The organism is Streptomyces sp. NPDC016851 (assembly GCF_055562795.1).
On the sequence record NZ_JBVHEP010000031.1, the window covers coordinates 55006 to 112215 of the forward strand.

46 protein-coding genes (2 of these 46 cut by a window edge) are annotated in these 57210 nt (G+C 71.4%); 20 read left to right on the forward strand and 26 right to left on the reverse strand.

The window, feature by feature from the left end; genetic code table 11:
* From ccrA to pssA, 7 genes are all read left to right on the forward strand, one after another.
* Positions 1-1162, forward strand: the 3' portion of a protein-coding gene (ccrA, locus tag ACZ3I3_RS35835; RefSeq protein ID WP_467371993.1) for a crotonyl-CoA carboxylase/reductase. Its footprint begins 182 nt before the window's first position; only the last 1162 of its 1344 coding nucleotides appear in the window; its start codon lies beyond the left edge, outside the window; its stop codon occupies positions 1160-1162.
* A gap of 10 nt (positions 1163-1172) precedes the next feature.
* Entirely contained in the window at positions 1173-3200 is a 2028-nt protein-coding gene (locus tag ACZ3I3_RS35840) for a protein meaA (RefSeq protein ID WP_467371994.1), read from the forward strand.
* Positions 3197-4159 carry an HpcH/HpaI aldolase/citrate lyase family protein gene (locus ACZ3I3_RS35845; RefSeq protein ID WP_150483963.1) on the forward strand — a complete coding sequence of 321 codons (963 nt, stop codon included), beginning with the start codon at positions 3197-3199 and terminating at the stop codon, positions 4157-4159. Before ACZ3I3_RS35840 ends, ACZ3I3_RS35845 begins: the two co-directional genes overlap by 4 nt.
* 5 nt (positions 4160-4164) lie before the next feature.
* Entirely contained in the window at positions 4165-4677 is a 513-nt protein-coding gene (locus tag ACZ3I3_RS35850; protein ID WP_030948303.1) for a MaoC family dehydratase, read from the forward strand.
* Between the two features lie 2 nt (positions 4678-4679).
* A complete protein-coding gene (locus tag ACZ3I3_RS35855) occupies positions 4680-5885 on the forward strand; it encodes an acyl-CoA dehydrogenase family protein (RefSeq protein ID WP_030242417.1) in 1206 nt (401 codons plus the stop codon).
* Between the two features lie 170 nt (positions 5886-6055).
* A complete protein-coding gene (locus ACZ3I3_RS35860; protein ID WP_010038789.1) occupies positions 6056-6712 on the forward strand; it encodes a phosphatidylserine decarboxylase in 657 nt (218 codons plus the stop codon).
* Between the two features lie 58 nt (positions 6713-6770).
* A complete protein-coding gene (pssA, locus tag ACZ3I3_RS35865; protein ID WP_356925499.1) occupies positions 6771-7553 on the forward strand; it encodes a CDP-diacylglycerol--serine O-phosphatidyltransferase in 783 nt (260 codons plus the stop codon).
* A gap of 77 nt (positions 7554-7630) precedes the next feature.
* On the opposite strand, the gene ACZ3I3_RS35870 is transcribed toward pssA, so the two are convergent.
* Complete coding sequence (locus ACZ3I3_RS35870) at positions 7631-8749, reverse strand: glycerate kinase (protein ID WP_467372030.1); 1119 nt, start codon at positions 8747-8749, stop codon at positions 7631-7633.
* 262 nt (positions 8750-9011) lie between these two features.
* Here ACZ3I3_RS35870 and ACZ3I3_RS35875 point away from each other — a divergent pair, with 262 nt between their 5' ends.
* From ACZ3I3_RS35875 to ACZ3I3_RS35885, 3 genes are all read left to right on the forward strand, one after another.
* Complete coding sequence (locus ACZ3I3_RS35875; protein ID WP_467371995.1) at positions 9012-10085, forward strand: ADP-ribosylglycohydrolase family protein; 1074 nt, start codon at positions 9012-9014, stop codon at positions 10083-10085.
* A 56-nt stretch (positions 10086-10141) separates the two neighbouring features.
* The gene (locus ACZ3I3_RS35880; protein WP_467371996.1) at positions 10142-10636 is read left to right on the forward strand and encodes an NUDIX domain-containing protein; all 495 of its coding nucleotides are present in this window, start codon (positions 10142-10144) and stop codon (positions 10634-10636) included.
* 81 nt (positions 10637-10717) lie between these two features.
* The gene (locus tag ACZ3I3_RS35885) at positions 10718-11473 is read left to right on the forward strand and encodes an SIR2 family NAD-dependent protein deacylase (protein WP_467371997.1); all 756 of its coding nucleotides are present in this window, start codon (positions 10718-10720) and stop codon (positions 11471-11473) included.
* On the opposite strand, the gene ACZ3I3_RS35890 is transcribed toward ACZ3I3_RS35885, so the two are convergent.
* From ACZ3I3_RS35890 to ACZ3I3_RS35900, 3 genes are read right to left on the reverse strand one after another with little or no spacing between them, the layout of a single operon-like run.
* Positions 11433-12146 (reverse strand): bleomycin resistance protein, encoded by a 714-nt coding sequence (locus ACZ3I3_RS35890; RefSeq protein ID WP_467371998.1) that lies wholly within the window; start codon positions 12144-12146, stop codon positions 11433-11435. The genes ACZ3I3_RS35885 and ACZ3I3_RS35890 overlap by 41 nt on opposite strands.
* Before the next feature lie 37 nt (positions 12147-12183).
* The gene (locus tag ACZ3I3_RS35895) at positions 12184-12666 is read right to left on the reverse strand and encodes a methylated-DNA--[protein]-cysteine S-methyltransferase (RefSeq protein ID WP_467371999.1); all 483 of its coding nucleotides are present in this window, start codon (positions 12664-12666) and stop codon (positions 12184-12186) included.
* Between the two features lie 8 nt (positions 12667-12674).
* Positions 12675-14144, reverse strand: coding sequence for an AlkA N-terminal domain-containing protein (locus ACZ3I3_RS35900; protein WP_467372031.1), 1470 nt, complete (start codon positions 14142-14144; stop codon positions 12675-12677).
* A 155-nt stretch (positions 14145-14299) separates the two neighbouring features.
* Here ACZ3I3_RS35900 and ACZ3I3_RS35905 point away from each other — a divergent pair, with 155 nt between their 5' ends.
* A complete protein-coding gene (locus tag ACZ3I3_RS35905; protein WP_020274584.1) occupies positions 14300-14662 on the forward strand; it encodes an ArsR/SmtB family transcription factor in 363 nt (120 codons plus the stop codon).
* Positions 14663-14690: 28 nt separating this feature from the next.
* Here ACZ3I3_RS35905 and ACZ3I3_RS35910 read toward each other — a convergent pair whose 3' ends face one another.
* Both ACZ3I3_RS35910 and ACZ3I3_RS35915 read right to left on the reverse strand, forming a co-directional pair.
* Entirely contained in the window at positions 14691-18581 is a 3891-nt protein-coding gene (locus ACZ3I3_RS35910) for a glycoside hydrolase family 2 TIM barrel-domain containing protein (RefSeq protein WP_467372000.1), read from the reverse strand.
* A gap of 219 nt (positions 18582-18800) precedes the next feature.
* Positions 18801-19631, reverse strand: a complete 831-nt coding sequence (locus tag ACZ3I3_RS35915; RefSeq protein WP_467372001.1) for an alpha/beta fold hydrolase — start codon at positions 19629-19631, stop codon at positions 18801-18803.
* A gap of 151 nt (positions 19632-19782) precedes the next feature.
* Between ACZ3I3_RS35915 and ACZ3I3_RS35920 the strand changes: the two genes are divergently transcribed.
* Complete coding sequence (locus tag ACZ3I3_RS35920) at positions 19783-21828, forward strand: SpoIIE family protein phosphatase (RefSeq protein ID WP_467372002.1); 2046 nt, start codon at positions 19783-19785, stop codon at positions 21826-21828.
* A 234-nt stretch (positions 21829-22062) separates the two neighbouring features.
* Positions 22063-23724 (forward strand): ABC-F family ATP-binding cassette domain-containing protein, encoded by a 1662-nt coding sequence (locus tag ACZ3I3_RS35925; protein WP_467372003.1) that lies wholly within the window; start codon positions 22063-22065, stop codon positions 23722-23724.
* Positions 23725-23733: 9 nt separating this feature from the next.
* Here the strand turns inward: ACZ3I3_RS35925 and ACZ3I3_RS35930 are convergent, their stop codons facing one another.
* The 6 genes from ACZ3I3_RS35930 to ACZ3I3_RS35955 form a co-directional block, all read right to left on the reverse strand.
* Positions 23734-25977: an NACHT domain-containing protein gene (locus ACZ3I3_RS35930; protein WP_467372004.1), complete on the reverse strand. Its 2244-nt coding sequence runs from the start codon at positions 25975-25977 to the stop codon at positions 23734-23736.
* Positions 25974-26348 (reverse strand): hypothetical protein, encoded by a 375-nt coding sequence (locus ACZ3I3_RS35935; protein WP_467372005.1) that lies wholly within the window; start codon positions 26346-26348, stop codon positions 25974-25976. Before ACZ3I3_RS35935 ends, ACZ3I3_RS35930 begins: the two co-directional genes overlap by 4 nt.
* A 112-nt stretch (positions 26349-26460) precedes the next feature.
* A complete protein-coding gene (locus ACZ3I3_RS35940) occupies positions 26461-26970 on the reverse strand; it encodes an O-acetyl-ADP-ribose deacetylase (RefSeq protein WP_467372006.1) in 510 nt (169 codons plus the stop codon).
* The gene (locus tag ACZ3I3_RS35945; RefSeq protein ID WP_467372007.1) at positions 26967-28376 is read right to left on the reverse strand and encodes a phytoene desaturase family protein; all 1410 of its coding nucleotides are present in this window, start codon (positions 28374-28376) and stop codon (positions 26967-26969) included. The genes ACZ3I3_RS35940 and ACZ3I3_RS35945 overlap by 4 nt, the downstream gene beginning before the upstream one ends.
* A gap of 150 nt (positions 28377-28526) precedes the next feature.
* The gene (locus tag ACZ3I3_RS35950) at positions 28527-29372 is read right to left on the reverse strand and encodes an inositol monophosphatase family protein (RefSeq protein WP_467372008.1); all 846 of its coding nucleotides are present in this window, start codon (positions 29370-29372) and stop codon (positions 28527-28529) included.
* A gap of 117 nt (positions 29373-29489) precedes the next feature.
* Positions 29490-31316: a gamma-glutamyltransferase family protein gene (locus ACZ3I3_RS35955; RefSeq protein WP_467372009.1), complete on the reverse strand. Its 1827-nt coding sequence runs from the start codon at positions 31314-31316 to the stop codon at positions 29490-29492.
* Between the two features lie 88 nt (positions 31317-31404).
* On the opposite strand from ACZ3I3_RS35955, the gene ACZ3I3_RS35960 reads away from it, so the two are divergent.
* A complete protein-coding gene (locus tag ACZ3I3_RS35960) occupies positions 31405-32106 on the forward strand; it encodes a lysostaphin resistance A-like protein (protein WP_467372010.1) in 702 nt (233 codons plus the stop codon).
* A 19-nt stretch (positions 32107-32125) separates the two neighbouring features.
* On the opposite strand, the gene ACZ3I3_RS35965 is transcribed toward ACZ3I3_RS35960, so the two are convergent.
* Positions 32126-32635: a DinB family protein gene (locus tag ACZ3I3_RS35965; protein ID WP_467372011.1), complete on the reverse strand. Its 510-nt coding sequence runs from the start codon at positions 32633-32635 to the stop codon at positions 32126-32128.
* A 200-nt stretch (positions 32636-32835) separates the two neighbouring features.
* Here ACZ3I3_RS35965 and ACZ3I3_RS35970 point away from each other — a divergent pair, with 200 nt between their 5' ends.
* Positions 32836-33504, forward strand: coding sequence for a hypothetical protein (locus tag ACZ3I3_RS35970; protein ID WP_467372012.1), 669 nt, complete (start codon positions 32836-32838; stop codon positions 33502-33504).
* Positions 33505-33536: 32 nt separating this feature from the next.
* Here ACZ3I3_RS35970 and ACZ3I3_RS35975 read toward each other — a convergent pair whose 3' ends face one another.
* From ACZ3I3_RS35975 to ACZ3I3_RS36015, 9 genes are all read right to left on the reverse strand, one after another.
* Positions 33537-35063: an NCS1 family nucleobase:cation symporter-1 gene (locus ACZ3I3_RS35975; RefSeq protein WP_467372013.1), complete on the reverse strand. Its 1527-nt coding sequence runs from the start codon at positions 35061-35063 to the stop codon at positions 33537-33539.
* A gap of 137 nt (positions 35064-35200) precedes the next feature.
* The gene (locus ACZ3I3_RS35980; RefSeq protein WP_467372014.1) at positions 35201-36223 is read right to left on the reverse strand and encodes a TIGR03842 family LLM class F420-dependent oxidoreductase; all 1023 of its coding nucleotides are present in this window, start codon (positions 36221-36223) and stop codon (positions 35201-35203) included.
* Positions 36224-36234: 11 nt separating this feature from the next.
* Positions 36235-37635: a dihydropyrimidinase gene (hydA, locus tag ACZ3I3_RS35985; protein WP_467372015.1), complete on the reverse strand. Its 1401-nt coding sequence runs from the start codon at positions 37633-37635 to the stop codon at positions 36235-36237.
* A gap of 90 nt (positions 37636-37725) precedes the next feature.
* Complete coding sequence (locus tag ACZ3I3_RS35990; RefSeq protein ID WP_467372016.1) at positions 37726-38568, reverse strand: nitrilase-related carbon-nitrogen hydrolase; 843 nt, start codon at positions 38566-38568, stop codon at positions 37726-37728.
* A 155-nt stretch (positions 38569-38723) separates the two neighbouring features.
* Positions 38724-40289: a PucR family transcriptional regulator gene (locus tag ACZ3I3_RS35995; RefSeq protein ID WP_467372017.1), complete on the reverse strand. Its 1566-nt coding sequence runs from the start codon at positions 40287-40289 to the stop codon at positions 38724-38726.
* Positions 40290-40316: 27 nt separating this feature from the next.
* Entirely contained in the window at positions 40317-41603 is a 1287-nt protein-coding gene (locus tag ACZ3I3_RS36000; RefSeq protein ID WP_467372018.1) for an aspartate aminotransferase family protein, read from the reverse strand.
* Positions 41600-42442: a nitrilase-related carbon-nitrogen hydrolase gene (locus ACZ3I3_RS36005; RefSeq protein WP_356925417.1), complete on the reverse strand. Its 843-nt coding sequence runs from the start codon at positions 42440-42442 to the stop codon at positions 41600-41602. The genes ACZ3I3_RS36000 and ACZ3I3_RS36005 overlap by 4 nt, the downstream gene beginning before the upstream one ends.
* A 170-nt stretch (positions 42443-42612) precedes the next feature.
* Positions 42613-44925 carry a DNA polymerase III subunit gamma/tau domain-containing protein gene (locus ACZ3I3_RS36010; protein WP_467372019.1) on the reverse strand — a complete coding sequence of 771 codons (2313 nt, stop codon included), beginning with the start codon at positions 44923-44925 and terminating at the stop codon, positions 42613-42615.
* A 112-nt stretch (positions 44926-45037) separates the two neighbouring features.
* Positions 45038-45298: a helix-turn-helix domain-containing protein gene (locus ACZ3I3_RS36015; protein ID WP_467372020.1), complete on the reverse strand. Its 261-nt coding sequence runs from the start codon at positions 45296-45298 to the stop codon at positions 45038-45040.
* 24 nt (positions 45299-45322) lie between these two features.
* On the opposite strand from ACZ3I3_RS36015, the gene ACZ3I3_RS36020 reads away from it, so the two are divergent.
* Both ACZ3I3_RS36020 and ACZ3I3_RS36025 read left to right on the forward strand, forming a co-directional pair.
* Positions 45323-45943, forward strand: a complete 621-nt coding sequence (locus ACZ3I3_RS36020) for a type I methionyl aminopeptidase (RefSeq protein ID WP_467372021.1) — start codon at positions 45323-45325, stop codon at positions 45941-45943.
* A 202-nt stretch (positions 45944-46145) separates the two neighbouring features.
* Complete coding sequence (locus ACZ3I3_RS36025) at positions 46146-48677, forward strand: ATP-dependent Clp protease ATP-binding subunit (RefSeq protein WP_467372022.1); 2532 nt, start codon at positions 46146-46148, stop codon at positions 48675-48677.
* 49 nt (positions 48678-48726) lie between these two features.
* Here ACZ3I3_RS36025 and ggt read toward each other — a convergent pair whose 3' ends face one another.
* Positions 48727-50526 (reverse strand): gamma-glutamyltransferase, encoded by a 1800-nt coding sequence (gene ggt / locus ACZ3I3_RS36030; RefSeq protein WP_467372023.1) that lies wholly within the window; start codon positions 50524-50526, stop codon positions 48727-48729.
* Between the two features lie 104 nt (positions 50527-50630).
* Between ggt and ACZ3I3_RS36035 the strand changes: the two genes are divergently transcribed.
* Positions 50631-51395, forward strand: a complete 765-nt coding sequence (locus ACZ3I3_RS36035) for a hypothetical protein (RefSeq protein ID WP_467372024.1) — start codon at positions 50631-50633, stop codon at positions 51393-51395.
* 116 nt (positions 51396-51511) lie between these two features.
* Entirely contained in the window at positions 51512-53080 is a 1569-nt protein-coding gene (locus ACZ3I3_RS36040) for a CocE/NonD family hydrolase (RefSeq protein WP_467372025.1), read from the forward strand.
* Between the two features lie 223 nt (positions 53081-53303).
* Here the strand turns inward: ACZ3I3_RS36040 and ACZ3I3_RS36045 are convergent, their stop codons facing one another.
* Positions 53304-54047 (reverse strand): amino acid ABC transporter ATP-binding protein, encoded by a 744-nt coding sequence (locus tag ACZ3I3_RS36045; protein WP_467372026.1) that lies wholly within the window; start codon positions 54045-54047, stop codon positions 53304-53306.
* Positions 54048-54187: 140 nt separating this feature from the next.
* Positions 54188-54595 carry a DUF6278 family protein gene (locus ACZ3I3_RS36050; protein ID WP_399406351.1) on the reverse strand — a complete coding sequence of 136 codons (408 nt, stop codon included), beginning with the start codon at positions 54593-54595 and terminating at the stop codon, positions 54188-54190.
* A 274-nt stretch (positions 54596-54869) separates the two neighbouring features.
* Here ACZ3I3_RS36050 and ACZ3I3_RS36055 point away from each other — a divergent pair, with 274 nt between their 5' ends.
* Positions 54870-56576: an SGNH/GDSL hydrolase family protein gene (locus ACZ3I3_RS36055; protein WP_467372032.1), complete on the forward strand. Its 1707-nt coding sequence runs from the start codon at positions 54870-54872 to the stop codon at positions 56574-56576.
* A gap of 18 nt (positions 56577-56594) precedes the next feature.
* Here the strand turns inward: ACZ3I3_RS36055 and ACZ3I3_RS36060 are convergent, their stop codons facing one another.
* A protein-coding gene (locus ACZ3I3_RS36060) for an exodeoxyribonuclease III (protein ID WP_399406353.1) crosses the window boundary here: on the reverse strand, positions 56595-57210 show its 3' portion. It continues 164 nt past the right edge of the window; 616 of the gene's 780 nt are visible here — the last part of the coding sequence; its start codon lies beyond the right edge, outside the window; it ends in the stop codon at positions 56595-56597.

Below are 57210 nucleotides of genomic sequence, written 5' to 3' on the forward strand. Positions count from 1 at the left end.
GCCGCTGCCCGAGCTCGGCCCGGGCGAGGCCCTGGTGGCCGTCATGGCCTCCTCGGTCAACTACAACTCGGTGTGGACGTCGATCTTCGAGCCGCTGTCGACGTTCGGCTTCCTCGAGCGCTATGGCCGCACCAGCGAGCTGGCCAAGCGCCACGACCTGCCGTACCACATCATCGGCTCCGACCTCGCGGGCGTCGTGCTGCGCACCGGCCCGGGCGTCAACGCCTGGCACCCCGGCGACGAGGTCGTCGCGCACTGCCTCTCCGTCGAGCTGGAGTCCAGCGACGGCCACAACGACACGATGCTCGACCCCGAGCAGCGCATCTGGGGCTTCGAGACCAACTTCGGCGGCCTCGCCGAGATCGCGCTGGTGAAGTCCAACCAGCTGATGCCCAAGCCGGACCACCTCAGCTGGGAGGAGGCCGCCGCCCCCGGCCTGGTCAACTCCACCGCCTACCGCCAGCTGGTCTCCCGCAACGGCGCCGGCATGAAGCAGGGCGACAACGTGCTCATCTGGGGCGCGAGCGGCGGACTCGGCTCGTACGCCACGCAGTTCGCGCTGGCCGGCGGCGCCAACCCGATCTGTGTCGTCTCCAGCGAGCAGAAGGCGAACATCTGCCGGTCGATGGGCGCCGAGGCGATCATCGACCGCAACGCCGAGGGCTACAAGTTCTGGAAGGACGAGAACACCCAGGACCCGAAGGAGTGGAAGCGCTTCGGCAAGCGCATCCGCGAGCTCACCGGCGGGGAGGACATCGACATCGTCTTCGAGCACCCCGGCCGCGAGACCTTCGGCGCGAGCGTCTTCGTCACCCGCAAGGGCGGCACCATCACCACGTGCGCCTCCACCTCGGGCTACATGCACGAGTACGACAACCGCTACCTGTGGATGTCGCTGAAGCGGATCATCGGCTCGCACTTCGCCAACTACCGCGAGGCATGGGAGGCCAACCGGCTCATCGCGAAGGGCAAGATCCACCCCACCCTGTCGAAGGTGTACTCCCTGGAGGACACCGGCCAGGCCGCCTTCGACGTGCACCGCAACCTGCACCAGGGCAAGGTCGGTGTGCTGTGCATGGCCCCCGAGGAGGGCCTGGGCGTGCGCGACCAGGAGAAGCGCGCCAAGCACGTCGACGCCATCAACCGCTTCCGGAACATCTGAGGGCCGCTGGATGACAGAGCGTCAGAAGGACCGTCCGTGGCTCATGCGGACGTACGCCGGTCACTCCACGGCCGAGGCGTCCAACGAGCTGTACCGGCGCAACCTCGCCAAGGGCCAGACGGGTCTGTCGGTGGCGTTCGACCTGCCGACGCAGACCGGCTACGACTCCGACCACATCCTCGCCCGCGGCGAGGTCGGCCGGGTCGGCGTGCCGATCGCGCACGTCGGTGACATGCGCCGGCTGTTCCAGGACATCCCCCTGGAGCAGATGAACACCTCGATGACCATCAACGCCACGGCCATGTGGCTGCTGGCGCTCTACCAGGTCGTCGCCGAGGAGCAGGGTGCGGACATCACCAAGCTCCAGGGCACGACCCAGAACGACATCGTCAAGGAGTACCTGTCCCGCGGCACGCACGTGTTCCCGCCGGTGCCGTCGCTCCGCCTGACGACCGACATGATCGCGTACACGGTCTCCCACCTGCCGAAGTGGAACCCGATCAACATCTGCAGCTACCACCTGCAGGAGGCGGGCGCCACGCCGGTCCAGGAGATCGCGTACGCGATGTCCACCGCGATCGCCGTCCTCGACGCCGTGCGCGACTCGGGACAGGTGCCCCAGGAGCGCATGGGCGACGTCGTCGGCCGGATCTCCTTCTTCGTGAACGCGGGCGTCCGCTTCATCGAGGAGATGTGCAAGATGCGCGCCTTCGGCCGCATCTGGGACCGGATCACCCGCGAGCGGTACGGCATCGAGAACCCCAACCACCGCCGCTTCCGCTACGGCGTCCAGGTCAACTCCCTGGGCCTGACGGAGGCGCAGCCGGAGAACAACGTCCAGCGGATCGTGCTCGAGATGCTGGCCGTGACGCTCTCCAAGGACGCACGCGCGCGTGCCGTGCAGCTCCCCGCCTGGAACGAGGCGCTCGGCCTGCCCCGCCCCTGGGACCAGCAGTGGTCGCTGCGCATCCAGCAGGTGCTGGCGTACGAGAGCGATCTGCTGGAGTACGACGACATCTTCGAGGGCTCGAAGGTCATCGAGGCGAAGGTGGAGGAGCTGGTCGAGGCCTCGTTCGCGGAGATCGACCGCATCCAGGAGATGGGCGGCGCGATGGCGGCCGTCGAGTCCGGCTACCTCAAGTCGCAGCTGGTCGCCTCGCACGCGGAGCGCCGGGGCCGGATCGAGTCCGGCCAGGAGAAGATCATCGGTGTCAACGCCTTCGAGGGCACCGAGCCGAACCCGCTGACCGCCGACCTGGACACCGCGATCCAGACGGTCGACCCGGAGGTCGAGGCCCGCGTCATCGCCGCGCTCCAGCAGTGGCGCGACAGCCGCTACCAGCCGCCCTTCAACCACCCGCGGCCCTGCAAGGCGCTGGAGCGGCTGAAGGAGGCCGCCCGGGGCACCGACAACCTCATGGAGGCCACCCTGGAGTGCGCCCGCGCCGGGGTCACGACCGGCGAGTGGGCCGGGGCCCTGCGCGAGGTGTTCGGCGAGTTCAGGGCGCCCACGGGTGTCTCCTCGGCGCCGGTGGCCGTCCCCGCCGAGGAGGGCAGCACGCTGGCCCTGGTGCGCCGCACGGTGGATCTGACGGCCAAGGACCTGGGCGTGGGCAAGCTGCGCTTCCTGGTCGGCAAGCCGGGCCTGGACGGTCACTCCAACGGCGCCGAGCAGATCGCGGTGCGCGCGCGTGACGCCGGCTTCGAGGTGGTCTACCAGGGCATCAGGCTGACGCCCGAGCAGATCGTGGACGCGGCACTCGCCGAGGACGTGCACGCGGTCGGCCTGTCCATCCTGTCCGGCTCGCACGCCCAGCTGGTGCCGGACGTGCTCGAACGGCTGCGTGTGGCCGGTGCCACAGACATCCCGGTGATCGCCGGTGGCATCATCCCGAACGGGGATGCCGAGCAGCTCAGGGCAGCCGGAGTGGCCGCGGTCTTCACCCCGAAGGACTTCGACATCACCGGAATCATCGGCCGCATCGTCGACGAGATCCGGAAAGCGAACAAGCTCGACCCCCTGGAGGTCTCCGCATGACCACGGTCAACCGCCTTCGCCCCCGGCGTTCCTGCCTGGCGGTACCGGGCTCGAACCCCCGCTTCCTGGAGAAGGCGCAGGGCCTCCCCGCCGACCAGGTCTTCCTCGACCTGGAGGACGCGTGCGCCCCGCTCGCCAAGCCCGAGGCGCGGCACACCATCGTCAAGTTCCTCAACGAGGGTGACTGGACGGGCAAGACGCGGGTCGTGCGCGTCAACGACTGGACGACCGAGTGGACGTACCGCGACGTCGTGACGGTGGTCGAGGGCGCCGGCCAGAACCTCGACTGCATCATGCTGCCGAAGGTCCAGGACGCCCAGCAGATCGTCGCCCTCGACCTGCTGCTGACGCAGATCGAGAAGACCATGGGCTTCGAGGTCGGCAAGATCGGCATCGAGGCGCAGATCGAGAACGCCCAGGGCCTGAACAACGTCAACGAGATCGCGCAGGCCTCCCAGCGCGTCGAGACGATCATCTTCGGCCCGGCCGACTTCATGGCGTCCATCAACATGAAGTCGCTGGTCGTGGGCGAGCAGCCGCCCGGCTACCCGGCGGACGCCTACCACTACATCCTGATGAAGATCCTGATGGCCGCCCGCGCCAACAACCTCCAGGCGATCGACGGCCCCTACCTCCAGATCCGCAACATCGACGGCTACCGCGAGGTCGCCCAGCGCGCCGCCGCCCTCGGCTTCGACGGCAAGTGGGTGCTGCACCCGGGCCAGGTCGAGGCGTCCAACGAGATCTTCTCGCCGTCCCAGGAGGACTACGACCACGCCGAGCTGATCCTGGACGCGTACGACTACTACACGTCCGAAGCCGGCGGCAAGAAGGGCTCCGCGATGCTCGGCGACGAGATGATCGACGAGGCCAGCCGCAAGATGGCCCTGGTCATCGCGGGCAAGGGACGCGCCGCCGGCATGCAGCGCACCAGCAAGTTCGAGATCCCGGAGGCGTGACGGCGATGCAGTTCGGACGCACCTACGAGGAGTTCGAGGTCGGGGCGACGTACAAGCACTGGCCGGGCAAGACGGTCACGGAGTACGACGACCACCTGTTCTGTCTCCTCACCATGAACCACCACCCGCTCCACATGGACACGAACTATGCGGAGAAGACGACGGACTTCGGCAAGAACGTCGTCGTCGGGAACTACATCTACTCGCTCCTGCTCGGCATGTCCGTGCCGGACATCTCCGGCAAGGCGATCGCCAACCTGGAGATCGAGTCGCTGAAGCACGTGGCGCCGACCTTCCACGGCGACACCATCTACGGCCAGACGACCGTGCTCGACAAGTGGCCGTCGAAGTCGAAGAACGACCGCGGCATCGTCTACGTCGAGACCAAGGGCTACAAGCAGGACGGCACGCTGGTCTGCGTGTTCCGCCGCAAGGTCATGGTGCCGACCGAGACGTACATCAAGGAGCGTGGCGGCGAGCAGCCGGGCCGCCCCGAGCTCAAGGAGCAGGAGAAGTAGCCATGGCGCGACTCGCCCAGACCGCCGGTCTGACGGACATCCAGCAGGAGATCCTGTCCACCGTCCGGGACTTCGTGGACAAGGAGATCATCCCGGTCGCGACCGAGCTGGAGCACCGCGACGAGTACCCCCAGCAGATCGTCGACGGGCTGAAGGAGTTGGGCCTGTTCGGCCTGATGATCCCCGAGGAGTACGGGGGCCTGGGCGAATCGCTCCTGACGTACGCGCTGTGCGTGGAGGAGATCGCCCGCGGGTGGATGTCGGTGTCCGGCATCATCAACACGCACTTCATCGTGGCGTACATGCTCAAGCAGCACGGCACGCAGGAGCAGAAGGACCACTTCCTGCCGAGGATGGCGGCCGGCGACATCCGCGGCGCCTTCTCGATGTCGGAGCCGGCCCTCGGCTCGGACGTGTCGGCGATCACGTCGAAGGCGGTGAAGGACGGCGACGAGTACGTCCTGAACGGCCAGAAGATGTGGCTGACCAACGGCGGAACGTCGTCTCTGGTGGCCGTTCTGGTGCGAAGTGACGAAGGTCACCCCGAGGGCACCGCGCCCCACAAGTCGATGACGACCTTCCTCGTCGAGAAGGAGCCCGGCTTCGGCGAGGTCCGCCCCGGCCTCACCATCCCCGGCAAGATCGACAAGATGGGGTACAAGGGGGTCGACACCACCGAGCTCATCATGGATGGCCTGCGAATTCCCGCCGACCGCGTGCTCGGCGGGGTCACGGGCCGGGGCTTCTACCAGATGATGGACGGCGTCGAGGTCGGCCGCGTGAACGTGGCGGCGCGTGGCTGTGGCGTCGCTCAGCGTGCGTTCGAACTCGGCGTCCAGTACGCGCAGCAGCGTCACACCTTCGGGAAGCCGATCGCCCAGCACCAGGCGATCCAGTTCAAGCTGGCCGAGATGGCTACCAAGGTCGAGGCCGCGCATGCGATGATGGTGAACGCAGCACGCAAAAAGGACTCCGGAGAACGAAACGACCTTGAGGCTGGGATGGCGAAGTATCTCGCCTCCGAGTACTGCAAGGAGGTCGTGGAGGACGCCTTCCGGATCCACGGCGGCTACGGCTTCTCCAAGGAGTACGAGATCGAGCGCCTCTATCGTGAGGCACCGATGCTGCTGATCGGTGAAGGTACCGCCGAGATCCAGAAAATGATCATCGGCAGGCGGCTGCTCGAAGAGTATCGATTCCAGGGCTAGATGTCCGGATACGGGGTGTTTTCTTGGAGAAGAAGATCACACCCCGTCAGCACTCTTCGGCGGCCGACTCGGCTGCCTGGCTTACCCAGTTAGGGCCCCGAGCCGCTACGATCGCCGGAAAGCCGCCGTCCCCCGTCAGAGTGCGGCATCATCCGCTACGAAGGTCATCCATGCCCCACAGCCAAACCTCTGCACCTCGCGACAGCCGGGCCGGCGTACGCCTCGCGCGCGGAGCATCGCCGTGGCTCCTTCCGACCGTCGCCACCGCAGCCCTCAGCCTGGCCCGCGCCCGTCGCTCCGGCGCCGCCAAGGCCGTCGCCGTTCCCGCCACCGCGCTCGCGGCGGGGATGCTGTGGTTCTTCCGCGACCCCGAGCGCGAGATCACCCAGGGCCGGGTCATCTCGCCCGCCGACGGTGTGGTGCAGAGCATCATGCCGTGGAAGGACGGCCGCACTCGCGTCGCGATCTTCATGAGCCCGCTCAACGTCCACGTCAACCGCGCGCCGCTGGCCGGCACCGTGACGTCGGTCGAGCACGTGCCCGGTGGCTTCGTTCCCGCCTTCAACAAGGAGAGCGAGAACAACGAGCGTGTCGTCTGGCACTTCGACACCGAGCTCGGCGACATCGAGATGATCCAGATCGCCGGCGCGGTCGCCCGTCGCATCGTTCCCTACGTGCCCCAGGGCACCAAGGTCGAGCAGGGCGAGCGGATCGGCCTGATCCGCTTCGGCTCGCGGGTCGACCTCTACCTGCCCGAGGGTGTGGAGGTCGCGGTCGAGGTGGGGCAGAAGACCGTGGCTGGGGTGACTCGCATTGACCGTGATTGATCCCGACACCAAGGCCGGCTGGGTCCCGGAGGCCGACGAGGTCGACGAAGAAGAGGAAATGCCCCTCTCTCTTCGCCTGTCGATAGCGGACACCCTGACGCTCGGCAACGCCACGTGCGGCTTCATGGCGGTGTACTTCACCACCACCGGCATCCTGATCCCGGACCTCACCGGCAGCCAGGAGACCGGCATGGCGCGCAACAGCGCGGCCACGGCGGTCATCCTGATGCTGTGCGCGGCGGTCTTCGACCTGTTCGACGGCCTGGTGGCGCGCAAGCTGCGCTCCTCCCCCATGGGCGCCGAGCTGGACAACCTCTCCGACCTGATCAGCTTCGGCCTGGCGCCGGCGTACTTCGTCCTCGTGTACGGCATGGTGGCGGACGGCGCGTACCAGCGAGTGGCGGCGGTCGGGGCGATCGTCGTGCTCTTGGCGGTGGTGCTGCGGCTTGCGCGGTTCTCGTGCGTCACCGTGAAGGACGGCACGTTCCAGGGCATGCCGTCACCGTTCGGCGCGCTGACGGTCGTGTCGATCGTGCTGCTGGAGCTGCCGTTCGTGGCGACGCTGCTGGCGATCCTGGGTACGGCGTGGCTCATGGTGAGCCGGGTCGAGTACCCGAAGCCGCGGGGGCGGCTCGCGGTGGCGATGCTGTCGTGGATCGTGGTGGGCATGGGCATGATGGCGGCCTGGGCCTTCGACGCGCCGAGCGGACAGCTGCTGCTGCAGACGGGATGCGCGCTGCAGCTGGTCATGGGGGCGGTGATCCCGCTGTTCGCGACGGCCCGACGGGTGAACAACTTCCGTGACAATCGCCGCGAGGCGCGGGCGGCGCAGCTTCCGTAGCGACCGTACGACGAAGAAGGCCCCGAGCTGAGAGCTCGGGGCCTTCTTCGTGCCTGCGGCGACGGGAGCCGCCCGGCTCAGGTCAGGAAGTCCCGCCCGATCCGCTCCGCCACGCGCTCCAGGATCGGGCCCGCCTCGGCGATGCACTTCGCCACGTCCGGCTCCGCGTCCGTCAGGGGGTAGACCCGGCGGAAACCGGCCCGGCCCAGGACCTCCGGGGGCAGGGCGAGGCGGCCGCAGACCGCGACGACCTCCTTGCCCGCCGCACGGGCCGCCGCGGCGACGCCCGCCGGGGCCTTGCCGTGGAGGGTCTGTTCGTCGAGGGAGCCCTCGCCGGTGATCACCAGGTCGGCACCGTCCAGGGCGGGGGCGAAGCCCAGGACGTCGAGCATGACCTCGATGCCGGGGCGGAAGCGGGCGCCGAGCAGCAGGGCGCCGTAGCCGATGCCGCCCGCCGCGCCCGCGCCCGGCGAGGCGGCGTACGCGGCGGCCTTCGGTCCGGCCGACTCCTCCAGCACCTTCGCGAAGTGCGCGAGGGCGGCGTCCAGGGCCGCCACGTCGTCCGGCGAGGCGCCCTTCTGCGGGCCGTAGACCGCGGGCGCGCCCTTCGGGCCCGTCAGCGGGTTGTCCACGTCGCTCGCGAGGACCAGCTCGATCTCCGTCAGGCGCGGGTCGAGGGCCGAGAGGTCGGCGGTGGCCAGCTCGGCGAGGCCGCCTCCGCCCGGGGGGACCGGCTCGCCGCGCCCGTCCAGAAAGCGCGCGCCCAGCGCAGACAGCATCCCGGCGCCGCCGTCCGTGGTGGCGCTGCCGCCGACGCCGAAGACGATCGTGCGGGCGCCCGCGTCCAGTGCGGCCCGCAGCAGCTCGCCGGAGCCGTACGTGGAGGCCGTGAGCGGTGCGAAGACCCCGGCGGGCAGCCGCTGGAGTCCGCTCGCCTCGGCCATCTCCACGACCGCGGTGTGCTCACGCAGCGCGAACCCCGCCGTCACCTCGTCGCCGAGCGGACCGGCGACCCGCACCTCCCGGCGCTCGAACCCGGCCGCGACCGCCGCGGCCACGGTCCCGTCGCCGCCGTCGGCCACGGGCAGCGCCTCGACCTCGACGTCCGGTACGGCCCGGCGCAGCCCGGCCGTCACGCGCTCGGCGACCTCCACGGCCGTCAGCGACCCCTTGAACTTGTCCGCGGCGACGAGCACCCGCCGTGCCTTCCGGGTATCGCTCACTGCAGCGTCCGTCACTTGCACTCCCCTTGCTCTCCGGGCCCTCACGCACGTCAAGGCCAGTCGCGCCGCAGCGACCTTAACCGCAGGACACCCCGCCCGTCAGCTCCTTCCCACCCCGTGGACCGAGGCCCTCAGGGGCGCGGGGAACTGCGCGACCAACCACGACGCACCGGCAGCCGCGAGCACACCGCAGTCCCCGCCCCTCAGGCGCCCCGAAAACGGGTAGACCTTAACCATGCCCCCAGCGCACCCCCAGGCAGACCTCCCCAACCGCATCCTCGGCGGCTGGCAGGGCCGCATCGCGGGCAACATGCTCGGCAAACCGGTCGAGCAGGGCGAGGTCTGGACCCGCGACCGCATCGACCGCTACCTGCGCCAGGCCGCCGCCCTGCCGCTGACCGACTACCTCCCCGAGCCGATCAGCGAACACGACGGCTTCGAGCTGCGCCCCGAATGGCGCCAGTGCGTGCGCGGCCGCATCCACGGCAGTTGCCGTGACGACGACGTCGACTACGCGATCCTCGGCCTGGATCTGCTGGAGACCCACGGCTTCGGCTTCAGCACCGAGCAGGTCGGCGACCTGTGGCTGCTGCGGCTGCCGTACCTCCAGACGTTCACCGCCGAGCGGGCCGCGTACCGCAATCTCGCCAATGGGCTGAAGCCGCCGCTGACGGCGACGTACGACAACCCGTACCAGGAGTGGATCGGGGCGCTGATCAGAGCCGACATCTACGGCTGGACCTGCCCGGGCCTGCCCCGCCGGGCCGCCTCACTGGCCCGGCGGGACGCGGTGCTGTCGCACACCGGCAACGGGGTGTACGGGGCGATGTGGGCGGCGGCGCTGATCGCGGCGGCCTTCACGGCGCCCACCGTGCGGCACGCGATCGACGAGGCCCTGGCCCTGATCCCGGCGAGCAGCCGCCTGGCCCGCACGGTGCGACGGGTCGTCTCCCTCCACGACACCCGCATGTCCTGGGAGGACACGCTCACCACGCTCACCGAGGAGACGGCCGGGATGGGCTGGATCCACACGGTCCCGAACGCCGCCGTCCTCACCGCCGGCCTGCTCTACGGCGACGGCGACTTCACCCGCACCATCGCCCTGACCGTCCGCGGCGGGCTGGACACCGACTCCAACGGCGCGACGGCGGGGTCGGTGGCGGGGGTGTTCGGCGGGGCCGCGGCCATTCCGGAGCAGTGGACTGTCCCGCTGGAGGACACGGTCCGCAGCGCGGTGTTCGGCTTCGACGGGGTGCGGATCAGCGAGCTGGCGGAGCGGACGCTGCGGCTGGCGGAGCAGGAGGCCTGAGGTCTGCTGCGTCTTCCCCCGCGGCTGAGCCGTCATCGGGTGGTTACCCTGCCCCCATGACCACCTCTTCTGACTTCGCCGCCTACATCGCGTCCCTGCCCCGCGTCCTGGCCGGCGCCGCCGCGCTGTTCCGGGACGGGGAGGGCCGGGTGCTGCTCGTCGAGCCCAACTACCGGGAGGGCTGGGCGCTGCCCGGCGGCACGATCGAGTCCGACGACGGCGAGACGCCGCGGCAGGGCGCGCGGCGCGAGACGGCGGAGGAGATCGGGCTGGACCGTGAGCTGGGCCGGCTGCTGACGGTGGACTGGGTGCACGGCACGGGGCGTCCGCCGCTGGTGTCGTACCTGTACGACGGCGGGGTGCTCGGCGAGGACGAGTTCAAGGCGATCCGGCTCCAGGAGGAGGAACTGCTGTCCTGGCGGCTGGTCCCGCGCGAGGAGCTGACCGAGTATCTGCCGGGCGCCCTCGGCCGCCGTGTCCTGGCCGCCCTGGACGTCCTGGCGGACGGCTCGGGCACGGCGGAGCTGGAGAACGGGCACCGGGTGTCCTGACCGGCTCCGCCCGTTCACCCGCCGCCGTCCTGTTCGATAACCGCTCGCCGCTGTCGTACGGCCCGTCCTACCCTCGGTGCCATGGCCAAGCCCCTCGTCGCGCTCCTCACCGGCGCCGGTATCAGCACGGACTCCGGGATCCCGGACTACCGCGGGCCGAACGGGCTCTGGCGGCGGGACCCGGAGGCCGAGAAGCTCGTCACGTACGAGTACTACATGGCCGACCCGGAGATCCGGCGCCGCTCCTGGCGGATGCGGCGCGAGAACCGGGCCCTCCAGGCGGAGCCCAACGCCGCGCACCGGGCGGTGGCCGAACTGGAGCGGTCCGGGGTGCCCGTCCGGGTGATCACGCAGAACGTCGACGGGCTGCACCAGCTCGCCGGGATGCCCGACCGCAAGGTCCTCGAACTGCACGGCACGGCCCGGAGTGTCGTGTGCACCGGCTGCCACGCCCGCGGCTCGATGGAGGACGCGCTCGCACGGGTCGAGGCCGGTGAGGACGACCCGCCGTGCCTGGAGTGCGGCGGCGTCCTGAAGTCGGCGACGGTGATGTTCGGCGAGCGGCTCGACCCCGTGGTCCTCGGCGAGGCGGCCGCCATCAGCAAGGCCTGCGAGGTGTTCGTCGCCGTCGGTACGAGCCTCCAGGTCCAGCCCGCGGCCGGCCTCGCCGGTATCGCCGCCGACCACGGCGCCCGGCTCGTCATCGTCAACGCCGAGCCGACGCCGTACGACGACCGTGCCGACGAGATCGTCCGCGAGCCCATCGGCACGGCGCTGCCGGAGCTGTTGCGCGGTCTCACGGACGAGACGCCGCCAGCAGGTCCTCCAGGCGCGTGAGCGCGTCGCGGCCCTGGTCGCGTTCGGCTTCGGTGAGGTCGAGCGCGGCGGCCCGGGCGAGGGCGGTCGCCGCCGTCTCCTCGTCGCCGAGTCGTCCCGCGATGTCCGCGCGCAGGACGAGGAGCTGAAGCAGCTGTACGCGCGTCGGCGTCTCGTCCGGCAGACGCAGAACCCGGTCGACGACCTTGGCGGCGCCCGCCGCATCCCCCTTGGAGTCCGCCAGGAGCGACGCGTGGTGCAGGGCCCGCGCGAAGGTCTCCTCGGGGGCGGGCCCGTGGTGCCGCTCCTCGCCCGTGCGCTGCCCGACCCGGATGCAGTTGCCGCCCGGGTCGGTCATGAGGAACTGCCGCACGCCGTACGACATGTCCTTGAGCGGCCCGACCCGCGGCAGGCCCCGGGTGGGGATCCTCCCGTACGCGGCCTTGAGCCCGGCCCGGAACGCCTGGTACAGGCCGTCGACGTCGTCGGTCAGGACGTAGCAGGTGCTGATCGAGCCGGTCGGCTCGTAGTGCTTCATCGCGAAGAACTGCAGCTCGATGCCGCCGTGTTCGACGACCGCGTACGGGTTCGGGCTGCGCTGCTGGTACGTCACCTCGAAGCCGAGGGCGGTGTAGAACTCGAGGACGGGTGGGAGGGTCTGGCACGGCAGGATCGGGATCGTCTTCTCCGGCATGACCGCAGTCTAGTCAAGTTTGACCAGCCGGGGGGGGCTAGAAGAGTGCGGCACCCCGCTCGAAGTCCAGCAGGCGCTGCTTGCGTTCCAGCCCGCCCCCGTATCCCGTGAGGCCGCCGTTCGCGCCGATGACGCGGTGGCAGGGGACGATGATGCCGATGGGGTTGCGGCCGTTGGCGAGGCCGACCGCGCGGGAGGCCGTGGGGGTGCCAAGCGCGTCGGCGAGTTGGCCGTAGGTGCGGGTCTCGCCGTAGGGGATGCGGCGCAGTTGGTCCCAGACGCGGCACTGGAACGGGGTGCCGGTCAGGCGGAGTTCGACCGTGAACTCCTTGAGCTCGCCCGCGAAGTAGGCCTTCAGTTGTTCCTCCGTCTCGGCGAAGAAGGTGTCGTCGCGCAGGCCGAAGGTCTCCTCCGGGGGGCGGTGGCGTTGGTCGGTCATGTAGAGGCCGCACAGCACACCGTCGTCGGCGACGAGGGTGAGGGGGCCGTAGGGGCTGTCGGTCACGGTGTGGTGCTTCATGAACGTCCCTATACCGGTAGGAAGTTGATCGGGTGGCTGTCGGTCGCCCAGAGGTACTGGACGGCGTAGGCCCGCCAGGGGCGCCAGGCCGCCGCGCGGGCGGTGAGCGCGGCGGGCGTGGAGGGCAGGCCGAGTTCCTTGGCGGCGCGGCGGATGCCGAGGTCGGTGGGGAGGAAGGCGTCGGGGTCGCCGAGGCCGCGCATGGCGATGACGTCGGCCGTCCAGGGACCGAACCCGGGCAGGGCGAGGAGCTGGGCGCGAGCCTGCGGCCAGTCGCTCTCCACTCCCAGGTGGAGGTCGCCGTCGGCGAGCCGGCGGACCAGGGTGGTGAAGGTCGTGCGGCGCGTGCGGGGCATCGCCAGGGTCTCCGGGTCCAGCACCGCGAGGGCCTCGGGGGCAGGGAACAGATGGGTGAGGCCGCCCTCGGGGTCGTCGACCGGTTCGCCGTGCGCGGTGACCAGGCGGGCCGCGTGGGTGCGGGCGGCGGCGGTGGAGACCTGCTGGCCGAGCACGGCCCGGACGGCGAACTCCGCCTCGTCCACCGTGCGCGGGACGCGCCGGCCGGGCGCCTTGTCGACCAGCGGCGCCAGGACCGGGTCCGTGCGCAGTTGCTCGTCGATCGCGACCGGGTCCGCGTCCAGGTCGAGCAGACGGCGGCAGCGGCTGATGGCGACGGTCAGATCGCGCAGGTCGCTGAGGGTGAGGCGGCAGGCGATGTGGTCGGGGGTGGGCGTGAGGGCGACGATGCCGTGGCCGTAGGGCAGGCGGAGCGTGCGCCGGTAGGAGCCGTCGCGCCACTCCTCCACCCCGGGTACGGCCGTGGCGGCGAGATGGCCGAAGAGGTTGTCGGGGTTGAGCGGGGTGCGGAACGGCAGCCGCAGCGACAGCGCGCCGGGCGTGATCGCGCCCTGCCGCTTCGGGACCCGGGCGCGCAGCTCGCTCGGGGCGAGGGCGAAGACCTCGCGGACGGTGTCGTTGAAGGTGCGGATCGAGGCGAAGCCGGCGGCGAAGGCGATCTGCGCCATCGGCAGGGTCGTCGTCTCGATGAGGAGCCGGGCCGTCTGGGCCCGCTGGGCGCGGGCGAGCGCGAGGGGCCCCGCGCCCAGTTCGGCGAGCAGCTGACGCTCGACCTGCCGGGTGCTGTAGCCGAGCCGGGCGGCGAGGCCGGGCACGCCCTCGCGGTCCACGGCACCGTCGGCGATCAGCCGCATGGCGCGGGCCACGAGGTCGGCGCGCTGGTTCCACTCCGGGGAGCCGGGGCTGGTGTCGGGCCGGCAGCGCTTGCAGGCCCGGAACCCGGCCTGCTGGCAGGCCGCCGCGCTCGGGTGGAAGACCATGTTCTCCGGCTTGGGCGGCACGACCGGGCAACTGGGACGGCAGTAGATGCCGGTCGTCAGGACGGCCGTGAAGAACCATCCGTCGAACCGGGCGTCCTTCGACTGGACAGCGCGCACGCAGCGCTCGGTGTCGGTGTGCATCCCCATCTGCATGCGTCCAGCATCCGGCACCGGAGGGGGCCGGGCTGGCGAGAATCCGACATCGACGTGCCCGGGCGGCGCCCACCGGAGACCACGGGAGCCAGTATGGATGAATATCCATTCATGTGTTTGTGGGCGCCCGGTACGATGACGTCATGGGTCATGGAGCCGTCATCCCCGCGCAGGACGCCACCGAGCGCGTACGCCTGGACGCGGACAACGTCGCGAAGGTCGCCACCACGCTCCAGGCCCTGTCCACACCCTCCCGGCTGCTGATCCTGGCGCGGCTGAGGGAAGGCCCGCTGCCGGCCACCGAGTTGGCCGCCGAGGTGGGCATGGAGCAGTCGGCCTGCTCGCACCAGCTGCGGCTGCTGCGCAATCTGGGCCTGGTCGTCGGTGAGCGGCAGGGCCGTTCCGTCGTCTACGCGCTGCACGACCACCATGTCGCCGAGCTGCTCGACCAGGCCGTCTACCACGTGGAGCATCTGCGCCTGGGCATCAGCGACGCCGCCGACTGAGGCGGCGCCGCCGTCCCACGCGGGGTTCTCAGTCGGTGGCCGTCGGCCGCCTCGACGCCGCCATCGCCTCGCTCACGCGCGTCAGCGGACGCAGCCGGTAGGTGTAGGCGTAGTCGCGGTTGGCGAGGAGCTTGAACTCGTCGTGGGTGTGGGCGCCCCAGCTGTTGTCGCCGCCCACGCCCATCTGACGGTGGTTGACCCGGAGGACCACCGCGTCCCTGGGGTTGAGCTGGTAGTCGTGGCGGGCGCCGACCGACAGGTCCTCGGGGGTGACGTGCGAGGCGTTGACCTCCACCAGCGGCTCACCGCAGACGAGCAGTCCGCGTCCGCTGCCGTCGGTCAGCGCGGCCCAGCGGACGTCGGTCTTGTTGCCGTTCTCCTGGGGGCGCAGGTAGGAGGTCCACTGGCCGGAGACGGTGCCGGAGTACAGACCCACGTCGGTGGCGTTGTTGCGGTCCCACATGTTCTCCTCCGGGCCCCGGCCGTAGTAGTGCAGCCGGTCCAGGCGGCGGGGCAGGAACAGCAGGGTGCCGACCTCGGGGATGTAGGGCAGGTTCGACGCTCCCGGGTGCAGGGTGTTGTCGACCTTGATCTCGCCGTTGCCGAACACCGTGTACGTCGTGCTGTACGTGGACTCCGTGCTGGTGGGCAGCGTGCCGGTGAACGTGACCTCGACGGCCCGGTCGTCCAGGGGCCGGACCCGTACGTCCGCCACCTTCCGCCTGGCTCCCGCGTCGCGCCACGTCTGGTTGCGGGTGTGGTGGCCGTTGCCCCGGTCGTTGTCGGTGGGCGCCCGCCAGAAGTTCGGGACGGGGCCGGAGGTGATGAGCTTGGTGCCGCCCGCCTCGTACGAGGTGATGGTGCCGGTGCTCTTGTCGACGGTGACCGAGAAGCCCTTGCCCTTGACGGTGACGGCCTCCTCCCGGTCGGTGTACCGCAGGGCGGGGACGCTGCGCAGCGGCAGGGGCGTCACGGCCGGGCTGTCCGTGTCGAGGGCGAGCTGCTGCTTGGCCACCTCGAAGCCGGCCTTCGCCCACTTGGTGGACTCTTTGGTGGTGAAAGAGAGCTGGAGGAAGTACTCCGTGCCCGCTGCGGGCTTCGCCGGCAGCCGCACCGGCACCTTGATGTCCTTGCTCGTCAGCGGCGCGATGTTCAGCTGGTCGCGGGACAGCCGGCCGCGCTGGACGACCTTGCCGTCGGCGATGAGGGACCAACGGCCGTCGAACTCACGGAGGTTGGTGAAGAGGTACTCGTTGGTGAGGGTGACTGCGCCGGGGCCGCCGGAGGCCGGGGCGGCGTTGATCGCCTGGTAGATCTGCTTGACCTCGGCGGACTTGCCGGTGAGGGTGCGGTCGGGCAGGACGATGCCGTCACCGGCGAAGGCGCCGTCGTTGGGGTTGTCGCCCCAGTCGCCGCCGTAGGCGTAGAACGTCTTGTCGCGCGGGCGCTTCTCGGTGAAGCCCACGGTGGCGGCGTCGAACCAGAAGCGCACGCCCTCGTCGTCCGGGCCGCGGCTGTCCGAGGCCAGCTCGGCGGCGCTCAGCGCGCGGGCGTACACGCGGGCCCGCCGGACGGTGCCGCTGAACTCCCGGGTCGGGTTGTCGACGTCGGTGGCGAGCGCGAGGGACGCGGTGTTGTTGCCGGGGCGCCGCGTGGTGGTCCGGGTGCCGCGCACCTGTCCGTCGACGTACAGGGTGAGCGTCCCCGCGTCCGCGTCGAAGACGCCGGCGACGTGGTGCTCCTTGCCCGTCCAGCCCTCGGGCAGCGCCCAGCTCGCGGTGACCCACTGGCCGCCGCCGTGGATGAAGAACTCCAGGTTCTTGTCGGTCTGTTTGAGGGCGTACTGGGTGTCGCCCTTGGCGATGAGGGGCTGGTGCCCGCCGGTCACGCGCGGGGTGACCCAGGCCTCGAGCGTGAGGGAGCCGGTGAGGTCGAGGCGGGCGTCGCGGGGGAAGACGGTGCCGCCGGAGACGCCCTTCGCGCGGTCGAAGCCGGCGGCGGGTGCGATGACCTCGCCGCGCAGTGCCCCCGGGCCGGACTCGGTCAGCAGCTTGCGGGTCGGGGTAGGCCAGCTCAGGGCCTGGTCGACGAAGTCCCAGATCCAGCCGCCCTGGAGGACGTCGTAGCGGCGGACGATGTCCCAGTACTTCTTGAAGTTGCCGTTGGAGTTCCCCATCCCGTGCGAGTACTCGATCATCACGTACGGCCGGGTGTCGCTGGTGTCCTTGGCGCGCTGCTCGACCCGCTGCGGGCTGTCGTACATCTCGGAGCGGATGTCGCTGATGCCCGGGCGGTCGTCGCCCTCGTACTGGATGACGCGGGTGGGGTCGTAGGAGCGGATCCAGTCGTACATGGCGTTGAACGTCGTGCCGCCGCCCGCCTCGTTGCCGAGGGACCAGATGACCACCGAGGCGTGGTTCTTGTCGCGGTGGACCATGTTCTGGGCGCGGACCACGCACGCCTCGGTCCACTCGGGGTGGCCGCTGCCGGGGTACTCGTCGCGGATGCCGTGAGTTTCGAGGTTGGTCTCGTCCACGAGGTACAGGCCGTACTCGTCGGCGAGTTCCAGCCACAGCGGGTTGTTGGGGTAGTGCGAGGTGCGGACGCTGTTGATGTTGAGCCGCTTGATGATCTCGATGTCCTCGATCATCTGCGCCCGGGTGAGCGCCGAGCCGGTTTCCGGGTGCATCTCGTGCCGGTTGGTGCCGCGGAAGGAGACCGGCTTGCCGTTGATGCGCATCAGGCCGTCCTTGAGCGCGAACTCGCGGAAGCCGACCCGGTGCGAGAGCGTCTCGACGACCTTGCCGGACGGGTCGCGCAGGCGCAGCACGGCGGTGTAGAGGTTCGGGTGCTCGGCCGACCAGAGCTTCGGCGAGGGGACGGCTCTGGACGCCTCGGCGGTGGCCTCGTCACCGTCCGGGACGTCGACCGGTTGGTTCAGCGGCCGCGACCAGACGGCGTGGCCGCGCGCGTCGTAGAGCTGGGTCTCGACGGTGTAGCGGCCCGCGCCCTTGCCGCCGTAGTCGCGGACGTGCGCCGTGACCTTGAGTTCGGCGGAGGTGTAGTCGTCGCCGAGCGGGGTGTCCAGCTTGAAGTCACGCAGGTGCACGTTCGGGGTGGAGTACAGGTGGACCGAGCGGAAGATGCCGCTCAGCCGGATCATGTCCTGGTCCTCCAGCCAGTCCGCGTCCGAGTAGCGGTACACCTCGACGGCGATGTGGTTGGTGCCCGGCTTGAGGTGGCGGGTGATGTCGTACTCGGCGGACGTGTAGGAGTCCTCGTGGTAGCCCACCAGCTCGCCGTTGATCCACACGTAGTGGGCGGACTTGACGCCCTCGAAGTGCAGGAAGGTGCGCCGGCCCGACCAGTTCCGGGGGACGGTGAACGTACGGCGGTACTGGCCGACGGGGTTGTAGCGGGTCGGGGCGGCGGGCGGCTGGGCCTCCTCGCCGCCGCCGTTGGGTCCCCACCAGGGGTAGGTGATGTTGACGTAGATCGGGAAGTCGTAGCCGTGCAGCTGCCAGGCCGAGGGCACGGGGATGGTATCCCAGCCGGAGTCGTCCACGTCGGTGCGGTAGAAGTCGGTGTCCCGGTCGTCGGGGCGGTCGGCGTAGGCGAACTTCCACGTGCCGTCGAGGCTGAGCCGGTACGGCGAGCGGGTGCGGTCGCCGTCCAGCGCCTGCCCGAGGTCGGCGTACGGCATGAGCGTGGTGTGCGGCGGCTCGGTGCCCACGCGGTACACGGCCAGGCCGTCGTTCCACTCCGGAGGACCGTCCGCCGCCGGGCGCCGGGCCGCCGCCTGCGCGGCGGCGGGCGACGCGGACAGGGCGAGCGCGCCGAGCACGGCGGCGCCCCCTTCGAGCAGGCGGCGACGGCTGACGACGGGCCGGTCGGCGGGGGACGAGAGCGGGTGCGGCATGACCGTGGCCTTCCTCGGTTCGACAGGGTGCTGCACGGACTGAGGGCACGTCCGTTGCCGTCCCCAACTCCCTTGCTGGGTGTTTCTGTTGGGGCTCGTGCAACTGACGGTGACGGAGCAACTGCTGAGCAGGCACACCCTAGGACTCGAACACAATCGAAGCAATGACCCCATCGGACTTTGTGCGGTCCTGATGGTTCTCTCTCACCCCAGGCGCCTTCAGGCCCCGAGGAAGGTGAGCACCTCGCTCGTCAGCCGGGCGGGGGCGTCCAGCGGGACGAGGTGGCCGGACTCCGGGACGGGCACCAGCCGCGCGCCCGGGATGAGGGCGGCCAGCTCCTGGCCCTTGGCGAAGGGGATCCAGGTGTCCTCGGTGCCCCAGCAGACCGTCACCGGCAGGTCGAGCGTGGGATACAGCGGCTGGATGTCGTCGGTGTAGCGCTGGTCGGCCTGCGCGATCTGACGGTAGAAGGCGGCCTGGCCCCGCTCCCCCGTCCAGGGCCCCACGAGCGCGTCCAGCGCGGCGGGCCGCAGGCCGAGGTGGCTCGCGGACGTGACGTACTCGCGCACCAGCGCCTCGTGCAGCGCCGGCGGCAACTGCTCGAAGACGTGGCTGTGCTCCCCGACCAGCCGGAAGAAGGGAGAACCCCAGGGTTCCAGGGCCACCGGGTCGACCAGCGCGAGCCGCCGGTAACGGGCCCCGTGCAGCAGATGGGCGCGCAGGGCCACGCACCCGCCGAAGTCGTGCGCGACGACGGACGGCTCCTGAAGCCCCCAGTGCGCGAGCAGCTCGGTGAAGATCCGGCCCTGGGCCCCCAGCGAGACGTCCTGGTCCGGGTGCATGTCGGAGGTGCCGTAGCCCGCCATGTCCCACACGTGCACGAGGTGTCCGCCGGCGGCGAGCGACGGAGCGATCTCGTGCCACAAGTAGGAGGAGAAGGGCGTCCCGTGCAGCAGCACGACCGGCTCGCCGCCGGGCTCCCCGAACCGGTCCCAGCGCACGGTCCCCGACGTGGTGGCCAGGCTCTCCCGCAACGTCCAGTCAGCCAAGATCCCGCTCCCCGTCTCTCTGCATCGACCGGCGATTATTTGTCATTTCGGCGCGACAGTGTCGCTCCTCCGACCGTACTGTGACCTCATCGGACAGCCTGCGCAACGGATCTTGGCCGGACCTTTTGCCGCGCCGGAAGGAGCGGCTCGTATGAACGGGTATGCGCCCTCGGACCGGGACGCCGTCACGGCCGCGCCCGGTGGGCTGCTGGACCTGCTGAAGGTCGCGGCCGTGGTCCTGGACGACGGCGGGCACATCGCCCTGTGGAGCCCCGAGATCGAGCAACTGCTCGGCTACACCGCCGACGAGGCCCTGCGGCAGCGCGCCGACACGCTCCTGGTCGCGCCCGAGAACCGCACTCGGGGCAGGGAGCTGTTCGCCCAGGTCAGAGCGGGGGACCGCTGGGCCGGTGTCTTCCCGCTGCGGCACCGCGACGGCACGGAACGCGCCGTGGAGTTCCGCACGATGCGGCTCCTCGACAGCGAGGGCAGGCCCCACCTGCTGGGACTCGCCACGGACGCGACGACCGTACGGAAGGTGGAGCGGGACCTCGCCCTCTCGCACAGCCTCGTCAACCAGACCCCGCTCGGCATCGCCGTCTTCGACAACGACCTGCGCTGGGTCGGGGTCAACCCCGCGCTGGAGCGGATCAACGGGGTGCCCGAGGAGGCCTTGCTGGGCCGGCGCCTCGGCGAGGTGCTGCCGGGCCTGGACGTCGAGGCGATCGAGGCCCGGATGCGGCACGTCCTCAAGACCGGCAGGCCGCTGCTCGACCAGCAGACCATCGGCCGTACGGCGGCGGACGAACACGACCGCGCCTACTCGGAGTCGTACCACCGCATCGAGGACACCGACGGCCGGGTCCTCGGGCTCGCGATGGCCGTGCTGGACGTGACCGAGCGCCAGCAGGCCGCGGCCGAGGTCGCGCAGGCACGCCAGCACCTGTCGGTGATCGCCGAGGCCGGGGTGCGGATCGGCACCACGCTCGACCTCCAGCAGACCGCCCGGGAGCTGGCCGACGTGGTGGTGTCGCACCTGGCGGACCTGGCCGCCGTGGACGTCCTGGAGTCCGTCGTGGCCCGCGGCACCATCGTGCCGGTCACGGGCGGCGCGCCCGCGGAGTTCCGGGCGCTGGCCGTCGCGGCGGGCTACCCGACCGACGCCATCCACGCCGCCGACCCGGTCGGCGAGCTGGCGACCTACGCCTCGTCACGGATCATCACGCAGTGCGTCCGCAGGGCGCGCCCGGTCCTGGTCGAGCGCGTCGACCCGAAGATGATGCGGCGCATCGCCCGGGACGCGCGCGCCGCCCGGACCCTGCACGAGGCCGGCGCCCACTCCTACCTGGCGGTCCCGTTGGTGGCCCGGGGCAAGGTGCTCGGCACCCTCACCCTGTACCGCACGATCGACGAACGTCCGTTCGACGACCGGGATCAGGCGCTCGCCTCGGAGCTCGCCGCGCGCGCCGCGATCTGCATCGACAACGCCCGCCTCTACGGCCGGGAACGCGGCACGGCCCTGACACTCCAGCGCAGTCTGCTTCCGGCCACGCCCGCCGAGCAGGAGGGGCTCGACATCGCCGCCCGCTACCGCCCGGCGCTCAGCGAGGTCGGCGGCGACTGGTACGACGTGCTGCCGCTGGGCCCGGGACGCACCGGGCTCGTGGTGGGCGACGTCATGGGCAAGGGCGTCCAGGCCGCGGCGATCATGGGGCAGCTGAGCACGGCGACGCGGGCACTGGCCCGGCTGGACCTGCCGCCCGCCGAGCTGCTGCGGCACCTCGACGACATCGCCGGTTCGCTCGGCGACGCGATCGCCACGTGCGTGTACGCGGTGTGCGACCTGCGGGCCGGCGTCTGCTCACTGTCCAGCGCCGGTCATCTGCCGCCGGTACTCGCCGGGGCGAACGGCGGCGCGAAGCTCGTCGACGTGCCCGGCGGGGTGCCGCTGGGGGTGGGCGGCGTGGAGTTCGGCACCGTGGAGCTGGAGTTCGCTCCGGGCTCGCTGCTCGCCCTGTACACCGACGGGCTGGTCGAGAACCGCGCGGAGCCGATCGACACCGGTCTCACCCTGCTGACCCGCCTCCTGGAGAACGCCGGGCCCAGCCTGCAACGGGCCAGTGACAGCCTGCTCAGCGCGCTGAGCCCGGAGCCCGACGACGACGTCGCGCTGCTGCTGGTCCGCGCCCGTCCCTGAGCGCGCTCGGCGGCAACTGCTAGCATGCTTGTGTGAGTTACGTTTTCTACATCTGATCCGGGCCACCGGCTCCGCCCCTCGCATGCCCTGACGACCACGGGCCGAGGCGCAGGAAGCCGCGACGTCGCCCACGGCCCGCCCTGTTCGGGGCCGGCCGTCCGTCGGATCTGATGGCCCGCTCGCATCCCCGCCCGAACCGGGGGTGAGGTGTGCCTCCTTAACGAGGAAGAGAACGTGACCACCATTCATCTGCCTGCCCGCGACCGGGCCCAGCTGACCTGTACCGGCCTCCGCGTCGACCGCGGTGGCCGCACCGTGCTGCACGACGTCGAGATGAAGGTCTCCCCCGGATCGCGCTGGGGCGTCGTCGGCGAGAACGGCCGCGGCAAGTCGACCCTGTTGCACGCCCTGGCCGGCCTGCTGACCCCGGACGAGGGGACCTTGCACCGCGTGGGCACCCTCGCCCTGGCCGAGCAGGAGATGCCGGCCGAGGACGAGCGCACGGTCGGCGACTTCATCGACGAGTACCTGGCCGACGCCCGGGCCGCCCTGCGGGATCTGGACTCCGCCGCTCAAACCCTCGCGGCGCAGCGGCCCGGTGCCGAACAGGCCTATGCCGACGCCCTGGAGGCGGCGCGGACACTGGACGCCTGGGACGCCGACCGCCGGGTGGACGTGGCCCTGGACGGGCTGGGCGCGGTGCGCGACCGTGCCCGTCCCCTGGCCACGCTGTCGGTCGGCCAGCGCTACCGGATCCGGCTGGCCTGCCTGCTGGGCGCCGAGCACGACTTCCTGCTCCTGGACGAGCCCACCAACCACCTGGACCTGGCGGGTCTGGAATACCTCACCGCCAGGCTGCGCGCACACGCCGGAGGAGTCGTGGTGGTCAGCCACGACCGGGCGCTGCTCGAGGACGTGGCCACCACGATCCTCGACCTCGACCCGACCCGCGACGGCCGGCCGGGCGTGTACGGCGGCGGATACGCCGGCTACCGGGAGGGCCGCGAGGCCGAACTGGTGCGCTGGGAGGAGGAGTACGAGCAGCAGCGGACCGAGCACGTCCGTCTCCAGCAGGCCCTGTCGGAGGCGCAGAACCGGCTGAGCACCGGCTGGCGGCCGCCCAAGGGCACCGGCAAGCACCAGCGCGCCACCCGCGCCGGTGCCCTGGTGCGCTCCGTCCACCGGCGCCAGGAGGACCTGGACCGGCACCAGGTCACCGCGCCGGTGCCGCCGCAGCGTTTCTCGATGCCCGGCCTGCCCGCCCGGCCGGGCGTCGTCCTGCTGCGTACGGAGGAGGTGACGGTCGACGGGCGGCTGCACCACGCGACGAGCCTGTCGGTGACGTCCGGCGGCAGGCTCGCCGTCACCGGCCCCAACGGCGCGGGCAAGTCCACGCTCCTGTCCGTCCTGGCCGGTCGGCTCGCCCCGGACACGGGCCGGGTGCACCGGGCCCGCGAGGTGCGGCTGCGTCTGCTCGGGCAGGAGTCGCCGCGGGCCACGCACCGGCGGGTGCGTGACGTCTACGAGGCGCACACCGCACGCCTGGTCACGGCGGGCATCCTGGAGGAAGGCGAGGTCGTGGGGCTCGGCTCGCTGGGTCTGCTCACCTCGCGCGACGCCGGCAAGCCGGTGGCCGAGCTGTCGATGGGACAGCAGCGGCGCCTCGACCTGGCTATGGCGCTGGCCGCCCGCCCGCACGTCCTGCTGCTGGACGAGCCCACCAACCACCTGTCCATCGCCCTGGTCGACGAGCTCACCGAAGCGCTGCACAGCACGGAGGCGGCCGTCCTCCTGGCGACCCACGACCGCCGGATGCGGCGAGACATCGCCGACTGGCCGCACCTCGCGCTGGCGCGGCGCCGGCCGGCGGACCAGAGGGCGGGTGCGAGGGCATGAGATCCCGGTTCAGTGGCGACGGGTCGGTCGGCTTCGGCCTTCCGGTTCAAAGGAGGAGGAGGCGGCGGGTTGCTGATCGCCGCGTGTCCGGTAGAGGAGGGCGAGGTGGTCCTGGAGTCGGGCGTGGCGGAACTGGTAAACCGCGCCGGCCTGGCGCAGCATCCCCCGCTGATGCGCGTCGTCGAGAAATGCGGTCAGGGCCCAGGGCAGTCGGCCGGTCATCGGCAGCCAGAAGCGCGAAAGGATCAGCCATCGGCCCCAGGCGTCCGTGCTGAGCCTGACCACGAAGCCCCACACGAACCCGCCCACGAGCGCGTTGTCAAGCCCGCCCACGAGCCCGAAGCCCAGCCCGAACGCCAGGCAGCCCACGCATGACTGGAAGACCGCGTTCTTGCGGTTGGCGGTCAGCAGCTCGGACGGGCTGGGCGCGGCCTTGATGTCGGTGGGGATCTGGAGCGCGAACACCAGCCCGAACACCAGCCCGACCACGAGCCCCAACCGGGGTCCGCCCCAGAGCAGGGACAGGAGTATGTCCAGCAGCCCGAATGTGCGCCGCCAGGCTATGACCTGGCTTGCCAGCAGGGTGGCGAGCCCGCTCGCGAGTCCGATGACGAGCCAGGCCGCAAGTCCGAACATGACCCCGTCCGCGACCTGTTCCAGGAGTTGTCTTGCCCGGCCGCGGACTCGTAGCTGTATGCGCGAGGGCTCGCGTCCTTCGGACCGGAGCCCGAACCGGATCCCGAACGCGAGTCCGGCCACCAGCCCCGCTGCGAGTCCGCTCACCACCCCGTACACGAGCCAGGCCCGGAAGCCACCCGAGAACGCGAAGGCATATCCGACCACGCCGTCCCCGTCCCAGCCCAAGTGCGCACGCACGATGGTGAACCCGATCACGAGCCCGTTCGCCAGCCCGTTCGCGAGCGCGGCGGCGAGTCCGAGCACGAGCCCGCCCACGAGCATCCGTGTCGGGCGGGTGATGGTGTTGCCCAGGTGCCACCAGGCGAGGTCCGTGGTGCCGAGCCGGTTCTGGTGCCAGGCGAGGTAGCCGAGCCAGTGTTGGACGCGGTCGGGGTCCCAGCTCCGGTATCGGAGACGCCCGGAGCGCTGGTCGAGGGGCGGGTGCTGGTAGACGGCGGGAACGAACGCGCCCAGGAGGTGATCCTCCAAGGCTTGACGGGTTCCGAACCGATGGGCGTCGAGCAGCTCGCCGGGGTCGCGGTCCGGGGTATCGCTGTAGATGGTGCGGGCGAGGACGACCATCAGGGGGGTGGACAGCACCGCGGTGAGGTCGGCCTCTGCCGGGCTGCTCGGACAGTCCCGCAGGCGGGCCAGGACCGGGTCCCACACCGTGGTGGTGCCGCCGCCGGCGGCGGATTTGCGAGTCGTGCGGGGCAGATAGTCGACCAGGTCGGTCAGGGTGAGGGCGTCCAGTTCGATGCCGGCCGCGGCGGTCAGGACGTCGGCTGCCGCGACAGCGGTGGCGTACTCGTCGGTGCGGCTGGTCAGCAGCAGCGGCATGCTGGTGGCGTTCAGCGCTTCCAGTGCGGCACGGTGCAGCCCGTCGGCGACCTCGTCGAACCCGTCGAGCACCGGCAGGATGCGGCCGGCCTCGACCAGGGCGGCGGCCATGCTCGATCCGGTGGGGCCGGGCGAGGCCAGACCGGGGTGGTCGCGCAGGAGTTGGTCGGTCAGCCAGTCCCGCAATGAGGTGGTGGTCGGGTTCCACGACCCGAGGCCGAAGGTCACCGGTATGAGGCCGGTTCTGGTGCGTGCGTCGAGCAAGTCGAGGACGAACCGCAGGGTCAGGACCGTCTTGCCCGAGCCGGCCCGGCCCAGGACCACCAGCCGCCCTGACGGGATCCGCTGGTAGACGTCGACGACCCGGTCCAGTCGGCCGGTCAGGGCCAACGGGCCGAAGGTCACCCCCGCTGAGCCACGACAGATGTTGGCCCAGTGATCCGTCAGGGACTCGGGTGCAAGGTGCCACCGCACCGGCAGCGGGAACGGGTCATGCACCCGCCGCCGTTCCACCTCCCGCCGCCACTGCGCCGCGACCGCCTGAGCGAGCTGGTCGGCCGCCTCCTCCCACTGCGGGTTCTGCTGCGAAGCGCTGAGGGCCGAAGCATCGTGCCGGGCCGGCGAAGACGCCGACGCCCCGTGGTTGATGGTGACGTCGCCCACGACCCGGCCGATGAAGGTGCCCGAGCCGTGGTTGTGCTGGTCACCCGTTTCCCGGCCTTGTCCGTCAGTCACCGTGAGCCATCGTGGTTGATGGTGAGCCCTCCGATCACATCGCCCGCGATGAACGTGCCTGACCCCTCATTGCGCTGCACCTGCACGGCGGGGACAGAGGACCGGGAAGCGGCCAGAGAGCGCAGCTCCGGCAGGACTTCGGGACGGCGTTCCGCCTGGGCGGCGAGGAGTGACGCCAAGGCGATGCGCAGATCGTCGTCGGCAACACCCCGCGACAGTGCCCCCAGTGCCGCATCGCGCTCGTCCTGGCTACCGTGCCGGAACAGGCGGTCGACTATCGCACGGGCGCGGCCCCATCCCAGGCGGACGGCGTCGGCGAGAATCGTCGCCGCGGCACCGGTGGCGACGGCGAGCACTTCGGGGTCAGGCATGACCGCATGATGGCATGTCATCAACTCAACTGCCGGGGCTTTCAGTTGAGCCGATATGGCTGTGAACCACTGGGGGTGCAGCGAAGTCTGCCGCCTCGCGGGTTCGGGCCCGTCAACGGAGCTGCGCGGCGAACGCCGCGTGTGCCCGCCCGTCGAAGAGGACGAACCTGACCTCCTCGACCGCCGTGTCCGCTGCCCGTACGGTCTCCACCGCGATGCGCGCGCCGTCGTCCATCGGCCAGCCGTACACGCCCGTGGAGACGGCCGGGAACGCGACCGTGCGGGCGCCGAGCTCGTCGGCGACGCGGAGGGACTCGCGGTAGCAGGAGGCGAGGAGGGCGGAGCGGTCCTCGGTGGCGCTGTAGACGGGGCCGACCGTGTGGATCACCCAGCGGGCGTCCAGGTTTCCGGCGGTGGTGGCGACCGCCTGACCGGTGGGCAGACCCTTGCCGTAGTGGGAGGCGCGCAGCTTCCGGCATTCCTCCAGGATGGCCGGGCCGCCGCGCCGGTGGATCGCTCCGTCGACTCCTCCCCCGCCCAGCAGCGAGGAGTTGGCCGCGTTGACGATGGCGTCGACGCTCTGGCGGGTGATGTCGCCCTGGACCAGTTCGATGGTGGTCATGTCTGCCTCAGTCGCTTCCAGACGGCCTTCGCCGCGTTGTGCCCCGACATGCCGTGCACGCCGGGGCCCGGCGGGGTCGCCGACGAGCAGATGAAGACGGCCGGGTGCGGCGTGCGGTAGGGGAACAGGGTCGGTTTGGGGCGCAGCAGGATCTGCAGACCGGAGACCGCTCCGGAGGCGATGTCGCCGCCGACGTAGTTGGCGTTGCGGGCGGCGAGTTCGGGCGGACCCGCCGTCGCGCGGGCCAGGACGCGGTCGCGGAACCCCGGGGCGAACCGCTCCAGTTGGCGCTCGACGGCGTCGGTGAGGTCGCCGGTCCAGCCGTGCGGGACGTGCCCGTAGGCCCAGAAGACGTGCTTGCCCGCTGGGGCCCGGGTGGGGTCGACGACGCTCGGCTGGACCGTGATCAGGAACGGCTTGTCGGGGGCGCGGCCCTCCCGGGACGCCGCGCGCAGGGCCGCACCGATCTCCGCGCGGTCCGCGCCGATCTGCACCGTGCCGGCGACGCGGGCCTCCTTCGCGGTCCAGGGCACGGGGCCGTCCAGCGCGTAGTCGATCTTGAAGACGCCCGGTCCGTAGCGGAAGTCCGCGTAATGGTTGCCGAAGCCGGCGATGCGGGCCAGGGCGGTGGGTGAGGTGTCGAAGACGTACGCGCGGGCCGGCGGCAGGTCGTCGAGGCGCTTGACCTCGTAGTCGGTGTGGACGCTGCCGCCGAGGTCGCGCAGGTAGGCGGCGAGGGCGTCGGAGATGGCCTGGGAGCCGCCGCGGGCGACGGGCCAGCCGCGGGCGTGCGCCGCCAGGGCGAAGACCAGGCCGATGGCGCTGGTGGCGAAGCCGCCGAGCGGCGCCATGACATGCGCGACGAGCCCCGCGAACAGCGTCTTGGCCGGTTCGTCGCGGAAGCGGCGCGTCAGCAGGGTCGACGGGGGCAGGCCGACCAGGCCGAAGCGGGCGAGGGTGACCGGGTCGCGGGGCAGCGCGGTGAGCGGCAGGGACATGAAGTCGCGGGCCAGCACGTCCCACCTGGGCAGGAAGGGCTCGACGAGCCTGCGGTACGTCCCGGCGTCACGCGGCCCGAAGGAGGCGGCCGTCTCGCCCACCGACCGGGCCAGCACGGCCGCCGAGCCGTCCGGGAAGGGATGCGCCATGGGGAGCTCGGCGTGCAGCCACTCCAGGCCGTAGCGCTGGAGCGGCAGGGCGCGGAACGCGGGTGAGTTGATGGCGAGCGGGTGCGCCGCGGAGCACGGGTCGTGCCGGAAGCCCGGCAGGGTGAGCTCCTCTGTGCGGGCACCGCCGCCCACGGTGCCCCGGGCCTCGAACACGGCGACGGAGAATCCGCGGCGGGCCAGCTCCACGGCCGCGGTCAGTCCGTTCGGCCCCGCACCCACTACGACGGCATCGAGCATCGACGGCACCTTCGGACCCCTTCGTCAGCCGACGGCCACTGAGGATCAGGATAGGCCCGGGGACTGACAGTCACCGGCCGCGGGGGGAATCGCGCGGAAACGGCACCCGGAGCGCCCCTTGGGCGACGGGGCGCGCACGGTCCGTGACATTCATTCTCCGCTCGCCAGCAGTGCCGCCACCCGGCGGGCCGTGGCCGCGTCACGGGCCGCGGTGAAGGGCAGCTCGTTGCCGCCCGTGATGCGGAACGGCTCGCCCGAGCGGGTCAGGTGGGCGCCACCCGCCTCCTCGACCAGGAGCAGACCGGCCGCGTGATCCCACGCGGCCTCCCAGGAGAAGGCCACCGCGTCGGACTCGCCCCGCGCGATGGCGAGGTACTCCAGTCCGGCCGAGCCGCAGGCGCGCGGTGCCACACCCTCGGTGCGCAGGCCGAGCAGGGCGCGCTTTTGTTCGTCCGTCGTGTAGTCCGGGTGGGAGGTGGCCACGCGGAGGTCCCGGCCGGGCTCGGGCACACCGGCGAACAGCCGCTCTCCCCCGAGGTAGGCGCCCTTGCCCCGCTGGGCGGTGGCGAGCTGGTCGCGGGCGGCGGCGTAGGTCCAGGAGGCGAGCAGGGTGCCGCCGTGCGCCAGCGCGACCAGGGTGCAGAAGGCCGGTTCGCCGCGCACGAACTGCCGGGTCCCGTCGACCGGGTCGACGATCCAGACGGGGGCGTCACCGCGTATGGCCTCGTAGGACGCCGGGTTGGCGTGGACCGCCTCCTCTCCGACCACGACCGAGCCGGGCAGCAGGGCTCCCAGCGCCTCGGTCAGGTACAGCTCGGCCTTGCGGTCGGCGTCCGTGACCAGGTCGTGCGGGCCGGCCTTCTGGTCGACCTCGTGTGCGGCGAGGCGGCGCCACCGCGGCATGATCTCGGCGGCGGCCGCGCTGCGGATCGCCTCCTCGACGTCGGAAGCGTGCTGTGCGAGAAACTCTTCGATGGTTTCGGTGCTGTCGATCACCCCTCCATCACAACACGCGGCACTGACAATCCCCACCCGCCCGGTGCACTCCGGGTGGCGTCACGATGAACAGCGACGGGGCCGCGCGGGCTCCACGGCCAGGGCGACTCGGCGGTTTCACCGCCCGACCGCGTAACCCTGCATGCCGCGCGGGTTCGCCGCCGCCGACAGGACGCCCGTCTCCGGATCCCGCGCGACCGCGCAGAGCCGGCCCTCCGACCAGGGGCCGCCCACGGTCACCTGGTGGCCGCGCCGCCGCAGCTCCTCGACGACGGCCGGGTCCGTGCGCGACTCCACGGTGACGCTCCCCGGGCGCATGCCGCGCGGGTAGAAGGAGCCCGGGAAGCTGTCGTTATGCCAGTTCGGGGCGTCGATCGCGCCCTGGAGGTCCAGGCCGCCGCGCACCTCGGCGCGCAGCGCGACCGCCAGGAAGAAGTGCAGCTGCCACTGGTCCTGCTGGTCCCCGCCCGGTGTGCCGAACGCCATGACGGGCACGCCCGCGCGCAGGGCGATCGAGGGCGTCAGCGTGGTGCGGGGGCGGCGGCCGGGGGTGAGGGAGTTGGGCAGGCCCTCCTCCAGCCAGGTCATCTGGAGCCGGGTGCCGAGCGGGAAGCCGAGTCCGGGCACGACGGGGTTGGACTGGAGCCAGCCGCCGCTGGGCGTGGCCGAGATCATGTTGCCCCAGCGGTCGACGACGTCGAGGTGGCAGGTGTCGCCGCGGGTGGTCCCGTCGGCGGTGACCTCCGGTTCGCCCGGCACGGGGGACGTGGGACTCTTGGCGACCGTCGGCTCACCGATGCCCAGGGCGTCGTAGCCCTCCTGGGCGGCGGCCGCCACGCGCGCGTGCGCGCACAGCCGCGGGGTGCGTCCGCCGGGGCTGCCGGGCCGCAGGTCGAGACCGGCCCGCTCGCCGACGAGGGCGCGGCGGTCGGTGTTGTACGGGTCGGACAGCAGGTCGTCGAGCGGCACGTCGGCGGCGTCCCCGTACCAGGCCTCCCGGTCGGCCATGGCGAGTTTGCAGTTCTCGACCAGCAGGTGGACGTAGTCGGCGGAGCCGTGGCTCGGCAGCTCCGGCGGGAGCAGGGCGAGCTGCTGGAGGAGGACCGGGCCCTGGCTCCAGGGGCCCGGCTTGCACACCGTCCAGCCGTTCCAGTCGTACGACACCGGTGTCTCGTAGGTCGCGGACCAGCCGGCGAGGTCGGCGGCCGTGAGGGTGCCGGTGTGGCGTTCGCCGCTGGTGTCGAGGGTGGGCTGCCCGGCCTGCCGTACCAGGGCCTCGGCTATGAAGCCGCAGCGCCACACCTCCCGGGCGGCCTCGATCCGGGCCTCCCGGTCCCCCGCCCCCGCGGTCTCGGCGAGCAGCCGCTTCCAGGTGGCGGCGAGCGCCGGGTTGGCGAAGAGCTCGCCGGGACGCGGGGCTTTGCCGCCGGGCAGGTAGACCTCCGCCGACGAGGTCCATTCCGTCTCGAACAGCTCGCGTACGGTCTCGACGGTCTCGCCGACGCGTTCCACGGGCGGGTGCCCGTGCTCGGCGTATCCGATGGCGTACTTCAGGACGTCGGGGAGGGACTTGGTGCCGTGGTCGCGCAGCAGCAGCATCCAGGCCTCGAACGCGCCCGGCACGGCGGCGGCGAGCGGCCCGGTGCCGGGGACGAGGTCCAGGCCGAGGCCCCGGTAGTGCGCGACCGTCGCCCCGGCCGGTGCGACGCCTTGCCCGCACAGCACCCGCACCTCGCCGCCGGCCGGTGCGAGCAGGATCGGCACCTCGCCCGCCGGGCCGTTGAGGTGCGGCTCGACGACATGCAGCACGAACGCCCCCGCCACGGCCGCGTCGTAGGCGTTGCCGCCGTCCTCCAGGACGGCCATGGCCGACTGCGAGGCGAGCCAGTGCGTGGAGGACACCATGCCGAAGGTGCCCTGGAGGGTGGGGCGGGTCGTGAACATATGACCTCTCATCTCGTTCACCTGTTTGCCGGTGATCCCCCTTCCCTACCCCGGCTGACGGAGCGGATAGCGGGATGCTGGTGACACCATGCGGATGTTCTGTGTTCTCGCCGTCCTGGTGGCCGCGAACCTGCTCAACAATTGGCTCGCGCCCGGCGCCTACGTACCCACCTGCGTGGCCGCGGCCGCCGCGCTGCTGCTGATCGCCCGGTGGGACGGTCTCACCCGCGCCGATCTCGGGCTCGACACTGCCGCCCTGTACCGGGGGCTGCGGTGGTCATCGGTCCTGGTGGGGGCGGTTCTCGCCGTTTTCCTGGTCGGGCTGGCCCTGCCGGTGACCAGGGAGGCTTTCGACGACGAACGCGCCGCCGGCCTGACGGTGGGGGAACTGCTGTGGCGGGTGCTGATCCGTGTGCCGGTCGGCACCGTGCTGCTGGAGGAGATCGCCTTCCGCGGCGTCCTGTGGGTCATGGTGCGGCGTCGGCGCGGTACCGCCTGGGCCACCGCGGTGTCGTCATCGCTGTTCGGGCTCTGGCATGTGCTTCCCTCGCGCGGGCTGAGCCGGGCCAACGAGGCCGTGGCGGTCCTCGGCACCGGACCGGCGGGCATCGCGCTGTCGGTCGCGGCCGCCGTGGTCGCCACGACCGCCGCCGGGGTCGTCCTGTGCGAGCTGCGGCGCCGGTCCGGGAGTCTGCTGGCGCCCGCTGCGCTGCACTGGGCCCTCAACGGCTTCGGCTACGTGCTGGCCTGGGCCGGACCTCGATGGAGGGGCGCGGGGGACGTGCTGTGAACGTCGGACAGTGCCCGCGTCAGCCGTGGGATGTCGTGCCGCCGAGGACCTGCTCGCGGAGGATGTTGGCGTGGCCGCAGTGCTGGGCCAGTTCGCGCAGTGTGTGGAGGTAGACCCAGCGCAGCGGCAGCGGGCCCCGGCGGTTGCCCAGGAGGAGGTCGTCCAGCGTCAGCCCTGCCGTGGCGCGACGGGACGCCGCGCAAGCCTGCTGGTAGGCGTGCTGGACCGAGGCGATCGTGTCGTCGTCGCGCAGGTCGAAGGACTCGTCGGGCGAGTCGGGAATGCCGATCTCGGCACGGGACCGGCAGGTTGTCCCCTCGTCGAACCAGACCTTCTCGACGAACGTGGCGTGCTTGACCAGGCCGAGCAGGGTGGTCTTGGACGTGACCAGTGACCTGCGTGCCTGCTCCTCGGTCAGTCCGTTCAGGCTGTCGTGCAGCGCGGAGCGATGCTCATCGAGGAACGTCTCGAACTGGTCGCGGAGCGTTGCGTGGAAGACGGCGGGTTCCGTGGACGGCTGGAAGACCATGTCCGCAACGATAGGCCGCCCGGCTCCTGTGCGACCGGCGCGATGACAAACCACCCAGTGGTCGCCGAACCGGCCGAAACCCCGACCGTCGACAGTGAGTCACCGTCACCGCGCAGGCACGGAGCGAGTTCGCACTTCCGCGTCACAGGGAGTCATGTGAAACTGTCGTCCCGTCCGCCGTCCCCCACGAGAAGGGCGCCGTGCGTTCCCTACCTCTGCCCCTGGCCCTGACCGCACGCCTGTCGCCGGTGGCCGTGCTCGCCGCGGCGGGCTGGGCTCTGTCGTCCGGTCCGCTCGCCGCGCCGCAGGCCGCCGAGCACAAGCCGGCCGACGAGAAGACCGAGACCCAGTCCGCGTCCGCCCCGTCGACATCGACGGTGTCGAAGACCTACTCGGCCGCGCCTGCGCCCTGCGAGAGCGTCGCCAAGAAGACGGTCGAGTCGCTGGTGCCGGGTGCCAAGACAGCGGGGAAGGAGATCCCGTCCACGGACTCGGAGCTGCGCCGCACCTGCTCCTGGAACGCGCTCAAGGGGTACAACTACCGCTGGCTCGACGTGTCCTTCGAGGTGATGGAGTCGGACGAGGCGGCCGAGAAGGCCTACAAGGGCCGCACCGAGGAGAGCAGCGGTGGAGGCGCCATCCCCGGTCTCGGTGACAGCGCGTACTCCATCGTCAACCTCACCACCGAGAAGAAGCAGCAGACCCGCGAGGGCCAGGTTTTCGTCCGCGCGTCCAACGCGCTGGTGGTCATCACGTACAACGGCAGCGACTTCGAGTCGAAGAAGGCGCCGAGCACGGACACGATCAACAAGGGCGCGATCAAGGCCGCGAAGGAAGCGGTGGCCGCGCTGGAGGGCGGCAAGGGCTGACCGCCCTCCAGGGTCCGCGTCCGCGTCCGCGCTCAGACGATGGTCCGGTCCCGGCCTCGTGCCGCCATCAGCAGCAGGTACAGCAGCATCGACGTGCCCAGGCCCACCGCCCAGCCGTAGTCGGCCAGATCGGCCAGGGCCGGGATGGGGCGGCCGTCGATCAGCGGCTTGAAACTGGCGCCGCCGACGGCGAGGACGCCTCCGACCGCGAAGGCGACGACGGCCCGCCAGTTCCAGCCGCCCTCGTACCAGTAGCGGCCGCCCGTGCGGTACAGGTCGGCGAGGTCGAGCCGGGCGCGGCGCAGGATCCAGTAGTCGGCGATGAGGATGCCCGCGACGGTGCCGAGCAGGCCGCCGACCAGGCCGAGCCAGGTGAAGATGTAGCCCTGCGGGTCGGAGTACAGCTTCCACGGGAAGATCAGTACGCCGAGGACGCAGGTGGCGAGGGCACCGGCGCGGAAACTGATCTTCCGGGGCGCGATGTTGGAGAAGTCGAACGCGGGTGAGACCAGGTTGGCCGCGACGTTGACGGACAGCGTCGCCACCAGGACGGTGACGAGGGCGAACAGCAGGCCCACCGTGTTGTCGGTCTTGGCCGCGAGCTGTACCGGGTCCCAGATCGCCTCGCCGTAGACGGCCTGCGAGCCGGAGGTGACCATCACGGAGAGGAACGCGAACAGCGTCATCGTCGTCGGCAGACCGAGGGCCTGCCCCCACGTCTGGGCCTTCTGGCTCTTGCCGTAGCGGGTGAAGTCGGGGATGTTCAGCGACAGCGTGGACCAGAAACCGATCATGCCCATGAGCGCCGGAGCGAACAGCTTCCAGAAGTCCGGGCCCCAGCCGAGCTTCGACGGCTGGTCGAACAGCGGGCCGAAGCCGCCCGCCTTGTCGCTCATCCACCACAGCATCACGAACGCGCCGACGAGCACGAAGGGCGCCGCCCAGTTCTCGAAGCGGCGGATGGTCTCCATGCCCCGGTAGATGATGACCACCTGGAGCGCCCAGAAGATCGCGAACGACAGCCACATCGTCCAGGCGTAGCCGCCGACCTTCGCCGCGTCCGTCCAGCCGCTGCCGACGAGCTTGCCGGCCAGGAAGAAGATGGCCTCGCCGCCGATCCAGGTCTGGATGCCGAACCAGCCGCACGCCACCAGCGCCCGTACGACGGCGGGCAGGTTGGCCCCGCGGATGCCGAAGGAGGCACGGGCGAAGACCGGGAAGGGTATGCCGTACTTGGGTCCGGCGTGCCCGGTGAGCAGCATCGGTATCAGCACGATCACATTGGCCAGGGCGATGGTGAACACCGCCTGCTTCCAGTCCATGCCGACGGCTATGAGTCCGGAGGCCAGGGTCCAGGAGGCCGTGTTGTGGGCCATGCCGACCCACAGCGCGGAGAAGTTGTACGTGGTCCAGGTGCGCTTCTCGACGGGGACCGGCAGCAGGTCCTCGTTGGCGTAGGGACCGGTCGGTGCCGGGGCGCCCGGGGCGATCTCCACCCGGCCGTCGGCGAGGGTGACTTGGGTGGTCGGCGGCGGGGCCGCGGGGACGGTGTCGGTCATGGGCCAGGCCAATCGTGGAGGTGGGACGGGAAAGGCCATGCGGGTGACGCCGATGGGGGGGTGCGCTCGGGAGCGCCCTGGGCCCCCTCCCCGGGCCGGCGGGAAGGGGGAGATCGAAGGGAGTGGTGCGGAGGTGGTCAGCCGTTGACGGCCGGGATGACCCGCGATCCGTACGTGTCGATCACGGCTTCCTGCGCGTCGTGCATGTCGTAGACGGCGAACTGGTCGACGCCGAGGGCGCGCAGCGCGGTCAGCTTCTCGACGTGCTTGTCGACCGGGCCGATCAGGCAGAACCGGTCGACGATCTCGTCGGGCACGAACTGGGTGTCGGGGTTGTCGGCGCGGCCGTGGTGGGAGTAGTCGTAGCCCTCCCGCGCCTTGATGTAGTCGGTGAGTTCGTCGGGGACGGCGGCGGAGTGCTCGCCGTACTTGGACACCAGGTCGGCCACGTGGTTGCCGACCATCCCTCCGAACCACCGGCACTGGTCGCGCGCGTGGGCGAGCGCCTCGGGCGAGTCGTCCTCGGTGACGTAGGCGGGGGCGGCCACGCAGACGGTCACCTCGGACGGGTCCCGGCCGGCGGCGACGGCCGCGTCCTTCACGGCCTTGACCATGTACTCGGTCAGATACAGGTCGGCCAGCTGGAGGATGAACCCGTCGGCCTCCTCGCCGGCCATCTTCAGGGCCTTGGGGCCGTACGCGGCCATCCACACGGGGAGTTCGGCGCCCGGCCCGATCCACGGGAACCGGACGACCGTACCGCCGCCGAGGTCGGCCTCCTGGCCGCTGCCGAGGGCCCGGATGACCTTCATGGCCTCGCTGATCCGGGCCAGCGTGTTGGGCTTGCGGCCGGCCACGCGCATCGCCGAGTCGCCGCGGCCGATGCCGCAGACCGTGCGGTTGCCGTACATGTCGTTGAGGGTGGCGAAGGTGGAGGCGGTGACCTCCCAGGTGCGGGTGCCCGGGTTGGTCACCATCGGCCCGACCTTCAGTTTCGTGGTGTTGGCCAGGATCTGGCTGTAGATCACGAACGGTTCCTGCCACAGCACGGCGGAGTCGAAGGTCCAGCCGTACGAGAATCCGTTGCGTTCCGCGCGTTTCATCAGGCTGATCACCCGCGAGGCCGGCGGGTCCGTCTGCAGGACGAGTCCGAAGTCCATCGGCACCACTCCTAGTTGAGGTACTGACAGGTGGAACGCGGGGTGAAGACGCCGTGCCCGGCGTGCCCGGTGTACTCCCGCTCGGTGATGACGGGTACGCCGCGCGAGAGGACCGTCTCGACCCGTCCGGTGACGCGTTTGCCCTCGTACGCCGAGTAGTCGACGTTCATGTGGTGCGTGTCGGCCGACATGACCTGCTCGGCGTGCGGGTCGTAGATGACGACGTCGGCGTCGGCGCCCGGCGCGATGGTGCCCTTCTTCGGGTAGAGGCCGAACATCCGGGCGGGGGTGGCGCAGGCGATCTCGATCCAGCGGCGGCGGGAGATGTGCCCGTCGAGGACGGCCTGGTGGAGCAGGTCCATACGGTTCTCGACGCCCGGGAGGCCGTTGGGGATCTTGGAGAAGTCGCCGCGGCCGAGTTCCTTCTGGCCGACGAAGCAGAAGGGGCAGTGGTCGGTGGAGACGACCTGGAGGTCGTTGGTGCGCAGACCCCGCCACAGCGCGGCCTGGTGCTCCTTCGGCCTGAGCGGGGTGGAGCACACGTACTTCGCGCCCTCGAAGTCCGGCTCGGCGAGGTTGTCGGTGGACAGGAACAGGTACTGCGGGCAGGTCTCGCCGAAGACGGGCAGTCCCTCGTCGCGGGCCCGGGCCAGTTCGGCGACCGCCTCCGTCGCCGAGACGTGCACGACGTAGAGGGGTGCGCCCGCGACCTGGGCGAGCTTGATGGCGCGGTGGGTGGCCTCGGCCTCCAGGAGGGCCTTGCGTACCTCGCCGTGGTAGCGGGGGTCGGTCTCGCCGCGGGCCAGCGCCTGCTCGACCAGGACGTCGATCGCGATGCCGTTCTCGGCGTGCATCATGATCAGTCCGCCGTTCTCGGCGGAGCGCTGCATGGCGCGCAGGATCTGGCCGTCGTCGCTGTAGAAGACGCCCGGGTAGGCCATGAACTGCTTGAAGGAGGTGACGCCCTCCTCGATCAGCAGGTCCATCTCCTTGAGCGTCTCCTGGTTCACATCGGAGACGATCATGTGGAAGCCGTAGTCGACGGCGCAGTTGCCCTCGGCCTTGGCGTGCCAGGCGTCCAGGCCCTCGCGCAGGCTGTGCCCGACGCCCTGCACGGCGAAGTCGATGATCGTGGTCGTGCCGCCCCAGGCGGCGGCGCGGGTTCCGGTCTCGAAGGTGTCGGAGGCGAAGGTGCCGCCGAAGGGCAGCTCCATGTGGGTGTGGGCGTCGACGCCGCCGGGGATGACGTACTTTCCGCTGGCGTCGATGGTCCGGTCGGCGGTGAAGGCCTCGGCGGCGGGGGTGCCGGAGGCTGCGAGGGCGGCGATTCGGCCGTCCTCGATCAGGACGTCGGCGTGGATCTCGTCGGATGCGGTGATCACCAGGCCGCCGCGAATGACTGTACGGCTCATCGGTCGCTCCTCACGGTGTGCACGTGACGGTGGTTCGTGGCTGGTCGCGCAGTTCCCCGCGCCCCTGAGGGCACGTCCCCCACGGACGTCTCAAGGTGCTGTCAGTGGCCCGTACGCCCCCGGCGCCCGGTCCCTGTAGAACTGCCAGCGGTCGCGGACCTCTCGGAGTTTGGCCATGTCCAGGTCGCGGACGACCAGTTCGGGCTCCTTGTCGCTGGCGACCTCGCCGACGAACTGGGCCTCCGGGTCGACGAAGTACGAGGTTCCGTAGAAGTCGTTGTCGCCGTACTCCTCGACGCCGACCCGGTTGATCGCGCCCACGAAGTACTCGTTGGCGACGGCCGCCGCCGGCTGTTCCAGCTGCCAGAGGTAGCCGGACAGGCCACGGGACGTGGCCGAGGGGTTGAAGACGATCTCGGCGCCCGCGAGGCCGAGCGCGCGCCAGCCCTCGGGGAAGTGGCGGTCGTAGCAGATGTAGACGCCGACCTTGCCGACGGCGGTCTCGAAGACCGGCCAGCCGCTGTTGCCCGGGCGGAAGTAGAACTTCTCCCAGAAGCCCTGGACCTGCGGGATGTGGGTCTTGCGGTACTTGCCGAGGTAGGAGCCGTCCGCGTCGATCACGGCGGCGGTGTTGTAGAGGACGCCGGGCTGTTCCTCCTCGTACATCGGCAGGACCAGGACGATGCCCAGTTCCCTGGCGAGGGCCTGGAAGCGGCGGACGATCGGGCCCTCGGGGATCTGCTCGGCGTACTCGTAGAAGGCCGGGTCCTGGACCTGGCAGAAGTACGGTCCGTAGAACAGCTCCTGGAAGCACAGGACTTGGGCGCCCTGCGCGGCGGCGTCGCGGGCCGCCTGCTCGTGGACCTGGATCATCGACTCCTTGTCGCCGGTCCAGGCGGTCTGGAAGACGGCGGCGCGGATCACTCGGCTCATCGGGACCTCCGGTCGCTCGGTGTGCCGTGAGCCTAGGAAGCCGGGACGCGCTCTTTGAGTTGCACCGTGTCACGTCTGCGGGCGTGCGGCGTGTCACCGTGTCACTCTGCCGTGAGCCCATGTTTCACCGCCGTTTTCCCAGGTGGTCGCGTGTTTCACTGCTGTTGCGCGTCGTGCGCGAGGAGTGCGATGTGCACCGAGGCGGCCTGCTCGAAGTCGTCGAGGTCCACCCCGAGGCGGACCTGTATGGATTCCAGGCGGCGGTAGAGGGCGGGCCGCGAGACGTGGTGGAGCTGGGCGGTCCGGGACTTGTTGCGGCCGGTGGCGAGGTAGGTGCGCAGCACGGACAGCAGGTCCTCCTCGGTCTCGCACAGCAGCCCGTCCAGCTCCCGCTCCGCGAAGGACTGCACGTGCGGGTCGTCGCGCAGCAGGCGGATCAGGCCCCGCAGGTGGACGTCCCGCAGGCGGACGACCAGCGGGAGGTCCAGGGCGGCGACGGAGTCGGCGACGGCGTCCGCCACGTGCCGGGCCTCGCGCAGCCCGGCGGGGACGTCGTCCCAGGCGGTCCGGGGATCGGCCGCGGCGACGACCGTGCGGGCCGGTCCGGACTCGGTGCGCAGCCGGGTCGCGAAGTGCGCGGCGAGGGCGTCCGCGTCCTGGTCGCGCGGGAGGCTGAGCAGTACGGCGGTGGCTCCGTCGGCCAGTTCGGCGACCAGCCCGGGCAGGCCCAGCAGCCGCAGCAGCCGGTCGAGCCGGGGGGTGTCGCCGTCGCGGACGACCAGCGGCACGAACGTCCGCCGGTTGACCGGCAGCCCGGCCGCGCGCGCTCGGGGCAGCAGTTGCCGTGCCGGTACGACGCCGCTGACCAGGTCGGTGAGCAGGCTCTGTGCGGACTGCTCCTCCCAGGAGCAGGCGGCGGCGCCGCCGAGCATGCGGTGCAGGACGAGGGCCTCGGCGGCGCGGTCGGCCAGCAGCCGTCCGGTGGCAGTGTCGCCCCGGTAGCCGCACAGCACGATCCGGCCCCAGCGCTCCCCGCGTCCGCCCAGTTCTGCCCGGATCCAGCCGTCGCCCTCGGTCCCGCCTGCCTGCCGGGCGATGCGCTCCCAGTCGCGCAGTACGTCGTCCACCGCGGGCCGTTCCCCCGCCGTGCCGAGGACGCGGTGGGCGAGGTTGGTGACGACGACGGGGCAGGCGCTGTGCCGGGCGACCTCGTCGAGCAGGCGTTGCAGCGGGGCGCCCGCGGTGATCAGGGCGGTGAGTTCGGTGCGGACGGCCTCGGAGAGGCTGACGGCGGCGAACTTGCGCCGCACGAGCCGTGACTGGACCTCCTCGGTCAGCTCGGCGAAGGGGAAGGGCCGGTGCAGGACGACCATCGGCAGTCCGCACCGCTCGGCCGCCCGGCGCATCACGGCCGGTGCGGCGGGGAAGGCGCGGCCGAGTCCGAGGACGACGGCGGAGGCGTCCGCGCGGTGCAGCGACCGGACGTACTCGGCCTGTTTCTCCTCGTCGCCGGCGAGCAGCACCCCGGTGGTGAGGACCATCTCGCCGCCGCTGAGCATCACGCCGACGTCGGCGGCCTCGGCGACGTGCACCCAGCGCACCGCCCGGTCGAGATGGCTCGCGCCGGCCACCACCTCGGGCTCCCCGGCGAGCACCCGCTCCAGGGTGAGGACCTGCCGGACCGACAGCGCGGGTTCCAGGGAATCCAAGGTGATGGTCATGGTGCCGTTCCCCTGTTCAGTTCACTGCTACTGGATGCTCCTCAGAGCGTTCTCGAGGATCGCGGCGCCTTCCTCGGCCTCCGCGACGTTGAGGGACAGCGGCGGGGCGACGCGCAGGGCGCTGGTGTTGTGGCCGCCGCCCTTGCCGATCAGCAGGCCGCCCTCGCGGGCCGCCTCCAGGACGGCCGCCGCGGCCTGCGGGTCCGCCTCGTCGGTCCCCGGCTTGGTGATCTCGATGCCGATCATCAGCCCGCGTCCGCGCACCTCGCGTACGGCCGGCACGTGCGCGGCGGCGGACCGCAGCCGCTCGATGAGCAGGCCGCCGACGCGCCGTGCGTTGCCCTGGAGGTCGTGTTCCAGCAGGTAGTTGAGGTTGGCGAGGCCGGCCGCCATGGTGATCTGGGTGCCGCCGAACGTGGAGATGCTGTTGGAGTCGAGGCAGTTCATGATCTCGGAGCGGGCGACGACACCGCCGATGGACATGCCGTTGCCGATGCCCTTGGCGAAGGTCATGATGTCCGGCGGCCCGCTGCGCCCGTGAGCCTGCCAGCCCCAGAAGTGCTCGCCGGTGCGGCCCCAGCCGGTCTGCACCTCGTCGGCGATCCACAGGATGCCGCGCTCGTGCAGCACCTCGCGGAACGCGGCGTACAGCCCGTCCGGGGGTGCGGTGAAGCCGCCGACGCCCTGGACGGGTTCGGCGATCAGCGCGGCCGGGGGGCGGGTGTGGCCGAGCAGGTCGACGAGGTCGTCGACGCAGGCGGCGATGAAGGCGTCGTCGTCGAGATGGGCGAACGGGCCGCGCGTGCGCACGCCGCCGTGGACGTAGAGCGTCTGGAGCGGGGACAGGGAGGTCGGGGACCAGCCGCTGTTGCCGGTGATGCCCACGGAGCTGAAGGAGCGTCCGTGGTAGCTGTTGCGCATCGCCAGGACGGTGTTGCTGCGCCGGTACGTGGTGGCGAGCAGCAGGGCGGTGTCGTTGGCCTCGGTGCCGGAGGTGGTGAAGAAGACGCGGGCGTCCGGGATGCCGCTCAACTGGGCTACCCGCTCAGCGAGTTCCACCATCGGCCGGTTGAGGTACAGGGTCGAGGAGTGGACGATCCGCCCGGCCTGCTCGCTCACCGCCTTGGTCACCTCGGGCAGGGCGTGCGCGGTCATCGTGGTGAGGATGCCGCCGAAGAAGTCGAGGTACCGGTTGCCGTGGGCGTCCCAGACGTGACGGCCCTCGCCGTGGGTGATCTCCAGGGGGTCTTCGTAGTAGAGGGCGAGCCAGTCGGGGAGCACGGCCCGGTGGCGGCCCAGCAGGTCGTTGGTCACGGCTGCACCAGTCCTTCGTAGGCGTCGGGGCGGCGGTCGCGGTAGAAGGCCCACGTCTGCCGCACTTCTTCGATGAGGTCGAGGTCCAGGTCGCGGATCACGAGCTCCTCCTGGCTGTCGCTGGCGACGTCGCCCACGAACTGCCCGCGGGGGTCGACGAAGTAGCTCGTCCCGTAGAAGTCGTTGTCGCCGTACTCCTCCTGTCCGACGCGGTTGATGGCGGCGATGTAGTACCCGTTGGCGACGGCGGCCGCGGGCTGTTCCAGCCGCCACAGGTGGGACGACAGGCTGCGGTGGGTGGCGGAGGGGTTGTAGACGAGCTGGGCTCCGTACAGGCCGAGTTGCCGCCAGCCCTCCGGGAAGTGGCGGTCGTAGCAGATGTAGACGCCGACCTTGCCGGCCGCCGTGTCGAAGACGGGCCAGCCGAGGTTGCCGGGCTTGAAGTAGAACTTCTCGCGGAAGCCCTTGAGCTGCGGGATGTGGTGTTTGCGGTACTTGCCGAGGTAGGTGCCGTCGGCGTCGATCACGGCCGCGGTGTTGTAGTAGAAGCCGGGCTGCTCCGCCTCGAACACCGGCGCGACGATCACCATGCCGGTCTCGCGCGCGAGGGCCCGCATGCGCCGCACGGTCGGCCCGTCGGGCACGGGCTCGGCCCAGCGGTAGTGCTCCGGCTCCTCGACCTGACAGAAGTAGGGGCTGTTGAAGACTTCCTGGAAACCGATGATCTTCGCGCCCCGGCGGGCCGCCTCGCGGGCGTGCTCCTCGTGTTTCGCCACCATGGACTCGGTGTCGCCGGTCCAGGTGGCCTGGACCAGGGCGGCACGTACGACGTTGGCCATGAGCTGCTCCTTCGACGCGACGTCAGCGCCTCTACGCCCGTAGAAGCGGGCCGTAGAGCCACGAACGTAAGCCTCCGGCCCGGGCTTGCCAAGACCATCGTCGCCAACCCGCGGTGCCGGGCGCCATTCGCACTCCTGTGGGTGAGTCGCCGGGAGCACGGCATGCCCGGTCAGGCAGGGAATCCGGCGACTCGCAGGGCGTGCACGAGGTCCCGGCGGCGCTCGTCCGACATGCCCCGGGCGGCCTCCAGCAGGAGCGGTACGAGGGTCTGCGGACCGGGCTCGGCGCTGCGGGCCGCCTCCTCGGGCGTGCGGGCCGTGACGTACGCGTCGAGCAGCACGCGCACCTCGCGGTGACGTCCCTCGGCGACGAGTGCGAGGACGGCTTCTCCGATCTCGCCCGGGGGCCGGCCGACTCCCTGCCGCAGGATCTGCTGTCCGTCGCCCGCGCGGCCGGCCGCGGCCAGCGCGTCCGCCGCGGCGACCAGCCGCCCGGCGGGGAGCGAGCCGGCCTCCCAGAGCAGCGTCTGCCAGTCCGCACCGAGCCCGGCCCGCTCCAGTTCCTGCGCGAGCAGCGGGAACCGGGCCGGGGCCCAGGACGCGGCCTCGACCAGCAGAGCATGGGCCTCGCCGCTGCGGCCTTCCTTGCGCAGCCGCGCGAGGGCCTCGACGGCCCGCACGACGTCCCTCCGCTCCTCCACCCCGACGGCCGCGACCCGCGGCTCCGTGCGCTCCTCCCCCACGACTTCGTCGGCGGCCCCCGCGAACCGCGCACCACGCAGCTTACGGCGGCCGGTCACGGGGGCGGGTTCAGGAAGCAGTGGCACGGCAGCGGGCGGCACGACGACGGGTGCGGCGTCCTCCTCGACCATCCCGGCGAAACGGGCACTGCCGCGGCGGCGTTTGCGTTGCTTGGGGGTGAGGGGTTCGGCTGTGCCGACCCCGTCCCCCGGATACTCGCCGTCACGCCCACCGCTCCCTCGAACCGGAGCCGCGAACGCGCCGGAGGCGCCGTCAGACGCGGCCTCCCGGGAGGCCGCCCAACCTGCCTGATACTCCCGGTCACGGGCACCGGCCGCACCCTCCCGCGGGGCAGCCGCGCCGCCCGGATGCCCGCCACCGCGCCCATCACCCCCGCTGCCCGGAGCCGCGAACGCGCCAGGGGCCCTGCCAGACGCGGCTTCCGGCGAGGCGGCACGCCCAGCCTCGAATTCGCCGCCCTCCCGGACCTCGGCCCGACCCACCGGAGCCGCGAACGCGCCGGAGGCACCACCGGACCCGGCCTCCCGAAAGGCGGCACGCCCCGCCTCGAACTCGCCGCCCTCCCGGACCTCGGCCCGATCCAGCGGAGCCGCGAACGCGCCGGAGGCACCACCGGACCCGGCCTCCCGAAAGGCGGCACGCCCAGCCTGGAACTCGCCGTCCTGGGTGTCGGGCCGCCCGGCCGGGGCCGCCCCGGAGTCCGTATGGCGGGGGTCGTCATGGCCGGCCGCGCCCGTCGCGCCTGGCGCCGGGGCCTCGGCGTGCCACGGCGTGTCAGGCGTGCCCGGGTCATACGGGCCGCCAGGGGCCGATCGCATACGGCCGCTGTCCGGTGCCGGGCCGGCGGGCGTGTACCCGTCGGCCCTTACCGGCCGGCCACCGTCCGCCGCGGCACCAGCGCTTTGCCACCTGGCCGCTCCTGTTCCCAAAGCCCCGTCCCCAGCCGCACCAGGGCCCGCACTCCTACCCGTCCCTGCTCCCGAAGTACCCTCCGCCGCGGCACCGGAGCCCACCCACCCGGCCGGTCCTGCTCGCGACGCCCCGTCCGGCGCCCCTGCGCCTCCGTCGTTCGTCCCGGGGCGCCATGCGCCCGACCAGGCACCGTCGTCGGGTCCGCCTGACGTCGCGTCCGTGCCACTGGACGCGCCCGCGGGAGCCCCCGACGTGCCATCCACCCGTCCGTCGCCCCACACCCCGCGGGACACGCCCCGCTCGCGGCGGTCCAAGTCGGCCATCCGGGCCCGGAGTTCCGCGCAGCGCGCCGTCGCGCGTCGGTGGTCGTCGTGGGCCCAGGCGAAGTCGAGACGGAAGGCGTCGGCCTCTTCGCGGGTCGCGGCGGTGGCGAGGAGGCGGGTCAGTTCCGCCCGGCGTTCGGCGGCGTATTTCTGTTCGCGGAGCATGACGTCGAGCCGGTCCCCGAGGGCGTCACGGCCACCGGGCCGGGCGTCGTACGCGGCGAGCGCGGCGGCGTGCAGGGACCGGGCGCGTTCCGTCTCCGGGCCCGCGCCCCCCGGGCCGTACTGCCCGGCCAGGTCCTGCAACAGCGCCTCGACCACGTCCCACGGCGGCATCTCACGCCCGTCGAGACAGGCCCGCATGCCCTCCGGGTCACGCTGCCAGAACACCGCGCACCAGCCCCCGGACGGGTCCAGGCGTGCCAGCAGACCCTCCAGGTAATGCGCGAACTCCCGTACTTCACTTGGGAGTCGATCCGCCGTCATCGCTCAACTCCCGCCCGACCGGAGCACTCCGACCAGTAGGCAACACCAGTCGTGTTACAGCTGTGCTACGGGGAGTTTTCACACGCGGCGCAGGAGCCTCAGCACCGCGTCGTCAGACCGGCACCAGCACGCACCGCCCGGCCAACTCGTCCATCGACAGCCCGAGCGCGCCGGCCAGCGCGGCCACGGTGAAGAAGGCCGGGGTCGGAGCCCGACCGGTCTCGATCTTCCGGAGCGTCTCCGGGGAGACGCCCGCTTTCGCCGCGACCTCCGCCATGCTCCGGTCGCCACGCGCCTCACGCAGCAGCCGGCCGAGCCGTTCGCCGCGTTCGCGCTCTTCGGGGGTGAGAGGGGTGCGCACCATGCCACCCATTCTAATACCGGTATAGTAATTGGAATGGTTGAGCTGAAGACCGATGTGTCGATCGATGCGATGCACGAAGCGGGCCAGGTCGTGGCCCGCGCCCTGACGGCCGCGCAGAAGGCCGCTGACGTGGGCGTCTCCCTGTTGGAGCTGGACGAGGTGGCGCATGACCTGGTCTCCATCGACTTCGGCGCGGAACTGGGCGGCTGGGTCGGTGACTCGGCCCTCAGCTTCATCGTGGGCACCCCGCGCGAGGCCGACCTGCGCCTGATCGAGACCGCCGAGCGGGCCCTCGAAGCCGGCATCGAGGCCGCCGTCGTCGGCAACCGCATCGGCGACATCGCGCACGCGATCGGCACCGTCTGCCGCGCCGCGGGCTACGGCATCCCCGACGGTTTCGGCGGCCATGGCATCGGCCGCCGGATGCACGAGGACCCCGGAGTGCCGAACGAGGGCAGGCCGGGGCGCGGGATGCGCCTGAGGCACGGCATGGCGCTGGCGATCGAACCCATGGTCATCGCGGGCGGTATCGACACCTTCCACCCGGCCCCCGACGGCTGGACCCTGATGACGGACGACGGCTCCCGCGCGGCCCACGCGGAGCACACGGTGGCGATCACGGACGCGGGGCCGAGGATCCTGACCGCACGCTGAGATCACCCTGACCGCACGCTGAGATCTGCCGGGATTACCCAGGTACGCCCCGAAGGTGCCCCTTGTCCGCGATCGTGCGAAGGTGTTCTACGAGCGCGCCCCAGGTGTAACGGGCTGCCACCCGGGTTACCCGACCCCGGCACGTCGACCAGCGAGGGCGTCCCCCCGCCCGCGCGCCGGGGACGCCGGGAACGGAAGGCCCATGAGCAGCGGCTTCAGCAGCCCGGAGGGCTACGGCTCGGATCCCTTCGGAGAATTCCTCGCACGCTTCTTCGGCGGACCGCGTCCCGGTCCCCGGCAGATCGACATCGGTCGGCTGCTCAGCCAGCCGGCCCGGGAACTCGTCCGCGGCGCCGCCCAGTACGCCGCCGAGCACGGCAGCCGGGATCTCGACACGGAACACCTGCTGCGGGCGGCGCTCGCCACCGAACCCACGCGGACCCTGCTCACCAAGGCGGGCGCGAACCCCGACTCTCTGGCATCGCAGATCGACGAGCGGTCGGGCCCGGCCCAGCACGCCCCGGACGACGCACCGCCGCCGACCGCGCTCTCCCTCACCCCGGCCGCCAAGCGCGCCCTGCTGGACGCGCACGACATGGCCCGGGCCCGCGGCTACGGCTACATCGGGCCGGAGCACGTGCTCAGCGCCCTGGCCTCGAACCCCGACTCGGCCGCCGGGCACATCCTGAACGCGGCCCGCTTCGCCCCCTCGGAACCCCCCGAGGCGCCGGAGGCCCCGCAGGCCGAGCGGCCGCGCCCGACGAACACGCCGACCCTCGACAAGTACGGCCGCGACCTCACCGAGCTGGCCCGGCAGGGCCGTATCGACCCGGTGATCGGCCGGGACGAGGAGATCGAGCAGACCGTCGAGGTCCTCTCCCGCCGCGGCAAGAACAACCCGGTACTGATCGGTGACGCGGGCGTCGGCAAGACCGCCATCGTGGAGGGGCTGGCCCAGCGCATCTCCGAGGGGGACGTGCCCGACGTGCTGACCGGGCGCCGCGTGGTCGCCCTGGACCTGACGGGCGTGGTCGCGGGCACCCGCTACCGGGGTGACTTCGAGGAGCGGATGAACAACATCGTCGGCGAGATCCGCGCCCACTCCGAGCAGTTGATCATCTTCATCGACGAGTTGCACACGGTCGTGGGCGCCGGTGCAGGCGGTGGCGACGGCAGCTCCATGGACGCCGGCAACATCCTCAAGCCGGCCCTCGCCCGCGGCGAGCTGCACATCGTGGGCGCCACCACCCTGGAGGAGTACCGCCGGATCGAGAAGGACGCGGCGCTGGCCCGCCGCTTCCAGCCGATCATGGTGCCGGAACCGACCGCTGCGGACGCGATCGAGATCCTGCGCGGTCTCCAGGACCGTTACGAGGCCCACCACCAGGTCCGCTACACCGACGAGGCCCTGGTCGCCGCCGTCGAGCTGTCCGACCGCTATCTCACCGACCGCCGGCTGCCGGACAAGGCGATCGACCTGATCGACCAGGCCGGTGCCCGGGTGCGGCTGCGCGCCCGTACCAAGGGCACCGACGTACGGGGCATGGAGCGGGAGCTTGAGCAGCTGACCCGGGACAAGGACCAGGCGGTCGCGGACGAGCAGTACGAGCAGGCCACCCAGTTGCGCGACCGGATCATGGACCTGAAGCTGCGGATCACCCAGGCGGGCGGCGACCACGAGATCGACGAGGGCCAGGACCTGGTGGTCGAGGCCGAGGCCATCGCCGAGGTGGTGTCCCGGCAGACCGGCATCCCGGTCAGCAGCCTCACCCAGGAGGAGAAGGACCGCCTGCTGCACCTGGAGGAACATCTGCACGAGCGGGTGGTCGGCCAGGACGAGGCCGTGCGGGTCGTCTCGGACGCGGTGCTGCGCTCCCGCGCCGGGCTGGCCAGCCCCGACCGGCCGATCGGCAGCTTCCTGTTCCTCGGCCCGACCGGCGTCGGCAAGACGGAGCTGGCCCGGGCGCTCGCCGAGGCCCTGTTCGGCAGCGAGGACCGCATGGTCCGCCTCGACATGAGCGAGTACCAGGAACGGCACACCGTCAGCCGCCTGGTCGGCGCCCCACCCGGCTACGTCGGCCACGAGGAGGCCGGGCAGCTCACCGAGGTCGTCCGCCGGCACCCGTACTCGCTGCTCCTGCTGGACGAGGTGGAGAAGGCCCACCCGGACGTCTTCAACATCCTGCTGCAGGTCCTCGACGACGGCCGGCTCACCGACTCCCAGGGCCGCACGGTCGACTTCACCAACACCGTCATCGTGATGACCAGCAACCTCGGCTCCGAGGTGATCACCCGCCGCGGCGCCTCCGTGGGCTTCGCGTCGGGCGGCGCGGACGCGGACGAGGAGGCCCGGCGCGAACAGATCCTGCGCCCCCTGCGTGAGCACTTCCGCCCCGAGTTCCTCAACCGCATCGACGAGATCGTCGTCTTCCGCCAGCTCAGCACGGAACAGCTCCGCCGGATCACCAACCTCCTGCTGGACCGCACCAGGTCCCTCGTCCAGACCAAGGGCATCTCGGTGACCTTCACCGACCGTGCGGTGGAATGGCTGGCCGAACACGGCTACCAGCCGGAGTACGGCGCCCGCCCACTGCGCCGCACGATCCAGCGCGAGGTGGACAACGAGCTGTCACGACTGTTGTTGGACGGCCGCGTCGAAGAAGGCGGCCGGGTCACGGTGGACGTAGAGGACGGCCGCCTGAAGTTTCAAACGCAGGAGACGGCAACGCCTTAGGGGGCGCGGGGAACTGCGCGACCAACCCCCACGCCCCGTCAGACGGGACTCAACGCACAGGCCGCACCACCATCGCCGATCCCCCACCCCGCCGTACGGTCTCCGCGGCTGCCAGCCACTTCCCACCCGGCAACCGCTGAACCCCCGTAGCCGCACCGATCTCCGGGTTGGCTTTGAAGGAGTGCCCGATCGCTTCGAGCTGCTTCTTCACACCACTGTCGAGCCCCGGTTCCAGCTCGGTCTGCGCGGCATTCCGCTGACTGGCCCGCGGCGCGGCAATCGCGTCGACGAGCGGCAGCCCCCGGTCGAGGAACCCGGTGAGCGTCTGCAGGACCGTCGTGATGATCGTCGCCCCACCCGGCGACCCCAGCGCCACCACGGGCCGGTCATGCCGGTCGAGCACGATCGTCGGCGACATCGACGACCGCGGCCGCTTCCCCGGACCCGGCAGGTTCGGGTCGTGCACGGCGGGATTCGCCGGGGTGAAGGAGAAGTCCGTCAGCTCGTTGTTGAGGATGAACCCCCGCCCCGGCACGGTGATCCCGCTGCCGCCCGTCTGCTCGATGGTGAGCGTGTAGGCGACGACGTTCCCCCACTTGTCGGCCACCGTCAGATGCGTGGTGCTGTCGCCCTCGTACGTGGTCGGAGCGGCCGTACCGCCGGAGCCGCACCGCTCGGGGTCGCGCGGATCACCCGGCGCCACAGGACTCGTGAGCACCGCGTCGTCCTTGATCAGGCACGCACGCGAGTCGGCGAACCGCTGGGACAGCAACTCCTTCGTCGGTACGTCTTCGAACGCCGGGTCACCGACCCACCTCCCCCGGTCCGCGAAAGCGATCCGGCTGGCCTCGATGTAGCGGTGCAGATACTTGGCCTGGCTCGCCTTCGACAGGTCGGTCCGCTCCAGGATGTTGAGCGCCTCGCCGACCGTCGTGCCGCCGGAGGAGGACGGCGCCATCGAGTAGACGCCGAGGCCGCGGTACGAGGACTTGGTGGGTGCCTGGAGCTTGGGGCGGTACGCGGCCAGGTCCCGCTCGGACAGGTCGCCGGGGCGGGCGTTCCAGCCCGAGGCGGGATCCACGGGCGGTTTGTTGACCGTGTCGACGACGTCCCGGCCGATGTCCCCGCGGTAGAGCGCGCCGACGCCCTTGCGGGCCAGCTCCGCGTAGGTGCGGGCGAGGTCGGGGTTCTTGAAGGTGGAGCCGACGACGGGGAGTCGCCCGCCGGGCAGGAACAGCTCGGCGGTGTCCGGGAAGTAGCGGAAGCGGGTCTCGTTGGAGGCCGTCTGCGAGCGGAAGGTCTCGTCGACCGTGAAGCCGTCACGGGCGAGCCGCTCGGCCGGTTTCAGGACGCTCGCGAGCCGCTTGCTGCCCCACCGGTCGAGCGCCGTCTGCCAGGTGGCGGGTGTGCCCGGGGTGCCGACGCTCAGGCCGCTGCTGACGGCCTGGGAGAAGGGGACGGGCTTGCCGTTCTCGACGAACAGGTTCTTGTCGGCGGTCAGCGGGGCGGTCTCCCGGCCGTCGATGGTGCGGACCGTACGGGACTTGGCGTCGTAGTAGACGAAGTAGCCGCCTCCGCCGACGCCGGCCGAGTAGGGCTCGGTGACACCGAGCGCGGCGGCCGTGGCGACGGCCGCGTCGACGGCGTTGCCGCCCTTGCGCAACACCTCGAGCCCGGCCGCGGAGGCGTCCCGGTCGACGCTGGAGACGGCGCCGCCGTAGCCGACGGCCAGGGGCGTTTTCTCACCGCCGGTACTCTGCGCGGCGGGCGGCGCCGCCCCTCCCACCGACACCACCACGGCGGCAGAAACCGCCAGGACCGTCAGATTCCGTGCGACAGGGCGACGCATCCGCACCTCCAGTCAAAGGCCGTCCGCGCAGCTTAATTCATCGCCATGGCCGCGTCAGGAATGCCTCGAACACCGGTGCGTCGGGCCCGCTACCATGCGCGCCCATGAATGACGACGTGCGCAACATCGTCCTGGGCGTGGTCGCGGCGGGTATCAGCGCCGCGCTCGGCTGGGTGGCCCGCACCTACCTGTGGAAGCGCAAGCTCCGCCGGAAGCAGGCCTTCTTCGGACTGCCCGACAACTCGGAATCGCTGCTGGTGGTGAACCGGAACGCCGCGGGGCCCGAGTTCGCCGTGATGCGCTACGACGTGTTCGCGCTGCTCGAACTCGCCGCGCTGATCAAGGACTGCAACGCCCACGCCCAGATCCTCCCGCACGACACGGCACGTCAGGGATTCGGTGAGCGCACCGAGTTCTGCGTGGGCGGCCCGGCGTCCAACCGCCGTATGGCGGCGCACCTGTCCTCCCTGCTGCCCGGTGTGCGGGTGAACGTGGACGCGGAACCGAGCCCGGACCGGGGCTCGTTCCTGATCGGCTCCGAGCGCTACCGCGTGGAGAACGGCAGGGAGGAGTACGCGCTGCTCGCCCGGCTCACGGCGGAGCGGAGCCAGCATCCCCGCCCCGTCTTCCTCTTCTGCGGCCAGACGTCGATCACCAACCAGGCCACCACCCGCTATCTCGCCCGCCATCACGAGCGGTTGGCGCGCAAGTACGGCAACAACTCGTTCGTGCTGCTGCTGAAGGTGATCAATTCACAGGCGTACGGGCCGGATGTCGTCGAGATGGTGGAGGACGTGACGCGCGCGGCCCAGACACCGCTGCCCGCCGCGGCGACGTCGGCTCCACGCAACAGCCACCGTGCCTCCTGAAGTCCTCCACTTATCAACAATCGTTACTGGCACGTAACTTACCGACGGGTTACCACTGGTAAGGGGGCGAGGTTACCGTCTGGTCACTTTGCACTGACACGAGTGAGGAGTGACCCGTGGGACTCCACCGCAAGGCCCTGCGCACCACCGCCGTAGGCGCCGTCTCGGCGACCCTGGTCGCCGGCACCGCCCTCGGACTCGCCCCCACCGCACAGGCGGCGCCGAACCCGGTCCGGTTCGTCGACATCGCGGGCGACGGCGGCACCGGCCTCAAGGCCAACGTCGTCACCCCGGCCGGCGCCGACGGCACGCGCCGCTACCCGCTGCTCGTCATGCCCACGAGCTGGGGTCTGCCCCAGGTCGAGTATCTGGCCCAGGCCCAGAAGCTCGCCGACTCCGGGTACGTCGTCGTCACCTACAACGTGCGCGGCTTCTGGCAGTCGGGCGGCGAGATAGAAGTCGCGGGCCCGCCCGACGTGGCCGACGCCTCGAAGGTCATCGACTGGGCGCTCGCCCACACCCCTTCGGACGCCGGGCACATCGGCATGGCGGGCGTCTCGTACGGCGCCGGCATCAGCCTGCTCACCGCCGCGCACGACAAACGCGTCAAGGCGGTCGCCTCACTGAGCGGCTGGGCCGACCTGATCGACTCGATCTACTCCGGGCGCACCCAGCACGTCCAGGCGGCCGCCCTGCTGGACGGCGCGAGCGTGGTGACGGGCCGGCAGAGCGCCGAACTCCGGCAGACCTTCGACGACTTCTACGCCTCCAACCTGGCGAAGGAGCCGGAACTCGTCGCCTGGGGGAAGAAACGTTCCGCTGCGACCTACGTCGACCAGATCAACAAGAACGGCGCGGCGATCATGCTCGCCAACGCCTGGGGCGACACGGTCTTCCCGCCCAACCAGTACGCCGACTTCTACGAGAAGCTGACCGGCCCCAAGCGGCTGGAGATGCGGCCCGGGGACCACGCCACCGCCGAGCTGACCGGCCTGTTCGGGCTGCCCAACGACGTGTGGAAGGACACCGAGCGCTGGTTCGACCACTACCTGCGGGGCGAGGACAACGGCATCGACCGGGAGCAGCCCGTCCAGCTGAAGTCCCGCTCCGCGGGCGGCTACGAGGGCTACCCGGACTGGAAGTCGGCCGGCGCGACGCACCGGAAGCTCGCCCTCGCCGGCACGACCACGATCCGCACGAACGTGAACTCGGGCGCCGACGGCGGAGTCGTCTTCCTGTCCAGCATCCTCGACCAGGTGGCCCAGCTGCCCCCGATGGCCTCGATCCCCCTGCTCCCCCGCCGCTGGGCCGCCGTGTGGCAGTCGGAGAAGTACGCCACGGCCCAGCAGGTGCGCGGGACGGCGAAGTTGCACACGACCCTCACCCCGACCAAGGAGAGCGGCACCCTCGTCGCCTATCTGTACGACGTGGGGCCGCTCGGCCTCGGCAAGCTGGTCACCAACGCGCCGTACACCTTCCACGGGCGCACCCCCGGAAAGCCGTTCGGCGTCGACCTGGAGCTGTACTCCACGGCCTACGACGTCCCGGCCGGGCATCGCCTCGCCCTGGTCGTCGACACGGTCGACCCGCTCTACATCGAGCACAACCCGTCCGGCGCGCAGCTGACCTTCTCCTCGCCGGCGAACGACCCGTCGTACGTGTCGGTTCCGCTGCGCGAGCAGTGATCTCCGGCTGCCGCCGGACGGGCCTGGCCGATGTGAACCGCCGCCCCCGTGGCCGACAGGGCCGTGGGGGCCGCACCCGGTGGGAATGGCCCGCAGGCCGGGCGGGCGGTCTGCTCATCCCGGGCGGGATCGGCGGAATTCGGCGAAGTCCCCCTCTCCGACAGGGATGAAGGGCACATCGTAGTCGAGGTCCGATGCGATGAGCCGTCCGGTGCCCGCCCGTTCAGTGCTTGAGGATCTTGGAGAGGAAGTCCTTGGCGCGGTCGCTGGTGGGGTTGGTGAAGAACTCGTCGGGGGTGCGGTCCTCGACGATCCGGCCGTCGGCCATGAAGACGACACGGTTGGCGGCCGAGCGGGCGAAGCCCATCTCGTGGGTGACGACGATCATGGTCATGCCCTCGCGGGCCAGTTGCTTCATGACCTCGAGTACCTCGTTGATCATCTCCGGGTCTAGGGCCGAGGTCGGCTCGTCGAAGAGCATCGCCTTGGGCTCCATGGCCAGGGCGCGGGCGATGGCCACGCGCTGCTGCTGGCCGCCGGAGAGCTGCGCCGGGTACTTGTCCGCCTGGTCGGCGACGCCGACCCGGTCGAGCAGTTCACGGGAGCGCTTGTCCGCGTCCTCCTTCTTGCGCCCGCGCACCTTGACCTGCCCCAGGGTGAGGTTCTGCAGGACGGTCTTGTGGGCGAAGAGATTGAACGCCTGGAAGACCATCCCGACGTCGGCGCGCAGCCGCGCGAGGGGCTTGCCCTCCTCCGGCAGCGGCTGCCCGTCGAGGATGATCTGTCCGGACTCGATGGTCTCCAGGCGGTTGATCGCCCGGCACAGTGTCGACTTTCCCGACCCGGAGGGGCCGATGACGACGACCACCTCCCCCCTGCCGACGGTGAGGTTGATGTCCTGGAGGACATGCAGCTCCCCGAAGTGCTTGTTGACGTCACGCAGCTCGATCAGCGGATCGACGGCCATGCTCAGCCCTACTCACTCTCAGCTGTGTGGTGGTTGCCGCAACGTATCCAGGCAAGATCGGACTTGTCGGGCGACACGCACTTTTCGATCATTAGCCGTATTTACGGCGAACTTTGGGCCAAAGGTTGTGGCCATGGGACTCACGACTCCGCGACTTCCGCGTACAGCTGGGACAGCTCGGGCACCCCGTTCGCGGCCCACTCGTGACCGGAGTCCACGACGTCGAACTCCCGGCCGGAGGCGAGCCGCACGACCGGCTGCCCGTCGGGCCGGATCTCCCAGGCGGCTCCCGGTACGGTGCGCACGATGACGGTGCCCAGGTAGAGCCCGGCGTCGTTGCCGAGCCAGGTCAGGGTCTCCTCGTCGTCCCGCCAGCGGGGCACGACCTGGTCCAGCGCCTCCAGCGAGGCCGCCGAGTCGTCCAGCCGGACACCCGCCCGGGACGCCTGGGAGCGGAGCAGTTCACACTCGGCGAGGAGTTCCGCGATGCCAGCCGGATCGGGAACCCCGAGCTTCCGGCGCCGGTTGCCCAGGAAAGGGATGTTCATACGTCCAGCGTGTCATTCGTACCGCCATACGCACCACAGGCGCGCGGGCCCGCCATTCCTGACGAGTTCACGCCGAGTTCGTCCTCGGCTCGTTGACGGGTCCCTGAAGTCTCCCTAGTTTCACCAGGCGTCGTGCGTCTCGGCTCTCGTCGTGTCTTCTGTTCCGTCCGTGCGTTTCGTCTGGGTGCGTTCGTGTGTCGATGAGCGGGAGGAGTCGGCCGTGCGCCGATGTGTCCGGGGGATCCTGGTCGTCCTGGCCCTGTGCGTGTCCCTGATGCCGGCGGTCTCGGCGCGGGCCGCCGAGGAGCGGCGGGCCGCGCCGGTGCCGCTTGAGCGGCTGTTCGACAACATCGCCGTCAGCGACGACGGCCGGCCCGCGCAGGCCGACTTCGACGGCGCCGGTGCCTCCCTGTCGGCGCGGGACCTCGCGGCCGCGGGCTGGACGCCCGGCCGCGGCCTCACCGTCCAGGGGGCCCGGCTGACCTGGCCGCGGCGGCAGCCCGGCGAGCCGGACAACGTCCGCGCCGCCGGCCAGGACGTACGGGTCACGGGGCGCGGGGACGCCCTCGCCTTCCTGGTGGCGGGCACCGCCGGCACCGAGACGGGCGGCCCGGGCGTGATCACCTACGCGAACGGCACGCGCTCCGGGTACCGGCTGACCGCGCCCGACTGGCGCACCGGGCCGCTCGCCACGAAGGCGGTGGCCCTGCCGCACATCAACACGCCCGGCGGGCAACTCGCCGAGCGGGCCCGCCTGTACGTCGTGACGGTGCCGCTGGTCCCGGGCCGCCCGGTCGCCTCGGTCCGGCTGCCGCACGCGGCCGGGCTGCACGTCTTCGCGGTGTCGGTACGGTCCGCGACGCGGGGCTGGACGGGCAGTTGGGCGACGTCCACCGGCGGCTACACCGCCGTGGGGCCCTGGACGGACCGGACGCTGCGGCTGGTCGTGCACACGTCGGCGGGCGGGCCCCGGGTGCGGGTGCGGTTCGACAACACCTTCGCGGCGGCGCCGGTCCGGATCGGCAGCGCGTCCATCGCCGTGCAGGCGTCGGGCGCGGCGGCGCGCGGGACGCCGGTGCCGCTGACCTTCGGCGGTGCGGGAAGTGTGGAGATCCCGGCCGGGGCCCAGGCGTACAGCGATCCCCTGGGTTTCGCCGTCCCCGCGGACACCAACCTGCTGGTGAGCTTCCACCTGCCCGGCACGGTGGCGGCGGCGCCCGTGCACCGGCTCGCGCAGCAGCGGTCGTACGTCAGCGAACCCGGCGACCACGCGGCGGACGGCTCGGCGGGGGCGTACACCTCCCAGATCACCAGCCGGCCGCTGCTCGCCGGGGTCGATGTGAGCGGCGGGCCCGGGTCCGTGGTGCTGCTCGGGGACTCGATCACCGACGGCGACAAGTCCACGGTGGACGCGAACCGGCGCTGGCCGGACGTGCTGGCCGGCCGGCTGCTGAAGCAGACCACGGTCCCGCGCTACGGAGTGCTGAACCAGGGCATCTCGGGCAACCGCGTGGTCACCGACCGGTACCCCGGCGACGGTGTGTCCACGGACGCGGCCGGCGTGAGTGCCCTGCACCGGTTCGACCGGGACGTCCTCGCCCAGCCGTCGGCGCGGACGGCCATCGTCTTCGAAGGCGTCAACGACCTGCGGTGGGACACCTCGGCGGAGCAGGTGATCGCCGGCCTGCGGGAGCTGGCGGCCCGCGGGCACGCCCGGGGCGTCAGGATGCTCGCGGCGACGATCCTGCCGTGCGAGGGCGAGGCGCGCTGCACGGCCGCCGTGGACGCCGAGCGGGTCGCGGTGAACGAGTGGATCCGGGACGGCGGCGCCTTCGACGGCGTGCTCGACTTCGACGCGGTGGTCCGGGACCCGGGGCGGCCGTCCCGGATCCTGCCCGTGTACGACAGCGGGGACCATCTGCACCCGGGCGACGCGGGGCTGGCGGCCCTGGCGGACTCGGTCGACCTGCGGTTGCTCTAGGCGCTTCCCGCGAAGTCCTCAGACGTCGAGGTCCACCACGACCGGTGCGTGGTCCGACGCGCCCTTGCCCTTGCGCTCCTCGCGGTCCACGTACGCGTCCTTCACCGCCTTCGTGAACGGCTGGTTGGCGTACACCAGGTCGATGCGCATGCCGCGGTTCTTCGGGAAGCAGAGCTGGCGGTAGTCCCAGTACGTGAACGGGTGCTCGTACTTCAGGGGCCGCGGGACCACATCGGACAGGCCCGCCTCGCGCAGGGAGGCGAGGGCGGCGCGCTCGGCCGGCGTGACGTGGGTGGAGCCCTCGAAGGCCGCGCGGTCGTAGACGTCGTCGTCCGTCGGCGCCACGTTGTAGTCGCCCATCACCGCGAACGGGCGGCTGCCGGACGCGTCTCCGGCGACGGCCGCCTTGAGGGCCTCGAACCACTGGAGCTTGTAGGCGTAGTGGGGGTGGTCCACCTCGCGGCCGTTCGGCACGTAGACCGACCAGACGCGCAGCGGGCCGCACGTCGCCGAGATGGCGCGGGGCTCCACCGAGCCGTCGAACCCGGGGTCGCCGGGCAGGCCCTTGACGACGTCCTCGATGCCGACGCGGGAGAGCACCGCCACGCCGTTCCACCGGCCGGTCGCGTGGACC

Bases quoted from the DNA above. Each gene is read 5' to 3' on its own strand.
- ACZ3I3_RS35840 (WP_467371994.1), top strand. From the start codon at position 1,173: ATGACAGAGCGTCAGAAGGACCGTCCGTGGCTCATGCGGACGTACGCC.
- ACZ3I3_RS35845 (WP_150483963.1), top strand. From the start codon at position 3,197: ATGACCACGGTCAACCGCCTTCGCCCCCGGCGTTCCTGCCTGGCGGTA.
- ACZ3I3_RS35850 (WP_030948303.1), top strand. From the start codon at position 4,165: ATGCAGTTCGGACGCACCTACGAGGAGTTCGAGGTCGGGGCGACGTAC.
- ACZ3I3_RS35855 (WP_030242417.1), top strand. From the start codon at position 4,680: ATGGCGCGACTCGCCCAGACCGCCGGTCTGACGGACATCCAGCAGGAG.
- ACZ3I3_RS35860 (WP_010038789.1), top strand. From the start codon at position 6,056: ATGCCCCACAGCCAAACCTCTGCACCTCGCGACAGCCGGGCCGGCGTA.
- pssA (WP_356925499.1), top strand. From the start codon at position 6,771: ATGCCCCTCTCTCTTCGCCTGTCGATAGCGGACACCCTGACGCTCGGC.
- ACZ3I3_RS35875 (WP_467371995.1), top strand. From the start codon at position 9,012: ATGCCCCCAGCGCACCCCCAGGCAGACCTCCCCAACCGCATCCTCGGC.
- ACZ3I3_RS35880 (WP_467371996.1), top strand. From the start codon at position 10,142: ATGACCACCTCTTCTGACTTCGCCGCCTACATCGCGTCCCTGCCCCGC.
- ACZ3I3_RS35885 (WP_467371997.1), top strand. From the start codon at position 10,718: ATGGCCAAGCCCCTCGTCGCGCTCCTCACCGGCGCCGGTATCAGCACG.
- ACZ3I3_RS35890 (WP_467371998.1), bottom strand. From the start codon at position 12,146: ATGCCGGAGAAGACGATCCCGATCCTGCCGTGCCAGACCCTCCCACCC.
- ACZ3I3_RS35895 (WP_467371999.1), bottom strand. From the start codon at position 12,666: ATGAAGCACCACACCGTGACCGACAGCCCCTACGGCCCCCTCACCCTC.
- ACZ3I3_RS35900 (WP_467372031.1), bottom strand. From the start codon at position 14,144: ATGCACACCGACACCGAGCGCTGCGTGCGCGCTGTCCAGTCGAAGGAC.
- ACZ3I3_RS35905 (WP_020274584.1), top strand. From the start codon at position 14,300: ATGGGTCATGGAGCCGTCATCCCCGCGCAGGACGCCACCGAGCGCGTA.
- ACZ3I3_RS35910 (WP_467372000.1), bottom strand. From the start codon at position 18,581: ATGCCGCACCCGCTCTCGTCCCCCGCCGACCGGCCCGTCGTCAGCCGT.
- ACZ3I3_RS35920 (WP_467372002.1), top strand. From the start codon at position 19,783: ATGAACGGGTATGCGCCCTCGGACCGGGACGCCGTCACGGCCGCGCCC.
- ACZ3I3_RS35935 (WP_467372005.1), bottom strand. From the start codon at position 26,348: ATGCCTGACCCCGAAGTGCTCGCCGTCGCCACCGGTGCCGCGGCGACG.
- ACZ3I3_RS35940 (WP_467372006.1), bottom strand. From the start codon at position 26,970: ATGACCACCATCGAACTGGTCCAGGGCGACATCACCCGCCAGAGCGTC.
- ACZ3I3_RS35945 (WP_467372007.1), bottom strand. From the start codon at position 28,376: ATGCTCGATGCCGTCGTAGTGGGTGCGGGGCCGAACGGACTGACCGCG.
- ACZ3I3_RS35955 (WP_467372009.1), bottom strand. From the start codon at position 31,316: ATGTTCACGACCCGCCCCACCCTCCAGGGCACCTTCGGCATGGTGTCC.
- ACZ3I3_RS35960 (WP_467372010.1), top strand. From the start codon at position 31,405: ATGCGGATGTTCTGTGTTCTCGCCGTCCTGGTGGCCGCGAACCTGCTC.
- ACZ3I3_RS35965 (WP_467372011.1), bottom strand. From the start codon at position 32,635: ATGGTCTTCCAGCCGTCCACGGAACCCGCCGTCTTCCACGCAACGCTC.
- ACZ3I3_RS35975 (WP_467372013.1), bottom strand. From the start codon at position 35,063: ATGACCGACACCGTCCCCGCGGCCCCGCCGCCGACCACCCAAGTCACC.
- ACZ3I3_RS35980 (WP_467372014.1), bottom strand. From the start codon at position 36,223: ATGGACTTCGGACTCGTCCTGCAGACGGACCCGCCGGCCTCGCGGGTG.
- hydA (WP_467372015.1), bottom strand. From the start codon at position 37,635: ATGAGCCGTACAGTCATTCGCGGCGGCCTGGTGATCACCGCATCCGAC.
- ACZ3I3_RS35990 (WP_467372016.1), bottom strand. From the start codon at position 38,568: ATGAGCCGAGTGATCCGCGCCGCCGTCTTCCAGACCGCCTGGACCGGC.
- ACZ3I3_RS35995 (WP_467372017.1), bottom strand. From the start codon at position 40,289: ATGACCATCACCTTGGATTCCCTGGAACCCGCGCTGTCGGTCCGGCAG.
- ACZ3I3_RS36005 (WP_356925417.1), bottom strand. From the start codon at position 42,442: ATGGCCAACGTCGTACGTGCCGCCCTGGTCCAGGCCACCTGGACCGGC.
- ACZ3I3_RS36010 (WP_467372019.1), bottom strand. From the start codon at position 44,925: ATGACGGCGGATCGACTCCCAAGTGAAGTACGGGAGTTCGCGCATTAC.
- ACZ3I3_RS36015 (WP_467372020.1), bottom strand. From the start codon at position 45,298: ATGGGTGGCATGGTGCGCACCCCTCTCACCCCCGAAGAGCGCGAACGC.
- ACZ3I3_RS36020 (WP_467372021.1), top strand. From the start codon at position 45,323: ATGGTTGAGCTGAAGACCGATGTGTCGATCGATGCGATGCACGAAGCG.
- ACZ3I3_RS36025 (WP_467372022.1), top strand. From the start codon at position 46,146: ATGAGCAGCGGCTTCAGCAGCCCGGAGGGCTACGGCTCGGATCCCTTC.
- ggt (WP_467372023.1), bottom strand. From the start codon at position 50,526: ATGCGTCGCCCTGTCGCACGGAATCTGACGGTCCTGGCGGTTTCTGCC.
- ACZ3I3_RS36035 (WP_467372024.1), top strand. From the start codon at position 50,631: ATGAATGACGACGTGCGCAACATCGTCCTGGGCGTGGTCGCGGCGGGT.
- ACZ3I3_RS36045 (WP_467372026.1), bottom strand. From the start codon at position 54,047: ATGGCCGTCGATCCGCTGATCGAGCTGCGTGACGTCAACAAGCACTTC.
- ACZ3I3_RS36050 (WP_399406351.1), bottom strand. From the start codon at position 54,595: ATGAACATCCCTTTCCTGGGCAACCGGCGCCGGAAGCTCGGGGTTCCC.
- ACZ3I3_RS36055 (WP_467372032.1), top strand. From the start codon at position 54,870: ATGCCGGCGGTCTCGGCGCGGGCCGCCGAGGAGCGGCGGGCCGCGCCG.